The organism is Reichenbachiella sp. (assembly GCF_039944555.1).
Lineage (GTDB): Bacteria > Bacteroidota > Bacteroidia > Cytophagales > Cyclobacteriaceae > Reichenbachiella.
Genome location: NZ_JBDUYN010000007.1, coordinates 1153428 through 1211098, shown reverse-complemented (window position 1 = coordinate 1211098; position 57671 = coordinate 1153428). Strand labels below are relative to the sequence as shown.

43 protein-coding genes (2 of these 43 cut by a window edge) are annotated in these 57671 nt (G+C 42.1%); 31 read left to right on the top strand and 12 right to left on the bottom strand.

What is annotated here, in order from left to right; all coding sequences use genetic code 11:
- The 14 genes from ABJD64_RS13735 to ABJD64_RS13670 form a co-directional block, all read left to right on the top strand.
- Positions 1-637, top strand: the 3' portion of a protein-coding gene (locus ABJD64_RS13735; RefSeq protein WP_348179469.1) for an AraC family transcriptional regulator. Its footprint begins 317 nt before the window's first position; the window shows 637 of its 954 coding nt (coding positions 318-954); its start codon lies off the left edge, out of view; it ends in the stop codon at positions 635-637.
- A gap of 147 nt (positions 638-784) precedes the next feature.
- Positions 785-1783, top strand: coding sequence for a hypothetical protein (locus ABJD64_RS13730; protein ID WP_348179468.1), 999 nt, complete (start codon positions 785-787; stop codon positions 1781-1783).
- Positions 1784-1800: 17 nt separating this feature from the next.
- Entirely contained in the window at positions 1801-5043 is a 3243-nt protein-coding gene (locus tag ABJD64_RS13725; RefSeq protein WP_348179467.1) for a SusC/RagA family TonB-linked outer membrane protein, read from the top strand.
- A gap of 19 nt (positions 5044-5062) precedes the next feature.
- Entirely contained in the window at positions 5063-6484 is a 1422-nt protein-coding gene (locus ABJD64_RS13720; protein WP_348179466.1) for a SusD/RagB family nutrient-binding outer membrane lipoprotein, read from the top strand.
- A 21-nt stretch (positions 6485-6505) separates the two neighbouring features.
- Positions 6506-11266 (top strand): lamin tail domain-containing protein, encoded by a 4761-nt coding sequence (locus tag ABJD64_RS13715; protein ID WP_348179465.1) that lies wholly within the window; start codon positions 6506-6508, stop codon positions 11264-11266.
- A 7-nt stretch (positions 11267-11273) separates the two neighbouring features.
- Positions 11274-12542, top strand: a complete 1269-nt coding sequence (locus ABJD64_RS13710) for a T9SS type A sorting domain-containing protein (protein ID WP_348179463.1) — start codon at positions 11274-11276, stop codon at positions 12540-12542.
- A gap of 53 nt (positions 12543-12595) precedes the next feature.
- Positions 12596-13042, top strand: a complete 447-nt coding sequence (locus ABJD64_RS13705; protein ID WP_348179462.1) for a hypothetical protein — start codon at positions 12596-12598, stop codon at positions 13040-13042.
- A gap of 32 nt (positions 13043-13074) precedes the next feature.
- Positions 13075-14346, top strand: coding sequence for a M14 family metallopeptidase (locus ABJD64_RS13700; RefSeq protein WP_348179461.1), 1272 nt, complete (start codon positions 13075-13077; stop codon positions 14344-14346).
- Positions 14339-15910 carry an amidohydrolase family protein gene (locus ABJD64_RS13695; RefSeq protein WP_348195148.1) on the top strand — a complete coding sequence of 524 codons (1572 nt, stop codon included), beginning with the start codon at positions 14339-14341 and terminating at the stop codon, positions 15908-15910. Before ABJD64_RS13700 ends, ABJD64_RS13695 begins: the two co-directional genes overlap by 8 nt.
- Before the next feature lie 29 nt (positions 15911-15939).
- Positions 15940-17241: a dicarboxylate/amino acid:cation symporter gene (locus ABJD64_RS13690; protein ID WP_348179459.1), complete on the top strand. Its 1302-nt coding sequence runs from the start codon at positions 15940-15942 to the stop codon at positions 17239-17241.
- A gap of 93 nt (positions 17242-17334) precedes the next feature.
- The gene (locus tag ABJD64_RS13685; protein WP_348179458.1) at positions 17335-18852 is read left to right on the top strand and encodes an Asp/Glu/hydantoin racemase; all 1518 of its coding nucleotides are present in this window, start codon (positions 17335-17337) and stop codon (positions 18850-18852) included.
- Complete coding sequence (locus tag ABJD64_RS13680; RefSeq protein ID WP_348179457.1) at positions 18849-19772, top strand: M23 family metallopeptidase; 924 nt, start codon at positions 18849-18851, stop codon at positions 19770-19772. Before ABJD64_RS13685 ends, ABJD64_RS13680 begins: the two co-directional genes overlap by 4 nt.
- 9 nt (positions 19773-19781) lie before the next feature.
- The gene (locus ABJD64_RS13675) at positions 19782-20648 is read left to right on the top strand and encodes a hypothetical protein (RefSeq protein WP_348179456.1); all 867 of its coding nucleotides are present in this window, start codon (positions 19782-19784) and stop codon (positions 20646-20648) included.
- Positions 20641-21198 carry an acyl-CoA thioesterase gene (locus ABJD64_RS13670; protein WP_348179455.1) on the top strand — a complete coding sequence of 186 codons (558 nt, stop codon included), beginning with the start codon at positions 20641-20643 and terminating at the stop codon, positions 21196-21198. Before ABJD64_RS13675 ends, ABJD64_RS13670 begins: the two co-directional genes overlap by 8 nt.
- Before the next feature lie 206 nt (positions 21199-21404).
- Here the strand turns inward: ABJD64_RS13670 and ABJD64_RS13665 are convergent, their stop codons facing one another.
- The 3 genes from ABJD64_RS13665 to ABJD64_RS13655 form a co-directional block, all read right to left on the bottom strand.
- Positions 21405-22163, bottom strand: a complete 759-nt coding sequence (locus tag ABJD64_RS13665; RefSeq protein WP_348179454.1) for a hypothetical protein — start codon at positions 22161-22163, stop codon at positions 21405-21407.
- Complete coding sequence (locus ABJD64_RS13660; protein ID WP_348179452.1) at positions 22160-23089, bottom strand: hypothetical protein; 930 nt, start codon at positions 23087-23089, stop codon at positions 22160-22162. The genes ABJD64_RS13665 and ABJD64_RS13660 overlap by 4 nt, the downstream gene beginning before the upstream one ends.
- A 96-nt stretch (positions 23090-23185) precedes the next feature.
- Positions 23186-24487, bottom strand: coding sequence for a PAS domain-containing protein (locus tag ABJD64_RS13655; RefSeq protein WP_348179451.1), 1302 nt, complete (start codon positions 24485-24487; stop codon positions 23186-23188).
- A gap of 257 nt (positions 24488-24744) precedes the next feature.
- On the opposite strand from ABJD64_RS13655, the gene ABJD64_RS13650 reads away from it, so the two are divergent.
- From ABJD64_RS13650 to ABJD64_RS13640, 3 genes are read left to right on the top strand one after another with little or no spacing between them, the layout of a single operon-like run.
- Positions 24745-25587, top strand: a complete 843-nt coding sequence (locus ABJD64_RS13650; RefSeq protein ID WP_348179449.1) for a hypothetical protein — start codon at positions 24745-24747, stop codon at positions 25585-25587.
- Positions 25588-25605: 18 nt separating this feature from the next.
- Complete coding sequence (locus ABJD64_RS13645) at positions 25606-26202, top strand: hypothetical protein (protein ID WP_348179448.1); 597 nt, start codon at positions 25606-25608, stop codon at positions 26200-26202.
- A gap of 10 nt (positions 26203-26212) precedes the next feature.
- Positions 26213-26917: an intradiol ring-cleavage dioxygenase gene (locus tag ABJD64_RS13640; RefSeq protein WP_348179447.1), complete on the top strand. Its 705-nt coding sequence runs from the start codon at positions 26213-26215 to the stop codon at positions 26915-26917.
- A 151-nt stretch (positions 26918-27068) separates the two neighbouring features.
- Here ABJD64_RS13640 and ABJD64_RS13635 read toward each other — a convergent pair whose 3' ends face one another.
- Complete coding sequence (locus tag ABJD64_RS13635) at positions 27069-27458, bottom strand: hypothetical protein (RefSeq protein ID WP_348179446.1); 390 nt, start codon at positions 27456-27458, stop codon at positions 27069-27071.
- 180 nt (positions 27459-27638) lie between these two features.
- Between ABJD64_RS13635 and ABJD64_RS13630 the strand changes: the two genes are divergently transcribed.
- A complete protein-coding gene (locus ABJD64_RS13630) occupies positions 27639-28211 on the top strand; it encodes a uracil-DNA glycosylase family protein (RefSeq protein ID WP_348179445.1) in 573 nt (190 codons plus the stop codon).
- A gap of 39 nt (positions 28212-28250) precedes the next feature.
- On the opposite strand, the gene ABJD64_RS13625 is transcribed toward ABJD64_RS13630, so the two are convergent.
- On the bottom strand, positions 28251-37247 hold the full coding sequence (locus tag ABJD64_RS13625; RefSeq protein ID WP_348195145.1) for a T9SS type A sorting domain-containing protein: 8997 nt from the start codon (positions 37245-37247) through the stop codon (positions 28251-28253).
- Positions 37248-38382: 1135 nt separating this feature from the next.
- On the opposite strand from ABJD64_RS13625, the gene ABJD64_RS13620 reads away from it, so the two are divergent.
- The gene (locus ABJD64_RS13620; protein ID WP_348179443.1) at positions 38383-39618 is read left to right on the top strand and encodes a pyridoxal-dependent decarboxylase; all 1236 of its coding nucleotides are present in this window, start codon (positions 38383-38385) and stop codon (positions 39616-39618) included.
- Positions 39611-40012 carry a DUF423 domain-containing protein gene (locus ABJD64_RS13615; protein WP_348179442.1) on the top strand — a complete coding sequence of 134 codons (402 nt, stop codon included), beginning with the start codon at positions 39611-39613 and terminating at the stop codon, positions 40010-40012. Before ABJD64_RS13620 ends, ABJD64_RS13615 begins: the two co-directional genes overlap by 8 nt.
- Before the next feature lie 39 nt (positions 40013-40051).
- Here ABJD64_RS13615 and gyrB read toward each other — a convergent pair whose 3' ends face one another.
- Positions 40052-42022 carry a DNA topoisomerase (ATP-hydrolyzing) subunit B gene (gyrB, locus tag ABJD64_RS13610; RefSeq protein WP_348179441.1) on the bottom strand — a complete coding sequence of 657 codons (1971 nt, stop codon included), beginning with the start codon at positions 42020-42022 and terminating at the stop codon, positions 40052-40054.
- 239 nt (positions 42023-42261) lie between these two features.
- On the opposite strand from gyrB, the gene murB reads away from it, so the two are divergent.
- The 5 genes from murB (at position 42262) to ABJD64_RS13585 (ending at position 47650) form a co-directional block, all read left to right on the top strand.
- Positions 42262-43281, top strand: coding sequence for a UDP-N-acetylmuramate dehydrogenase (gene murB, locus ABJD64_RS13605; RefSeq protein WP_348179440.1), 1020 nt, complete (start codon positions 42262-42264; stop codon positions 43279-43281).
- Positions 43282-43343: 62 nt separating this feature from the next.
- On the top strand, positions 43344-43904 hold the full coding sequence (locus ABJD64_RS13600; protein ID WP_348179439.1) for a TetR/AcrR family transcriptional regulator: 561 nt from the start codon (positions 43344-43346) through the stop codon (positions 43902-43904).
- 19 nt (positions 43905-43923) lie between these two features.
- Positions 43924-45042, top strand: coding sequence for an MBL fold metallo-hydrolase (locus ABJD64_RS13595; RefSeq protein ID WP_348196143.1), 1119 nt, complete (start codon positions 43924-43926; stop codon positions 45040-45042).
- A 137-nt stretch (positions 45043-45179) separates the two neighbouring features.
- Positions 45180-47150 (top strand): tetratricopeptide repeat-containing sensor histidine kinase, encoded by a 1971-nt coding sequence (locus tag ABJD64_RS13590; protein WP_348179437.1) that lies wholly within the window; start codon positions 45180-45182, stop codon positions 47148-47150.
- 230 nt (positions 47151-47380) lie between these two features.
- Positions 47381-47650 carry a hypothetical protein gene (locus ABJD64_RS13585; RefSeq protein ID WP_348179436.1) on the top strand — a complete coding sequence of 90 codons (270 nt, stop codon included), beginning with the start codon at positions 47381-47383 and terminating at the stop codon, positions 47648-47650.
- A gap of 60 nt (positions 47651-47710) precedes the next feature.
- Here the strand turns inward: ABJD64_RS13585 and ABJD64_RS13580 are convergent, their stop codons facing one another.
- The 3 genes from ABJD64_RS13580 to ABJD64_RS13570 are packed head-to-tail and all read right to left on the bottom strand — an operon-like array spanning position 47711 to position 50884.
- Complete coding sequence (locus tag ABJD64_RS13580) at positions 47711-48745, bottom strand: VWA domain-containing protein (protein ID WP_348179435.1); 1035 nt, start codon at positions 48743-48745, stop codon at positions 47711-47713.
- A 14-nt stretch (positions 48746-48759) separates the two neighbouring features.
- Complete coding sequence (locus ABJD64_RS13575) at positions 48760-50013, bottom strand: hypothetical protein (protein ID WP_348179434.1); 1254 nt, start codon at positions 50011-50013, stop codon at positions 48760-48762.
- Positions 50006-50884, bottom strand: coding sequence for a DUF58 domain-containing protein (locus ABJD64_RS13570; RefSeq protein WP_348179433.1), 879 nt, complete (start codon positions 50882-50884; stop codon positions 50006-50008). Before ABJD64_RS13570 ends, ABJD64_RS13575 begins: the two co-directional genes overlap by 8 nt.
- A gap of 53 nt (positions 50885-50937) precedes the next feature.
- On the opposite strand from ABJD64_RS13570, the gene ABJD64_RS13565 reads away from it, so the two are divergent.
- From ABJD64_RS13565 to ABJD64_RS13555, 3 genes are read left to right on the top strand one after another with little or no spacing between them, the layout of a single operon-like run.
- Entirely contained in the window at positions 50938-51378 is a 441-nt protein-coding gene (locus ABJD64_RS13565; protein ID WP_348179432.1) for a DUF4296 domain-containing protein, read from the top strand.
- A gap of 16 nt (positions 51379-51394) precedes the next feature.
- Complete coding sequence (locus ABJD64_RS13560) at positions 51395-53782, top strand: Smr/MutS family protein (protein ID WP_348179431.1); 2388 nt, start codon at positions 51395-51397, stop codon at positions 53780-53782.
- Positions 53782-54027, top strand: coding sequence for a cytochrome b5 domain-containing protein (locus tag ABJD64_RS13555; RefSeq protein ID WP_348179430.1), 246 nt, complete (start codon positions 53782-53784; stop codon positions 54025-54027). The genes ABJD64_RS13560 and ABJD64_RS13555 overlap by 1 nt, the downstream gene beginning before the upstream one ends.
- Here ABJD64_RS13555 and ABJD64_RS13550 read toward each other — a convergent pair.
- Positions 54024-54566 (bottom strand): hypothetical protein, encoded by a 543-nt coding sequence (locus ABJD64_RS13550; RefSeq protein ID WP_348179429.1) that lies wholly within the window; start codon positions 54564-54566, stop codon positions 54024-54026. The genes ABJD64_RS13555 and ABJD64_RS13550 overlap by 4 nt on opposite strands.
- A 158-nt stretch (positions 54567-54724) precedes the next feature.
- Here ABJD64_RS13550 and ABJD64_RS13545 point away from each other — a divergent pair, with 158 nt between their 5' ends.
- From ABJD64_RS13545 to ABJD64_RS13535, 3 genes are all read left to right on the top strand, one after another.
- A complete protein-coding gene (locus ABJD64_RS13545; RefSeq protein WP_348179428.1) occupies positions 54725-55564 on the top strand; it encodes an N-acetylglucosamine kinase in 840 nt (279 codons plus the stop codon).
- Positions 55565-55696: 132 nt separating this feature from the next.
- Positions 55697-56512 (top strand): N-acetylmuramic acid 6-phosphate etherase, encoded by an 816-nt coding sequence (gene murQ, locus ABJD64_RS13540; protein WP_348179427.1) that lies wholly within the window; start codon positions 55697-55699, stop codon positions 56510-56512.
- Complete coding sequence (locus ABJD64_RS13535; protein ID WP_348179426.1) at positions 56505-57074, top strand: hypothetical protein; 570 nt, start codon at positions 56505-56507, stop codon at positions 57072-57074. Before murQ ends, ABJD64_RS13535 begins: the two co-directional genes overlap by 8 nt.
- A gap of 47 nt (positions 57075-57121) precedes the next feature.
- Here the strand turns inward: ABJD64_RS13535 and ABJD64_RS13530 are convergent, their stop codons facing one another.
- On the bottom strand, positions 57122-57538 hold the full coding sequence (locus tag ABJD64_RS13530; protein WP_348179425.1) for a hypothetical protein: 417 nt from the start codon (positions 57536-57538) through the stop codon (positions 57122-57124).
- A 43-nt stretch (positions 57539-57581) separates the two neighbouring features.
- Positions 57582-57671 carry the 3' end of a hypothetical protein gene (locus ABJD64_RS13525; protein ID WP_348179424.1) on the bottom strand. The gene runs 399 nt beyond the window's last position, so the window shows 90 of its 489 coding nt (coding positions 400-489); its start codon lies beyond the right edge, outside the window; the stop codon is at positions 57582-57584.

The following is a 57671-nucleotide window of genomic DNA, read 5'->3' as shown; positions in this document are numbered from 1 at the left end:
AGACGACGTGATAAACGATGTCAAGCGTACCCTGAGTGAATCACAGGTAACGTTGTTAGATGATCCCTTTGACTCCTCATACATGGCAGATCATATTGTAAACGGAGTGTATTCCCAAACACCTGCCATATCTAGACTATTGACTGAATTGAAAGAAGCCATTCTCAGTGGTGATCAAGAGGCCAATTATTTTGAAAATATGCACTATTCTTTGATGCTGCTTTTAGTTAAAAATCACTTTGGTATGCTCGGTGAGATAGATGAACTAGCAGATGTCAAAAGAGAAACCAGAATCGAAATGCATAAGCGCATACGAGTGGCAAAGGATTATATGGATTCACGCTTTACACAAAAATTGACCTTACAAGAAATTGCAAGTCATTCAGCACTTTCTACCTGCCATTTTCTAAGATCCTTCAAGCAGCTGCAAAAAATTACGCCATATGAATACCTCACTCAGGCACGTTTGAAATATGCAAAATACTTGTTGCAAAATTCAGATATGTGTGTGCAAGCGGTCACTCAATCCTGTGGCTTTGACAGTCACAGCTCCTTTAGCAGACTATTCAGAAAGAGGTTTCAGGTAAGCCCGAAAGAATACAGGAATCCAAGGCAGATTTTAGCAATATCTGCATAGTTAGTTCGCAAGATTGGCATAGCCAAATCATGCGTACATCGATAATTTCGTTCAGGCATAATAATAGACTGATGGCGAATCGAACACGCAATTTCTATCATCGAATTTATGGCCAATCTAAGAACTACTGAAAGCAACTAAACACGCATGAAAAACAGAATAAAGGTACTGCAAATAGGAATGGGACCGTTAGGCGTGAAGATATCAGAATTCATCGCCCAACGCAGAGGTATTATGACTACTGCAGTGGTAGATAATAACCCCGATTTGGTCGGCAGACCCCTGCAAGACCTCAATCATAAAGCACACCCGGAATTGATCATCAGAGAGTCCGTTGCCAAGGCGATTTATATCGCTAAGCCCGATGTGGCGGTATTGACCACCTCGTCCACGATGGAACAAATTTATCCACAGATTGAGGAGATCTTGAAACACCGAATTTCTGTGGTTTCTACTTGCGAAGAACTGAGCTATCCCTGGGATTGCTCGCCGGAGTTGGCTTCTAGAATAGACGAATTGGCCAAGAAACAAAAGGTATCCGTACTGGGTACCGGGGTTAACCCTGGCTTTTTGATGGATGCGCTGCCGTCCTTTATGACTGCTCTCAATCAGGATGTAGAGAGCATTAAGGTCAAAAGATATCAAAATGCTGCTTATAGAAGGAGACCATTCCAGCAAAAAATTGGTGCTGGGCTTGCTCCCGATGAATTCGAGAAGAGAAAAAATTCTGGTCGTCTTAGGCACGTAGGACTTACTGAATCCATTCAATTCATTGCCAACTCACTGGGTTGGGAGCTCACCAAGACTACAGACGAAATACTTCCTGTCTTGGCCGAAGCAGATGTACAACATGACCAGATTCAGATCAAATCTGGCAAGGCGACTGGCGTGAGGCAGATCGGAACTGGATATATCGGTGATGAACAAAAAATTAAACTGGAATTTCAAGCTGCTGTTGGTGAACAATCTTCCTATGACGAAATAGAAATAGTAGGATCACCCAACATCAAATCAAGAATAGACGGAGGCGTGAATGGCGATATAGCCACTTGTGCCATTACGGTCAATGCGGCACGACAAATTCTTAACGCCAAGCCTGGTCTACGAACCATGGCTGACATGCCCATGATATCTTATTTCAATTGAGAAACATAAAATAAATTATGATGAATAAATCTTTACATAAACTAATCTTAGTCTTTCTGTTGACCCTTGGTCACCAGGGGCTTCACGCTCAGCAGACCATCACAGGTTCGGTGAAGGACCAGAATGGTCCGCTGATAGGCGCGACGGTTCAGGTAGTCGGCACGACACTGGGAACCGTTTGTGATATTGACGGACGCTTTACGCTCGATGGAGTAACTTCGGAGTCCACGCTTTCGATCAATTTTATCGGATACGTGACACAGACGGTCAACGTAGGAAACCGATCAGTGATAGACGTGATCCTTGAGGAAGATGCTGCCCAACTCGAAGAAGTTGTGGTCAGTGCACTCGGCTTTAAGCAAAAGAGAGACAATCTGGGATCTACCTATTCGAAAGTCAAATCTGACGATATCGTTAGATCAGGAGAAGCCACTTTGATTAACGGATTGTCAGGAAAAGCCGCCGGTGTTAAGATCTCTCGAAGCAATGGCGACCCGGGAGCTGGATCTTCTATTCAGATTCGGGGCCAAAACACCATTGGAGGTAGCACGCAGCCATTGATTATTGTAGATGGAGTGCCGTTGGGAAACAACAACATTTTGGGATCTGGTAATGGCATTACTGGGGGAAGAACAGGAGGTACTTCCCAGCAGTCAAGACTGAATGATATCAATCCCAATGACATCGAATCCATGCAGATTTTGAAAGGAGCGTCAGCGGCTTCTTTGTGGGGATCTAGAGCTGCTAACGGCGTAATTGTCATTACTACCAAAAAAGGAAAGTCTGGTAAGCCAACGATCTCCTACAATGTGACCTATTCCATGGATGAGATCAATAGAAGACATCCGATTCAGAATACTTACGGACAGGGAGAAAACGGCACCTGGATTGCCAATGCTGCCAATTCTTGGGGTGATAAAATTGCGGATAGAACAGGCGGAGGAGATGAGGTAGACTTTTTTGGTGAACGATTTGTATCTGCAGATGGGACTACTCATTATCCCATCACTAATAAAAACTCAACGGCCACCTATGCGGATCGAAACTTCGATCAGGTCTTTCAACGCGGACACTTCGTACAGCATGACTTAAGCGTCAGTGGTGGTAATGAAAAATCCACTTTCTTTTTCAGCTTTGGCAAGCTCAATCAAGATGGAATCATTAGAAATAGTGATTATGACAAGCACAATCTTAGGTTGAACAATGATACTCGATTCAACGACTGGCTCGGTATGAGTACCAAAGCCTCCTATGTCAACATTCAATCTAATAGAATTCAGCAAAACTCTAACCTCTCTGGTATGTATCTGGGCTTGCTCAGAACGGCTCCTGATTTTGATAATTCGGATTATATCGGAACTTACTACAGTGCAAGCGGAGAGTCATTTCCAAGAAGACAGAGATCATATAGGAGTTATTTGGGGGCAAGAGAAAACCCAACCTATTCCAACCCGCAATGGACGACAGATGAGCAAATTGCAAGTTCTGATGTCAACAGGTTCTCCATTACTCCACAATTGGATATTGATCCGACCTCATGGCTGAATTTCACCTTTCGTGGAGGAGTAGATTTTTTCTCAGACAAGCGAGAGTACTTCTTTCCTAAAAATTCAGCTTCGTCTCGAAACGTGGGAATCTTCGCCGAAGACGTGATTAGAAGAAGACAAGTGAACTTTGATGCGATAGCACGCACTTCCTTCGATATCAATCAAAACATTAATCTGGAATCTACCATCGGGTTCAACTATAATGAAAGAACAGGCGAATCTCAAAGCTTGGAAATCCGAGATTTTCAGGTCAACACCAACTTCCCTACCTATGACCTCACCACTGATCAGGCGGCCTCTTCATTGGGTAAGTCAGCGTTTATCAGACGATCTAATCGTGGATATGGCCTGATCTCTTTGGCACTTTATGATCAGGTCAATGTCAATTTGAGTGGTGCACTTGAAGCGGCTTCTACCATAGCTGACAATTTCTTTTATCCATCGGCAGATGTGGCCTGGAGGTTTACACAATTGCCTGTGTTCGATAATATTGGTGTACTGTCATTTGGTAAGCTGAGAGCTTCCTGGGGTAAAGTGGGCGTTCAGCCTTCTGCGCATAAATCGCAGACTCTTACAGACGCAGGTTTTTCCGCCAGCTCATTTAGCGATGCCTTAGATGTATCGTTGTTTGGCGGTGGCTACCGTTTGGACGATGACAAGGGCAACCCTAATCTGAAACCCGAAATTAAGACTGAGTATGAGGTGGGAACAGATTTGCGCTTTTTTGACAATAGACTGGGCATCAACTTCACTTATTACTACAATAAGATCGAAGATATTTTGCTCGATATCCCAGTGCCTTCTTCCACCGGGTTTTTCAATCAGTACTCCAACGCTGCGACCATGGAAAACAAAGGGATGGAAGTAGATCTGAATTACGACATTATAAGAAATTCAGATTGGACCGTGGGTATCACCGCTAATTTCAACAACAACGAAAATACTGTACTAGACCTCCGTGGCGCAGAGTCTATTGATTTGTCTTCTCAATCAATTAGTTCTAGAGCAGTTGCCGGCCATTCTTTGGGTGCCTTGTGGGCAACACAGGCGAGTAGAAATGATGACGGTACATTAGAATTAGATGCCAATAATTTCCCTTTTGCTGGAACAGAGCTGGGTGTGATAGGCGACCCTAATCCAGATTGGAGAGGGGGTATCGGCTTCAATGCAAAGTGGAAAAACTTAAGTCTGAATGTACTCTTTGAACATTCTCAGGGTGGACAGTTTGCAGATAGAACGAGAATTGTACTCTACAGATTTGGAACACATCAGGATGTATCCAATGAGGTTACGCTAGAGCAAGATCTTCGAAATGTGAACGGTATCTTATTTCCAGCAGGAAGTGTGGTACGAGGCGCAGTACATGATTTCGGCGGAGGACCCGTGCTACTGGACGAAGCTTGGTATACTTCACGCGGAGGAGGATTCGGATCAGGTGTCATTTATGACCTTTTGATCAGCGAGGATGCCAGCTGGACCAAGCTAAGAGAAGTGTCACTGAGCTATACGCTCAACAACAATTGGTTGCAAGAGACCTTGAAGTTGAGCTCCGTCCAATTCACAGCGACAGGTCGTAACCTGCTCATGTGGACAGATATCGTGGGCGTAGATCCTGAATCAAGTCAATTCGGAGTGAGCAACGGATTCGGTGTGGAGTATTTCACTAATCCGAGTACAAGATCTATCCTGTTCTCACTCAAAATAACTTACTAATCATTAAATGACTGAAATCATGAAAAATTATAAATACATACTATTATTTGCCACGCTGTACCTGGGTGCAGCTTGCACAGATCTAGTGGATGATGTCAACGATGATTTGACAGAACTCTCTGCAGATGTGATTCCACCGGAAAAATTCCTCACAGGGGCTCAGTTGGCCAATGTGCTGGCTCAAGTAGGTCATGCCAATAGAATCAGCGGTTTGTATACCGGACAGCTCACAGGGTTTGCGGCTCAGTACAAAAACATCTACGATTATACCTTGACCTCAGAGGAGACCGAATCTACCTGGAATAGAATCTATCAAGGGGTGGTGCCACAAACGAGGTTGATTATCAGTAAGTTGGAAGGCGAAAATGCTTTACTTCATGGCATATGTCAGGTAATGGAAGCCCATGTAATAGGCACGGCTGCTACCTTGTTTGGAGATATTCCGTATGAGGAGATATTTATTGAGGGCTTAGAAGATCCAAAATTCGATGAACAGGCGACTGTTTTAGCCAATGTTCAATTGCTATTGGATGAAGCGATTGATAATTTGAATGTAGCCGCCACTGGAGTGATCTCAGAAGATATCTACTACAATGGTGACAAGCAAAAATGGCTGGAGACAGCATGGTCGTTGAAAGCCCGATACTACATGCAGACCAAGGAGTACAGCAGTGCATACAGTGCCGCTCAAAATGGTATCTCCACCGCTTCAAACAACATGAACTTTATTCCAATAGGAGACTCCAGCATCACAGGAAGTAAAAACACCTACTTTACGTTGCTCAATGGCTCCAGAGCCGGGGACATAGGTACGCAAGGCAGTTATTTCAGTGGATTACTTGATCCTTCGGGGACAACGAGTAGAAATCACGCTAAAACTGACGAGACGGCGCGCTTTGAATACATGACCGTTGACCAAACCGATGGGGTGAGTAACCGAGGCGTGGCTAGTGAATTTGAACCACAGCGAATGGTAACTTATGAAGAAACCATGTTGGCACTGGCAGAAGCTGGTGCGAGAACCGTAGATTTCAATACGGGATTGGGGCATCTCAATACCTATCGACAGTTCCTCAATACCGGAGCTTTTCTCAATGTGCATTTCAATGCAAGGCCCTATACGTATAGTGATTATATTGAAGCTGATTTTCAAGCTGGAGGCCTCGAAAACGCGGACAACATTGCTCAAGATAGAGCACTGTTGCGAGAGATTATAGAGGAGAGATATGTCTCAGGGTTTATGACCTATATGCCTTTTGACGACGCCAGAAGGTTGAGGTCGGCATCCGAGTCTGACATTGCGGTTAGCATTCCTTTCAATACCAGTACCGCCACTGTACATCCGGAAAGGCTTGTTTATCCTGACAATGAGATCAATACCAACGCTAACATACCGTCACCATTACCTGATTTGTATACGGTGACAGATATCAATCAATAACAGGACATAAATATTTTCAAAATGAATACATATATAAAATTTTTGTGTAGCGCTGTGGTACTAATGGTGATGAGCTTAGGAGTAGTAGCGCAAACCAGCGTTCAGTTTACGGCTGCATCCGCTACCAAAACGGAAGCGGGTACCAGTTACGATATCACCATTGCCATTACCAATGAAGATGCGGGTAATGCGACTACGGTAGAAGTGGCGTTGACGGCTGGCACGGCTGTGGACTTAGACAACTACACCACGCAGATGGTTACCTTTCCCGCAGCAAGTGCGGCAAACCAGACCGTGACGGTCACGATTACCGATGATGCCACCGTAGAAAGTGCGGAAACATTCACTTTTACCTTACAAAATGTAGCAGGAGGAAATGCAGCAGTAATCGGCGGACAGAGTACGACAGATTTAATCATCGTAGAAAATGACATCACATCTTCGGGTTTAATTATCAATGAAATCCATGCTGACCCGGCCAGTAGTACGCCTGGTGACGCGAATGGAGATGGAGTAAGAGATGCTGCTGACGACGAATTTATTGAGTTGGTAAATACAGGTTCTGGAGATTTAGATATCAGCGGATATGAAATATTCGATACCAATAGCAGTGTCTTGTCCAGGCATGTTTTTCCAGCAAGCACGGTAGTTCCGGCTGGAGGAGCCATTGTGGTCTTTGGTGGAGGTTCACCAACCGGGAGTTTCGGAAATAGTATCGTGCAGACGGCGTCTAGTGGTGGTGTCGGGACCACGAATTCAAGCGAAACTTTGATCGTACAAGATGCCTCCGATCGCACGATTATTTTCTATACTTATGGTAGTGAAGGTAATGATAATCAGTCCATTACCAGAGATGTGGATATTACCGGAAGTGATAATCCAATGACAAAACATAGTGTCGCCACCGGTGCTGGTGGAGCACTTTTTTCACCTGGTACGAAAATCGATGGATCTCTATTTATTGTTCCGGCGAGCACAGAGGTACAATTCTCTGGCGCTACGGCCAGCATCGACGAAAGTGGAGGGACTGTGGATTTGACTGTCTTAATTACCGGGGAGGACGCAAGCAACGCCACCACGGTTGAAGTAGCACTCACTGGAGGTTCCGGAACCAATGGATCTGATATCACGACCTATGCTACAACCACCCTCACTTTTCCCGCAGCTAGCAGCTCTTCTCAGACGGTAACATTGACCATTACAGATGATACTGATGTAGAAGGAAGTGAGGATTTGGTTTTTACACTTCAGAATCCAGGTGGAGGCAATTCAACTACCGTAGGGACTCAATCTACCCATACCTTGACAATTGTAGACAATGATTTTGCGGCTACAGATTTGGTAGTCAATGAATTTATGGCCTGGCCAGCTGGTTCTTCATCAAGTGAATCACAGTTTGATTCCAATGGAGATGGTACCTATGGCAGTAGTTCTGATGAATATATCGAGTTTGTCAACTCTGGCTCCGGAGATTTAGATATTTCGGGATGGAAAATCAATGATGGTATCGATCGTCATATTTTTCCAGCCAATACAATTATTCCTGCCGGCGGCGGACTTGTTGTGTTTGGTGGAGGTACGCCGAGCGGCACCTTTGGCAATAGTATTATACAAACCGCTACTGAGTCTTCTTCATTGGGACTGCTCAATAGTGGGGACGAATTATTTATCAAGGATGACAGCGACCAAACGAGACTTACATTTTCGTATGGCGCGTCCACACGTACCGTAGCTATGGTGCGAAACCCGGATATTACAGGTGATTTTGAAGCGCACCCGGCGATTTCTGCATATACGAAGGAAGATATGTCCAATGCTACGGCGTCTCCTGGACTAAAAATTGACGGAAGCTTGTTTATCGTACCTACGAGTACCGAAGTGAAGTTTTCCAGTGCGACTACCAGTGCCAATGAAGGAGATGGAACGGTCGACCTTACTGTATCGATTGTAGCAGAAGATGCCAGCAATGCAACTACGGTTGAGGTGGCATTGACAGGTGGGTCAGCTACCAATGGTACGGATATCACAACATATGCTACACAAACGCTTACTTTTCCAGCAGCGAGCAGCGCATCGCAAATGGTGACTCTGACCATTACCGATGATATGGACGTGGAAGGCAATGAAAACCTAATATTTACCTTGCAAAATGCAGCCGGTGGAACCAGTGCTGTGATCGGAGCACAGTCTACGCACACATTGACTATAGTAGATAACGATTTTGAAGGTACCGATTTGGTGGTCAATGAATACATGCCATGGCCAGCGGGGTCTACATCAGAAGCCACACAGTTTGATTCCAATGGCGATGGTACCTACGGTAGCAGTTCTGATGAATTCATCGAATTTGTTAACTCAGGATCGAGCGACATGGATATTTCAGGCTGGAAAATCAACGACGGCATCGACCGACATATTTTTCCTGCTAATTCAGTGGTGCCTGCAGGCGGAGCCATTGTTGTATTTGGAAGTGGAGGCGGAGCACCAACAGGCGCCTTTGGAAACAGTGTCGTTCAAACCGCTTCAGAATCAACTTCTCTTGGGTTGTTGAATAGTGGCGACGAGATTACCATCAAGGATGGTACTGACGCGACAAGACTAACGTTTTCTTACGATCAGGCGACCAGAGCAGTGGCATTCAGTAGAAGCCCGGATATCACAGGAGAATTTAGTGCCCATGCAGCAATTTCGGCGTATACCAATGAAGACGCGACCAACGCGGCTGCTTCACCGGGACTAAAAGTAGATGGTACCTTCTTCATCGAACAAACCACTACATTGGTTCAGTTTGAATCATCTTCTGTTACCGTCAACGAAGGTGATGGCAGCTTTGATATCAGCGTGGTGATTTCATTACCTGATGGATCCATAGCAACTACCGCGGATGTGGTGTTGACGTCGACTGACCCTGCAACAGCGGCTGATTTCAACGACTTTGCTACTCAATCAATCACTTTTGCGGCTGGAAGTTCCACTACACAAACTTTTACCGTGACGATCACAGACGATGCGGATATAGAAGGCCAGGAAACATTCACCTTCGAGTTGCAAAATGTAGCCGGAGGTAATAGTGCTGCCGCTGGAGCTACGGCAACTTTTACAGTCACTATGAACGACAACGATTTTCCTGCTTCGGATTTGGTGTTGAATGAATTTTTGCCGTATCCATCATCGACCAGTATTGCGGACGCTGCAGAGGTGGACGCCAACGGCGATGGCACCTTCGGTGGTACCAGTGATGAAATGATGGAATTTGTAAATAATGGCACGGTCGACATCGATATTGCAGGATGGAGGTTGTTTGTCAATGGAAGCAATAGACACTTTTTCCCTGCTGGCACAGTGATTGGGCCAGGATCCGCGTTGGTTGTTTTTGGCGGTGGAAGCCCTACAGGTGAGTTTGGTGGTGCTACGGTGCAGGTGGCATCAGAAGCTAAATCAGGATTAGGAATACTCAATTCAGGTACGACTATTTCCATCTTTGATGAAGCAGACGCAGAAATATTTTCTTATACCTATACCTCGACGGAAGTAGGAGTGTCCTATACCAGAAACCCAGATATCACTGGTGATTTTGTGTTGCACCCAACATTGAATGGCAGATGGATATCTCCCGGAACACAAGTGGATGGTACTCCATTTGTAGTGGATAATTCTACCAAGGTGAAATTTGCCACTTCATTGAGTGGTGCGGAAGAAGCGGATAGCACATTCGAAATAGAAGTGGCGATAGAAAACCCATCGAGCGATGCCGCTACCACGGCAAATGTGGTGTTGGCTACTGAAAATTTAAGTGGCGATTTAGAATATAGCACTCAGATGGTCACTTTTCCTGCCGGTAGCAGCGACAATCAAAAAGTGACTGTGACGGTCAAAAATGATGAAGAGCTCGAAGGAGATGAATTGTTCACCTTTGCGCTTCAGGATATCACAGGTGGGACAAAGGCCAAGTCAGGTAGTCCGTTCCAGTTCAATTTTATTATTCTGGACGACGACGTGCCTTTGGTATTCAACGAAATTCATGCCGATCCTGCGTCTAGTGATGCAGGCGATGCCAACAATGACGGAACCAGAGACGCCAGCGACGACGAATTTATCGAAGTGGTCAATAGGTCATCGGCTGATATTGATATGAGCGGATACTATTTTCAGGACGAAGCGCAAAAGCGTCACGTATTCCCAAGTGGTACGAGTCTTCAGCCTGGTCATGCCATTGTGGTATTTGGAGGCGGAGAGCCCAGAGGTATTTTGGGTGCCCAGGTGCAGGTGGCTTCGGAAGGAAGTGGAGTCGGATTGACGAACACAGGAGACGTGCTCAAAATCTTCAACGCATCAGATGAAATTCAAGCGGGAACCATTTATGGTTCAGACGCAGACGGAGATCAGTCGATCACGAGGTCACCCGATATCACAGGTGGGTTTTCACTTCACACACAGGCTGATGGGGCAGATAGCAGATTGTACTCTCCTGGTAGAAAAGTCAATGGAGGTGTTTTTATCAATATCGTCACAGACGTTTCAGGAGACATAGAGATTCAGGAGTTGAATGTCTACCCTAATCCGGTGTCACATCAACTCAATATCAGCATGAATGCGGTACAAGATCAGATGTCTTTCCAGATTATTTCACTCAATGGTGAGGTAGTTCGGTCTTACACCCTTTCAAATCATCAGCTCAATCAGCTTTCTCTAACGGATATTCGAGATGGTTTATATCTCTACGATATTCGAAATCAAGCCAATGAGCGCTTGAGTCAGGGAAAACTGTTGATACAGAAATAAAACGATTATGGCAAAGTATAAAATACAGTTAATAACTCTTTTGGTACTTAGTGTAGCTTTCTGGCCCTCATTGCAGGGTCAGGAAGTCATTAATGCCAATATTTCAGACCTCATTGGCACGGAGATTAACAATTTGCCAGGCGCATCGACCAATGTATATGCTTCTCCTGGTGGTAGCGATTTGACCGCCTGGGAGGGTATTATAGATCTTATCTTGGACAAAAATTTCTCTGAGGTAGCAAATAAAGCAACAGATGTTGGCTATACGCTAAGCCATGTGAAAGACAATACGGGTTCAGGAACTTTGGATCTGTACCTGTTGAGACGGACTTCAGGTAGCAATTATTGGGGGACTTATGTATTCAACAATGATCCGGACAGAGCTCAGTTGGTGATACAAAGTCCACATGCTATCAAGGATACCAATACAGGTCTTGAGGGTGTCTATGTCTTTCGACAAACCGGGGCGCGTGCTTTCTTTTTGACGGGAACTAATCGTTGCAACAGCTCGACCAAGACCAGTTGTTCGGGAACTACCTCGGTATGTGGATCAGGGTCTGAAAAATACCGGATTTCAGACGTTGCTCACAATGATAAATCAGCGTTTCAAATTGTAACAGAAAAGCTGAATGACGCTGAAAGCAACTATTTTATCCAGTTGCACGGATTTTCGAAGAAGAGCACCGATCCCTATGTGATCATGAGCCTTGGTGCTCGTGGAGTGAATGGCACGAACAAGTTGCCAGACATTCAGCAGGCCTTATTTGAACAAGATGCTGTACTGACCTTTCAGAGTTCGACCAATACGAGTTGGACGAGATTGTTGGGATTTACCAACACCCAGGGGAGGTATATCAATCAAAGTTCGAATCCATGTAGTAACGATGCTGCCATTGCCAACGGGCGTTTCATACACCTGGAGCAAGAATTGTCACGTTTGCGATCCGGTACTACCCAATGGTCCAAAATGGCTGAAGCCCTGGCGGCAGCTTTTCCCAGTCAGAAGACTGTGACGGCTGTTGGAGATCAGGGGTTTCATGAATTAGCCATCCATTTATTTCCTAATCCAGTGAACCATCAGCTGACGGTTCACAACGAATTGGGCAACAATTTGAAACTCAAGATGATGACCCTGGATGGTCGGACCGTGCTCTCCCAAGTCATAGTCTTGGGCACAGCAATAACTAGAGTGGATTATTTAGATCGAGGGGTATATCTCTATCAAATTTCTGATCATTCGAAATTGGTAAAATCAGGCAAGCTGATTAAACACTAGTACAGAGCAATGCTGTCCAAATGTCACAATCAAAAAATTTAAAATCTAGAAAAATGAAAATTTCAATATTAAAATACACACTGTTTATGCTCATCTTGGGTTTAGTAGCCTGTGATGAAGAAGCCAATGTACCAGAGGACGAAAGTCAGGCCAAGGCCCTGGCCGGGCCCTGGTCTATGGGAAGCAATTCACAAGTGCTCCGCGATGGAACAGATATTACTTCTCAGTACGGAGATTTCTCCATTGTTTTTACTGAGCAATTTGGCTATTTCGTATCAGGAGATCCAAACAATCTACTTCAGCCGGAGGGTACCTGGGCCTATGCTGAAGGTAGCTTTACTTCCATCTTGCTCAACGGAGACGAAAGACCTATCAACGTGGTGCATAGTGATGACGGGAGCGCACTTACGATCACCTTTAGCAACGATACGAATGTGCCTATAGGAGCCCGCACAGCTGGAATATCGGGCAGCTACACCTTCGTCCTGAAAAAAGGCTAAACCCCTGATTAGAAACTAAAAAGATATTTCAAATGAATTCATATAGAAATTCAAAATATCAAGCAACAACAAATATTGTTCTTTGTATGGTATTGATTGTGATGCTTGCGAGTTGCGAGTTTTCCGGTAGGGGACTGAAAACACATGACTTTCCAAAGCCGGTCGATACTCATACAAAGGCGATAGAGCGTCAGGAGAAAAGAAGCTATCATACCGAGGCAGGTCTTACCGCCGACAATCAATTTGATGCGGCCAGGTTGAACAACTTTGTCCAAATCAACGATTCTTCTTTTTTAGCAGAGATAAGACCCGAAAACCAACCGGTCAACAACAGTGCCTGGTACGCCTTCAAGTTGTGGGCTGAGGATTCGGCCACCAGATACATTACCCTCAAATATGATGGCGGCAAACATCGATATCACCCAAAACTCAGTGATGATGGAGAGAACTGGTTACGTCTGAATGACGATGCCCTGATATACGACTCGGATAGTATCAATGTCACCTTACAGGTTGAGATAGGACCAGACACCCTTTGGATAGCCGGTCAGGAAATTCAGGATACCGAAAGAGTCCATCAATGGTGGGAAGGGCTCAACGGCCAGTCTTTCGTGACTATTGATACCATTGGTCGATCGGCATTGGGTAGAAAAATGCTATTTGTAGAATTGTCAAATGGGGAACAAAAAGACAACGATGTCATCGTGATACTGAGTCGGCAGCATCCGCCGGAAGTAACAGGCTTTTTGGCCATGAAGGCATTTGTGGAGTCCTTAATCCGCGCGAAGAAGCTGGAAGCTTTTCTTGAAAACCATACCGTACTGATCTATCCTATGATCAACCCTGACGGGGTGGATATGGGGCATTGGAGGCACAACAGTGGAGGAGTAGATCTGAATCGAGATTGGGCGTATTACCGTCAACCAGAAACAAAATTAGTCGCTACGCACCTTGTTGACTGGGTCAACGAACTGCAAGCCAATGTCTTGCTAGGCCTTGATTTTCATTCGACCTACAAAGATGTCTTCTATACGCTGGATGAAAACGAAATTCAGACTAAAACTATACCCTGGTTTAGAAATCAATGGTTTGCTGCGCTTGAAAGCAAAATCGAGAATTATCTAACCAATGAAAAGCCGGCAGGTCTGAGGACCCCAGTCACCAAGGGTTGGTTCTATTCACAATTTGGAGCAGAAGGGATTACGTACGAAATCGGCGATGATACGCCGCGAGAGGATATCAAACGAATCGGTAAAATCTCTGCTGAACAAATGATTGACATTTTGATGAAAGGAAATGAGTAGTTCAAAAATTGCCAGTTGCCTTTTGGCAATTATCTGGTTGATGATTGCAAGTTGCGGCGCAAAGTTAGAAACCATCCAGGCAGACGTTTGGATTCAAAATGGCAAAATTATTGATGGAACCGGTGCGCCGTTGTTTCAGGGGTCGGTAGCCATTAAAGGGGACCAAATCGTCTTCGTAGGCCAATCAGATACGGTCAATATAATCGCTAATACGGCCATCGATGCACAAGGCCTTATCGTTTCTCCGGGCTTTATCGATCCGCATACCCATAGTTTGGGCGATTTAAAAAGCAAATCGAGAAACAGCAATATCAACTATTTGACTCAAGGTGTGACTACCGTCTTCGTAGGAAATGACGGTGAAGGCCCTTCGGATATTGAAGGTGCGACCAAATTGCTGGAAGCCAACAAGATCGGGACGAATGTCGCCTTTTTTGTAGGACACGGCACGGTCAGAGAGCAGGTGATGAGCTTGAGCGATGCCAAGCCAGATGCAGATCAGTTGGATCAAATGCGTGCTTTGATTAAAAATGCCATGGTCCAGGGTGCCTATGGCCTGTCTACAGGACTCTATTACTCTCCAGGCAGTTTTGCACAGACCGAAGAGGTGATCGAATTGTCCAAAGAAATAGCGCCATTTGGAGGTGTATACGACAGCCATATTAGGGATGAAAGCAGCTATAACATTGGCCTTATCGAGTCTGTCAAAGAGACCTTGCTCATCGGAAAAATGGCAAACGTGCCTGTACATTTTGCACATATCAAAGCCCTGGGCGCAGATGTATGGAAAAAAAGTGATGAAGTGATCAAAATGATCGAAACAGCTCAGTCAAATGGCCAAAAGGTCACTGCTGACCAGTACCCATGGCGGTTTTCGGGAACTCATCTCGAAAATGCCCTCATCAATCGGTGGGTGATGGCAGGCAGTAAGGAGGCGTATCTCATGCGACTCTCAGATGATCGATTGCTTGACAAAATCAGGGCAGAGGTTAAAGAAAATATTCGGAAGCGAGGAGGAGCGCAGTCCTTGCTGGTCACGGCGGATTGTAAAGATGAAACCATGCTAGGGAAAAACCTTCAGGAAATCAGTGAACAATTGAATTTGAGTCCCGTTGAAGCGGCTCTCCATATAGCTAGAAATAGCGGTGCCAGAGTGGCCTCTTTCAATATGGATAGCTATGATGTCGAAAATTTTATGCGTCAGCCGTGGGTGATGACCTGCTCTGATGGGACGAAGGGACATCCACGAAAATATGCCAGCTTTCCCAAAAAATACGAGTCTTATGTGTTGGGTAAAAATGTACTTGACGTGGAGACATTTGTACACCGAAGTTCAGGACTTGTGGCTGCTACTTTTGGTTTGGATCAAAGAGGTATCCTGAAGAATGGATACTTCGCTGATATCATCATTTGGGCACCAGATCAATTGAAACCAAAAGCCAATATCTCCAACCCGGAAGAACTATCCGAAGGCATACAGTATGCATTTGTCAATGGACAAATAGTCATCAATGGTCAATTTAATGGCAGTAAAGTCGGTAAAGTACTATTAAAAAACAGGTAATAGACCTGCTCAATCAACAAGCCAATCACGTGAATCAAACAAAGAAAAAAATACCGACTTATTTAAAAATCCTAATAGGCATTCTGGCGGGACTGTTGTTCGGACTGGTTGTGGTCATATTTCAATGGCCCCCTGAACTGGTTATTGACTATATCAAACCTTTTGGAACCCTATTTGTCAATGCACTCAAAATGATTGCCGTTCCACTCGTGCTTTCCTCCCTAATTGTTGGGGTTTCCAACCTGGGAGACATTTCTAAATTATCACGGATGGGAGGTAAGACCATTGCCATATACATAATGACTACGGTTTTGGCCACAAGTATTGGTCTGGTGGCGGTCAATGCGCTCAAGCCGGGAGAAAAGCTACCCAGAGAAACAAGAGATAATTTGATGTCGCTGTATTCCACCACAGTGCAATCCAAGTCTCAAAGTGCCTCACAAATTAAAGATCGTGGGCCACTCGAGCCGATGGTGAAGTTGGTGCCCAGCAATATTGTTGCGGCCGCATCAGACAACAAAATGATGCTTCAGGTTGTGGTTTTTGCCATCATTGCTGGTATTGCGCTGCTAGATATCCCCAAAAAGAAAGGCTTGACTGTGGTCAATTTTTTTGATGGAATGAATGAAGTTATTATTCGCGTGGTCCATTACATCATGAAGGTGGCACCGTATTGTGTCTTTGCACTCATCGCCTCACTGATTGTAGAAATAGGAGGGGCTGATTCTGCCAAAGCTTTTGATTTGCTATATGCCTTGCTTTGGTATGCCGGTACCGTACTGGTCGGGCTTGGGCTGATGATGTTTGTCGTTTACCCAGGGGCATTTACATTCTTGACCAAAACTAAATACATGGAATTTTTCAAAGGTATTCGACCAGCCCAATTGCTGGCTTTTAGTACCAGTTCGAGTTCGGCGACCTTGCCGGTGACCATGGATTGCGCCGAGCAAAAACTGAACGTTCAACCCGAAGTGGCCAGCTTTGTTTTGCCACTAGGAGCAACGATCAATATGGATGGGACCAGTCTGTATCAAAGCGTGGCAGCCGTATTTATTGCGCAGGCGCTGGGATTAGAATTGTCCATCTCGAGCCAATTGATGATTGTGCTGACAGCCACATTGGCGTCCATAGGTTCGGCGGGTGTGCCAGGAGCAGGTATGGTGATGTTGGTCATTGTGCTGGAGTCTATTGGTATCCCAACAGCAGGAATTGCCCTGGTCGTCGCCCCGGACAGAATATTGGATATGTGCAGAACTGCTGTCAATGTGACTGGAGATGCTACTGTGGCCATCTTGGTAGGACACAGTGAATCTACAAGTAAGAGCATTTGAAATAAAGAGAAACACTGTAACCCAAAACAGGCCAACACTTAAACCTCATATCGAGGTTTGGTGTTGCCGTCTGAATCGTAAACTTGAAATCATATGAAGAAGCTAACACACTTTTATTGGATAGGCATATGGCTATTTGTTTCATGTCAAACGCCAGAAACACAAGATTCCACAACGAGTATTTTGGAGGACATATTGGAAAATAAAGATAGCTTTTACTATCTCGATTTTGAGCAGTATCCAAAGGAGAAAAAGGCCTTACCCATCGGTGTTTTTGATTCGGGTACGGGCGGACTAACAGTCCTCAAGGCGATTGTCAATTTTGACGAAAACAATAATGATGATAGATCTGAGGGTGCGGATAATTTACTTGATTTTAAGCAGGAGTCTTTTGTCTATCTGGGTGATCAGGCCAATATGCCTTACGGGAATTACTCAAAAGAAAACAAAGTAGATCTCTTGAAGGAGCATATCATCAAGGATGCACAATTCTTATTAAGCAATAAGTATTATGCCTCCAATAAGGATCAGTCTTACAAGCAAGATAAGCAACCCGTCAAGGCCATTGTAGTGGCCTGTAACACAGCTACAGCCTACGGCAAGGACTATATTGAAGGCTTTTTGGCTAGCGCTAATACGGATATCAAAGTTATAGGTGTCATCGATGCGGGTGTAAAAGGCGCACTTGAAAGTATGGAGAAGGATGAAGATGGTATCATAGGTATTTTGGCCACGGCTGGCACGGTGGCATCCAAAGGCTATAGTCGAACCATAGAGGTATTCAAAAAGAAAATGGGTTATACCGGTCAAATCGAGACCTTTCAGCAAGGTGGTGTGGGCATAGCAGAAGCTGTTGATGAAGATACCGATTATTTTATCAAGGGACTTAGCAAGCCACGATCGACCTATAAAGGACCTGCCTTAGCTGGAGATTTATTGATTGATAAGACCTTGTTGGATATTTACAACTTTGATTTTGATCAGGGCAAGATGTTGTGTGATGCGACCAATCCAGACGATTGCTCTATCATGCAAATCAACGATAGCGAAAACTATGTACGCTTTCATCTGGTAACACTGATGGAACAAATAAGAAAATCAAATACCGATAATGTATTGAAATCCATCATCTTGGGTTGTACTCACTACCCATATTTAACCAAAGAAATTGATAAGGTTCTTGGTGAACTCTACAATTATCAAACCGCAGATGGCGTGTACCTCTATAGAAAAAACATGAAGGAAAACGTCTTGCTGATCGACCCAGCCGTCAACACGGCCAGAGAGCTATATGCCCATTTGAAACGGTCAAACTCATTTAGCCCGGATGGCGATATCAACAAAAGTGAGTTTTATATCAGTGTACCCAATAATGGAAATAGCCTGATCAAAACCGATCAGAATGGCAACTTCACATATGATTATAAATATGGGCGAGAGGCCCATCAGATTCAGGAATACGTAAAAGTAGTGCCATTTAGTAGAAAGAATATCTCATCGGACATCTTGAATCGATTTCAAAAACAGATTCCTTATGTATTTGAGTTGATGCAAAAATTTAATGCTGAGAATACAAAAACTTCCGATTTACCAATAGAAAGCAGAATATGATGAGAAAATATAGTTTTTTAGTTTGGTTGAGCTTGTTGTCGGCATTGATCCTGCAGGCAAATTGCAGTAGTGAATCCAAAGAAGATGATCCGACGCCGTCAGAAGACCCGAATCCGATAGAGAGAGAAGTAGGCGTATGGCCTATGAGCGGTACGTCCGATCCCGATGAATTGGCGTCGACTTACGGACCAAGAATACTATCTGGAAATTACGATTTCCACCGTGGGTTTGATGTGCGCGCTCCAACGGGTACTCCCGTTCATGCCATATTAGCCGGTACGGTAGTTCGAGTCGAAGAAGGAGTCGCAGGCACCAGTTTAGAACGTTTCGGCAAATTTATCGTGATCGCTCATCCGGGAGTCACTGGTGCAGCCCAGCGACAGACGGTTTACCTTCATCTGGACTCCTTTGGTGTTAGTGAGGGAGACCAGGTAGCCATGGGCGAAGAGATAGGCAAGTCAGGCAAGAGTGGCGTGGGTATCAATACCGAACACCTGCATTTCGAATACCACATCGGTGTAAATGACGGTAAACAAAGCCGTCTAAATACAAGAAGCCCGATGCGCATATTGCCTTACGCCAAACAAGAGTATACTCTCACAGCAGCCAAGAGTGATCAAACTTTGACAGTGCAAATCACCGAAGACGATGCGTCCACAGATTTGGTGGCTTTTAAGTTTGTTCCCAAAGGTTTTAGTGAAAAAGTCATCGACTTTGAGACCAGAACCGGGATCGATCCGGCCAACGAAGACACCAACCCCTTTGGAGGCGTAACCATTACGCCAGGAACATTTGTTCCTTCATCTGAATCCTATGAATTACAATTCGAATTGAGTGGGGCATGGGAGACGCTCAGCGAATTGTCACTCGAGTTGAAAGATGTGCAAGACAGTACACAAACATTCACCTTTAATTTTTAGACCCAAACCATGATGAATCGGGCATTGGTCCTTTCTGAGCGGATCTTTGACGGAACCGCTGAGCTAAGAGACAACAAAAACACGCATCGCTATGTCAGTTCTTTTCTTGTACTGACCTTTATTGTATGCCTATTCCTTGGACAAATGATCAAGTGGGGTTGGATACCAGCCAGTCATTTGAGTAGTGAGTTTTCAAATCCATTCTTTGCTATTGAGTTTTCTTTTACCCTGCTGCTGTTGCTGGAAATTCTAAGCCTGATTTTTGTCCTGCCAGGCTCGGTAGCCAAAGCGGTCGGTAAGCAATTTGAGTTGCTCTCTCTGATATTTATTCGATCTGGTATCAAAGAGTTTAGTCATATCAAAAACACATTTGAGACCAAGCCACTTTCAGAAGAATTGTATGCCATGTTTGCCTACGCGTTTGGAGCATTGCTGATCTTCGTGATTATGGGCTTCACCTATCGGGTGCAAAAGCATATCAAACTGACAAATATCGAAGATGATCAAACGCAATTCGTACGATCCAAAAAGCTACTTGCGATCATTTTATTGGCTATTTTTATGTCCGTTGGCATCTATGATATCAAGAATTTGATACATACCGGGACCTACCTAAAATCCTTTAATGTATTCTATAACTTTCTGATTTTTAGCGATATCATTATTGTCTTGATTGCGCTGAGATATACGCTTAATTACTATAGGATATTTCGTTATTCCGCCTTTGTGCTGGCGACAATATTGATTAGAATATCTCTGTCGGCAGGTATGTACTACAACGTACTTATTGGCGTGATATCGGCCATGTTTATTTTGCTATTGACATTGGCCTATAATTATTTTTTGAAAGAACTAAAACCAACACTAGATGGCTGATGTAAAAAGCAAATCTGTCTCTCAATCCCAGGTCACATTGACCGAACTGATGATTCCATCCTATGCCAATTTTGGAGGAAAAATTCATGGTGGGATCATATTGTCGCTGATGGATAAAGTGGCCTACGCTTGTGCGAGCAAGCATGCCGGCACCTATTGCGTAACGGTATCCGTGGATGGTGTTGATTTTCACAGTCCCACAGAAGTAGGAGAGCTTGTTTCTCTTCATGCGTCTGTCAACTACGTTGGACGAACCTCATTGGTAGTAGGCATCAAGGTGCAGTCTGAAAATGTCAAAACCGGAGAAATCAAACATACCAATAGTAGCTTTTTTACCATGGTGGCCAAAGGAGATGATGACCAACCGGTAGAGGTGCCAAGACTCATCCTGGAAAGCATTGATGACGTGCGTCGATTCGTCAATGTGGTCAAAAGAAGAAACCTCAAAGGCAAGTTTAGCGAACAGGTAGAAATCTCAAGAGAAAATTTTGCTTTCAACGAGGACCTGAATTTACTTAAGGAGCAACGGTGTGAGGTATTGCTGAGTTAGCTTGAGCTCGATGCGCTATGAAAACAAAAAACTTACCACTTCACATTAAGCTCTTTTTTCAACTTTATGTAGTTGAAAAAAGGCCAAGCGTCTTCATTGATGAGATGCTCACGCTTTTCACTCCGCTAAGGCTTCTTGCAAGCCCCTAAATGACCGGGTCGCAAGATGATCCTTTACAACATGGTAAATGCTATGCTTTTTTGTTTTTACTTCAAAAAGAAGGGATACCCTTTTACCGATACTCTTTTCGATCGGCCTCTCTTGGTCCTGACAGAGATCTCATCAGTGGCTTCTACTTCCACAGATGTTCGCTCTACTTCATCCTGGTTATTGGTGAGGTACTTATAGGTCAGATCGGTTTCTTTAAATATCAATTGTGTATGAAACACCTGGTTCACTTTGATCGGAGGAATCTTAGAACCCTGCGTTTCAGACAATCCATTTTTGTAGTCTATGACCTCAAATTTGATTTGACCTATCCGGTTACCTTCTGATGTATATCGACAGGAAATATGAAAGGCCAAAGACTTATCATTCATCAGGTTTAGACCAATCGTATTTCTATCCTTTACTTGATACTTGCCAAATAGGTCGCAACCGCTATTTTCAGCCTGGAAGTACATGTTAGGGCCAGAGGCATCATCACCATTCGTATAAACTTTGTAGCAGACCTTTTCGGTTTGTGGGTTAAATATCAAATAAGCGGATTGAACAGTGTCTTTGCTTGGCACAGAGGAGTAAATGGGGATGCTGATATCATCGTATATGGTATCACTATCTATGACCTGATAAAGCACCTTACTCGATCGGTAGGTAGACATCAGGTACACCTCCGATATTTTACTGTCTACAGTCAGGGTGGGGTCTTCGGTAAATTCAAGCTCGGCATATGTTGTTTTATCATACATACGATAGGAGCAGGAGGCTAGGGTCGCCAGGGCCGCTATGGCTAAAATCCTTCTCAAAACAAGTGACGGTTAGTGTAGAGTATACCGTATAAGAAGTGAGGTTTGAGCATCGACGGATGATAGGCATAGTTACCTTTTTTGTGAATCATATGCTGAATGTCGTACTGGTCCTTGTAGGTAACAGATACCCCAAAACCACCTTTTTCTATTACTTCAAGTCTCCAGGCACCTGTATTAAAGGTGTTTTGCATTTCGTCCTTGTAGCTTACATAATCTAAACCCAGCAAAGTGGAAAGCTCGTAGGCATCCCTGGAATAGCCAGTGAACTTGTCGAATCCGAGATTAAAACGAATATCTGAAGTGACATACCCGTAGTAGAAATGCGCTCCGCCGGTCCAGTAGCGATCATAGCCATCCCCCAGACCTATACCGTTGAAAATGGGTCCGTCATTGTAGTAGAGTAGCTGGAATTCATAAACCGAACCAGCCATGAATCCAATATATTGAAATTTGTCTTTCCTGTTTGGGTTGTAGATGAGGTTGGTGCCCATGGAAAGAGAATAACGAAAGGGGTTCAGAAGAGGGTTAGCCGTAAGCGTATTAAAGGTAATCAGCTCTTTCCATTCCTTATCATGTTTATATCCACCCGTCAATGTGAAGTTATTCACCAGGTCAAATTGCAACTTATTTCTTTCAAACCATGAGATAGAACTTCCCAGGCCTCCTTTATATACTGTAGCCGAGAGTTGATACGAAGGCATCAGATAGTCGCCTATTTTTCTCGACAATCCAAAAGAAACACTCATTCTGAAATCAGCTCTTTTATCGTATTTGGGATTGAAATTGGCCTGTAGTCTGAGCCCCAGACCCCATTGAATTTCGTTGTCGTCAAACAGTGTGTATGCCGAATCCTGACCGTAAGCGGTAGCCACCTGCAGCCAGAGGCAGCTTGAGATAATCAGGATTTTACAGGTTTGGTTCAATTTAGCAAGGTTAGTTACCCTGTTAAATTAATCATTTCTTATAGGAAAATCAGAAAATTAATCTGATTCTTATTTTATACACAAGTGCTACTGATCCTAATTGTCGCCCCGGGAGTTACCATTACCGGTCTTTTTAACTTTCCTGTAATCTGCCTCACTCACGGATACAATATCACGAATGATCTTATCTACTTTGCCTGACAGGTTTTTGAAATGGGAGAGATAACCTTCTTCTAAATGGCCATTGTTGCTGTTGTTAGCCTTTTTTTCCTGCGTCATTACATCAATCAACCCCAGCATGGAAGTCACTGGACCTCGCAGCTCATGCGCATGCACAAAAGCTATTTTTTTCAATCGGTCATTTTGCTGCTCCAGATCGATCTCATATTCCTTACTTCGAGTAATATCTTTTACCGAAAAGGCTACACCACTCAGATGCTTACCATCTTCCTTCATGGGGTGAAATTCAATCTCGTACCAGCGCGTCTTGTTTTTGGTATTTACCAGGCAGTATTCTTCTTTGGTACTTTTACCGGACAAAACCAGCTGCAAACTTTTTAGAAAGTTAGTTCTTAGGTGAGCCGGGATATATTGGATGATTGGAGTGCCCTCCTTTATCGTTTGGTTTTGTACGAATCTGATGTTTCGAACTGCTTTTTTATTGAGTGAGATGATTTTAAAATCCCGATCCACGACAATGATTGCCAATGAACTACTATCCTGAATGGCCTGAAGCAAATCTTGTGTCTTTCTGAGGTTCTTATTTTCTCTTTTGAGAAGCAACTGCTGTTTATTGATCCGTGAAAAAGCAGGCCTGAATATATATTTGATTTCAAACAGCAATACCATTAATGTCACCAAAGCAAGTACAATTTCCACAATCATGGTATCTGATAACTTACTTTGCGAATGTGCTTCGCACTTATTCACAACCTGTTCCATTGCTGAACTAAATTGCTGGGCACTTGCTTCCAATTCGACTACATCACCTAGCTTTGATTTTCCGGTAGCTCGATCATATATTTTGAATTGGTATGGGTTGGCTTCCTTGAAGAGGTTCACCACTTCCTCGCCATCCAGCTTGTCTATTCCAAGCGCCTTATTGCCATTTTGCAGTGCCTGATGTACCATATTCCATTCTTCAGTCAATCCTCGGAGTTCATGATTGTCAGTTACGGCCTCCGGCTCATTGATCATCAGATCCACGATCTGATGACAAAGCAATCTTTGCCTGCTCGCCATACTTATGGTTTTGGCATCGTAGCGCTGTTGGTCTAGAATATATTGGATGAGCAATTGATTGAAGAAAATCAAACCGATGACGGTTGCAACCGCCAGTCGGTAGAGTTTTTTCTCCGGGGAAAAAAGATCTATTTTCTTTCTTTCAAAAATTTTCATTTTTAGGAGTAGCTGATTTCCCTATCATTAAACAGTTTAAGCGAATTCAAGGTTCAAAAAATGTCTGAAATCCGATACTTAGTCGTTTATTGACTTATTTATTTCCTTTCTGACACCGAATGCCTACCGACTTTACTTCTTACTCTGCTTGCTCGTCAGCTGCCAAAAGAAAACAATTCCTTCTAAAGGTAGGGTAAATCACGGCAGATCAGTAGTTATTTTCGATTAATCGCAAAACTGCCCTAAAGATAGAATTCATGAAAAATGTATTGTTACAGTTAATAGTATTGCTGACCACAATGATGAGTTGCAAGGACAATACTGTCAACCCTTCATCAGCGGCTGTAGAGCCAGGTACTGATCCAAATTTCCAAATCGTTGCCAATAAAGATGTCGGTCTTACTACCTTCAATCGAAAAGTCGTTGTGTTTGATATCGATATTTATGCTGTGGATGGAGTTGCTGATGTCAACCTGCTTCATGCAGCTAATCTTCTGGCGCAATACCTGGACAATAACGAAGATGGAACAGTCGATGATCAAAAGGTATGGGACGCCATGAAAAACAACCGGGCCTTTTTGGTGATGTGGAAAAATGAATCTGACCTTAATATGGTTTTACCAACAGGAAGAGAAGGTCAGGATTTAGGTAATGATGAGACGCATCCGGAATGGCATACTTCAAAAACTGGTTCATTTGATGCTGCACTTGAAGAGGTGTTGCATTTAGTCACACATGTGGGATATGCGAGGGCCTATCCAGAAGTCTTCGGCGAAATGGCCGGAACTACTCTGACCAATGCCATGGACAAGGCCAGGGGAGGAAGATTCAATTCCATTCCCAATACCTATCCTGCCGGAGCCTGGTATACTTATGATGACCAAACTTGCAATTACGATTGTATGGCTACTGAATACATGTATTGGGCCATGACCTCTCTCCTTGGTGCTCAAGCCAACCGATTAAACGAAATCAAAGGAGAATGGACCCTTAATACTCCGGCAAAATTGGAATCCGAAGACCCTGACGTGTATGCATTGCTTACTGACAACGATTATAAACTACCCACTGTACTACCCGATGGTACTTATAAGAGATAATTAATTGAACAAACACTAATGAAACGTATAAAACAAACCATCATTCTAGCCCTTATTCTATGGACAGGTATTTCCTGTAAGGATAATGATGATTCGGCTTCCATTTCAATTGTCCCGTTTTCGATAGTGGATGATGCAACCATTTCCCTCAATGGGATAATTAATAGCAATACCCTTATCGCATTCAATGAAATCATTCAACGAAACCCAAATACAAAACTCTTGATATTTAAAGAAGCACCTGGGTCAGAGGATGATGAGACCAACTTAAAAGTAGGACGACGCCTTCATGAATTGGGACTCAATACAGAAGTGGAAAACAATGGCTATATCGCATCCGGAGCAGTTGACTTGTTTTTAGCAGGAGCCAAACGAACGCTTGGCACAAACACAAGGGTAGGGGTTCACTCCTGGGCAGAAGGTAGCAAGCAGGCCACAGACTTTCCAAGAGATGCCGATGAGCATCAATTCTTTATTAAGTACTACACTGATATTGGAATAGCTCAGCAACTGGCAGAAGATTTTTATTTTTTTACTATCGATGCTGCACCTGCTGCAGATGTGCATTGGATGACTGCTCAGGAGCTCCTGACGTATCAAATTGAAGCAAAATAAACAGGCAATCATGAAAATAGACAAAACAATCTCAAGAAAAGGCTTTTTAAGGAAAATGGGTGTAGGAGCAGTAAGCTCTACTGCATTACTATCGGGTTTGACTTCATGTAGCGATGATGGTGACCCAGCTCCAGAAGTGGAATCATGTGTCACCTCTCCAGGTGAAACGGCAGGACCATTTCCCATCAAGTCGCCTGCGGATTTTGTGAACGAAAATATCGTAGGGGATCGGGTCGGGGTGGCACTCAGGATCAATTTTAAGATTGAAAACATAAGTAATAATTGCGCAGCGCTAGCAGGTGTTTTTGTAGATGTCTGGCAATGTGATTCAAAGGGAAACTATTCTGAGTACAACGAACAACTCGATGGTGATTTTACCAGCAAGCACTTTCTCAGAGGCCGACAGGTTACTGACGACAAAGGCATGGTTTCTTTTACCAGCGTTTATCCAGGGTGGTATCCTGGTAGGGCACCACATCTTCACGTCGAAATACTTAATAGTAGCGGCGCCTCATTGCTGGTGACACAGACAGCATTTCCTGAGGATATTTCCAAGGCCGTATATGCCACTCAGCATTATAAAGGGATTTTTGATACGAGTAATAATAGCGATGGAGAATTTCAGGATAGCCTCAATCAAAATCTGGCAGAATCGGTCACGGGAGATATTGCCAACGGATATGTTCTCAATGAAACTATAAGAGTGAAGGTTTAGATTGACATTGGACGTCCTGCCGGCTGGTCTGCAGATACCGTCTGTGTAGGATGTGCCTTCACTTCACGTATTGAAATGGTATTTGAGTTTAGTGTAGTTCGTATGTTCAGTTTTCCGGGCGCGTGGCTGTGCCCGGTTTTTTTTGTTCTTGTCAATTGTCAACCGGTGGGGCAATCAAGGCAAAGGTGGGATCGTCTAAGTCATACTTTACGATAACTTCTTTCTCGAATTTGGAGTCTATGATGTCTCTAATGAACGATGCATATTTTCCAGATCCCTCAAAGTTGTCTTTACCATAATGTACGACGCTGTCGACTATATATTCGAATTCGACAGTATAAGAATCGACAATTACGTCAGTTCCGTCAGCATTTTCCTGGATGTTGTCATTTTCCTCAATTGTCCTTACTACACCAAAAGTAGAGCCTTCCAATTGGGACAATCTGTCTTGTCGGGTTCGCTCCGTATATTTTAGTACAACTAAAACCAGAACCAGAGATGCGATGACAGACAGTACGATTATTACAGATTTATTGGTCATAGCTGAGTTGATTTTATTCCTACATCTAATCATGTAAAGAAAGCTTTGCCATTGACAATTGCTGACCTATCAGTACATGAATCTAACCGAAATTTAATTTAAAATTTTTTGAATAACCATGCAGATTGCCTCTATTTTAGTAGGCCAAAACTATTTTCATTTAATGCCTGTTATCAGCGTATGCAACCATTACTTAACGATATAAGGAATTGTACGATTTGCGCCAAGCATTTGGCTTTAGGGCCACGACCAGTACTGGCTGCACATGCTTCAAGCAAAATTGTGATCATAGGCCAGGCCCCTGGGGCTGTCGTACATGATACAGGAGTTCCCTGGGACGATAAGAGCGGTGAGAATCTTAGGAGCTGGTTGCAAGTAGATAATGAGACTTTTTATGACCCTAAACGAATTGCTTTAGTTCCCATGGGGTTTTGTTATCCTGGAAAAGGCAAATCAGGGGATTTACCTCCCAGGTCAGAATGTGCGCCTGAGTGGCATGGACAGGTTTTGGGCCACCTAAAAGAAGTAAAACTTACGATACTTATCGGTCAATATGCTCAGCAATATTATTTAGCTGAAAGGGCAAGAAAAACCTTGACGGAAACTGTAAGACATTTTGAAGAATATCTTCCGGATTTTTTCGTGCTACCGCACCCGTCTCCTAGAAATAACATCTGGCGTGCCAGAAATCCATGGTTTGATGCAGAAGTAATTCCTTCGCTTAGAGAGCAAATGATAAAGGTGATCAAGTAACAAAAGCAGGCACTAGTCAGCGGTGTGCCTGCTTTTTATTTACTTGATAATTAATCTTTGAATTTGTCGGTTGTTCGCCTGACTTATGGAGATTAGATAGATGCCGCTTTCCAGTACCCTGTTTATATTTATTTTTTGGTCGGATGAGCCCAGGAATGTTTGGATCTGTTGTGCATGCACCAAATTTCCTGATAGATCGTGAATAGCTAGTTGAATCATTGAATTTGGATCACCACTTAATAACCTAATATTTATGTTATTTGAATTGGTAGGGTTTGGAAATACGGAAACTTCAATACCTTCTCTAAATTGATTGTTATCTATAGCTATAGGTTGATATATGGTCTGCATACCGTCGAAATCTACCTGGACCAAGCGATAGTAGGATACCCCTAGGTAGGGTTTCTTATCCAAATGACTGTAGTTAGTGAATGCATTAGTAGTTCCATGACCATCAATTTTTGCAATTACTTCAAATGTATTACCGTCAACAGATCTTTCGAGTTCAAAATAATCATTGCTTAATTCTGAGGCGGTAGACCAAGTAAGTAAAACATCTTTCTCCTCTATTTTCCCTTCAAAACTTGTAAGGTCAACTGGCAATGCTGAATTATTTATTCCCCCAAATGAGAAAATTGAATTGGAAAAATCTATAACAACCTGTGATGTTAAAGACCCGTTGGAGCTGGTTCCTGAAGGCGAACCACCCATATTAACCCAAGTGCTACTACTATTTTGCGCTATCCTAGCATCATTTATGTCTACGACACCCATTCCCGAAACTACGCCAAGTTCCAACGTAGCCTGACTAGGTAAACTGCTAGGAGAGATAGTCCAATAATTGCCGCTTATTTCAACCATGACTCCGAATCCAGAGTTGGTTGTAGGATCTATAGGGTCTCCGATGTCTGGGTTGCTTCCTGTGTATTCGGCAGTCCAATTTCTTCCACCATTCACCACACTTTCTAACCTGGAATATGCAAAGCGACTAGCGTCTCCGATAGGAAATGTAAAATTGGCACTTGCTGAAAGGTCATTTTTGGTGACCGGTCCTTGAATATAACTACCGGAGCTACCACCTGAAATCGTTCCCGTTGAAGTTATTGTTAGTGAATTACTTGCATCTGTAATAATGTGGCCAGAGGTTAGTGTCAATGTTCCATCAATCTCTACGTCATTCCCTCCATCTATTATGGTCACATTGCCAGAAGGTTTGTTGATGATTAAATTATTGAAGGAAGAGCCCCCTGTGAAAATTCCTGATACGGTCTGTGTTCCTATACCGTCTGCTGTAAAGGTGGTAGTGGTTGCACCGACAGATAAAGTACCAGCCGAATACGTAAGATCACCTCCAAAATTCAGATTAGCAGAGTTTGCCCCTGAAATGGTTCCAGTTCCATTTAATATCAAATCACCATCCAAGTCAATTGTGCCATTAGTACCCAAAGCCAATGTACCCCCATTGACGGTCAAACTGCCAAGGATAGTCAGGTTGTTGTTTAACAGATTCAGCGAACCTGCAGATACAGTAACATTTCCGTTGACCGTAACATTTGAATTATTGCCCAAATTATAAGTTCCATTAGTCAGTGTCATATCACCCAATACGGTCACGTTGACATTAAAGTCATTATTGAGCGTAGTTCCATCCTGAAGTTCAAGGTTGTTGCAGATGGTGATATCTGTATTTGGAAAAGATTTGGTTCCAGTACCCTTAATGAGCAAGTTTCTCAAATTAGCAATCTCATTTGGCAGCGTGTAGTTGTCATTGTCGTTAAATGCCAGCGTTCCTCCAGTTGAGCAATTGAAAAAGTCATCATAAATGCCAGCCGGTAAATTACCGTTGCCCTGAACTTCTAATGTTCCAGTACCTGTCACTCTTCCTAATCTTTGATTGGCCGTTGGGGCAACGATCAAGGTTCCATCAATGATTGTTCTATACGCTAGCAAATTATCAACATCCATGGTAATTTCATCACCAGAAACTATATGTACAACTGCTCCTTTTGGTGCTGTTGCGTCCCATGAGGCATCATTTGACCAATTACCGGAAGGACTAACTGTTGAGGTGACCGTCTGTACCTGATCTGGAATGGCTCCGTCAATACCTGCAGTGTAATCTCCTCCGATTTCAGTATCATTAGCAGCACTGTTGATATCAAAAGATAGTGTATTGCTACCATCTCGTGCCTGATAGCTGAATCCCGTTTCCAACTTATTCCAATTGTCTGAATTATCCGGTAGAAGTCTTGCTATTTCATAATCATCAAGTGTAAATGGTGATGTCACGTAGGCATCTGAACCTTCATAGGTATAGGTGATATTGCCCAAGAAATCAGTCATTCCGTTTGAGGTGACTTCCCAGTAGTACTGCAGCGCATTGTCCTGATCGACAAATTCAGGTATATCTACATCCTCTTGTACATTTGGATGCGGTTCATCTGCAGCTCGAACGGCTATAGTTGCCGCTGTTTGAGAGTTTTGAGTTAAGGTTACTAGAACAGGAGTATACTTATCGCCAGAGCCTATTGGATAAGTAAATGGACTGGCACTGGTCCCATTAAAAGTCTTAATCACACCTGCATCGGTAAAACTTCTTCTGGTCTGCACCATTTTGGACGAAGAAAACCCGCCTCCGCTTACATCGAGGAATACAGCATTTTCGCCCATGTTTAGTTGAAAACCTTGAATATCCAGAGATCCTGCATTCAAGCCAATCTGCTCGGTCACCGTAATACTGGCATTGGTCATTACACCTGCTGAATTATTGATCTCAATTCTACTGAAAGTACCAGCGCCGGTAATGCTCTGGACGCTCGAACCAGCTAGTATGATTCCCTTATTGGTTTTGGTGACATTGGAATTGGTATGTGTTGCGGTATTATTGACAGTATTGGTAACTGTAATATTGTTATTGTTGTCATCGAAGGTCCCGGAAGTTATATTGAAATCATTACTTACATTAATGGCGGTACCTGATGTCAATTGCACTGTATTGGATCCAGATTTAGTCAGGTCATAGAATGTGGTACCATTTCCAGTAATAATCTGAGTATCAGATCCGTTAAAAGTTGTTACGTTGCCATTTGCAATGAAAGTACCATTGTTAGTAAGGTCTCCAGAAATGTTAAGTGCCAGGCCAGATGCATCAAAAGTTGAATTAGTTTCTATTGTTAAGTCATTGCTAATATTAAGCACTTCATTGAGCAGTGTAAGCGTCGGGTAATTCCCTGGTCCAGCCGAGTTATCTACTATGATATCCTGTAAGCTAATTGTACTTTGAACCGTTAAGGCATTGGAGCCTGAAACCGTAGAGGCATCTCCAAACTGAATCGTGGTACCTACGCCCACGTTTGAAGAAGCGGGAGCCAATAGGAGTGATGGAGTTGAAACTCCCGCCAAGTGATTGGAAAGTGTAATGGTACCTCCGATGAAACTGAAAAGGCTTCCGGTATTGGACACTTGCAACATTGGCTTATCTGCTTCAGGGCTTCCACCAGTACTAGTTCCGATGACTACTGTACCACCTGATTGAGTATAGGATAATATTCCACCAGAGGTCACGCTTGATTCCCGAATTTGAGAACCTACCAATAGCTGTGCGGTACCGCTAATTTCGATTGTAGCCAATCCGGAACTGGAATATTGTATGTAATTGTTGTTGCCTCCATCCATATCCAATATACCTGAGCCATCCAAAGTAATTTTTCCGTCTAAGGAGATTCCAATATCATCACCCAATACGGTTAGTGTGCCTGCGCTGATTTGTAGTCCGGTGGTACTAGATATATCAAAGTCTGTGTTGTTGGTTGCATTGGTTAAAACAATGTCGTTGGCATCACCAATCGTTGCATCATTGATAATCAACGTGCCATTTTGAAGAGTAATGGGCTGATAGGTCGCAGTTGGTGTAGAAAGGGTAAAGTCATCGTTGAATGTAAAGGTTGAAGTTTGATCAGTACCTTTGTTCAAGACAATTCGGTATAGATCTGGGGTAGATGTAGAAGTTCTACTGTAGTTGTGAGTGCCAGTACCTTGTAATTCCAGGACTGCTCTTGGTCTTGTTGCGCTGGCGTTATAGAGGTCGATAGCATGTCCATTCTCTCCACCGTGTAAAATATTGCCTTTCAGGATTAAAGTGTGCTCAAGGTCAATCGCTGCATCAGCGACTATTAAATCTCTATCTTGGAGGTTCGAATTGGGATCTTGAGTAAAGTCGATGTTACCGTCAATCGTTACGGTAATAGCTGATCCGGAATTAGGAAATTGAAAAAAACCACCAGCCCAAGACCCTATGACCATATCTCCTTTGATTTCTATGTTTTGATTTGGTATAGCAGTACCACCACCCGTAATTTCCAAGTCTCCATTGGTAGTAATCGCTTGATTTATGGTATAAGTTGCCGATTCCATCATTAAATTAGGAATTGGGGTTGGAATGGTGGCTAAGGTAGCCGGCCCATTAAAGTACAGGTAGTAAGAATCTGTACTCGTTCCAAAATCGCCAAAATCACCATTGACTGTAGGGTTATCCGAGGCATCAAATGAAATCATTCCTGTACCTGAAACTACTCCTAATTCGAATGTGCCGGCAATCCAGAATTGCAACCTTGGTATATTTTCTCGTTCAGGAACTGGTGAATTCACATAGTCATGATCGAATTGTACTATGCCTAAGTCATTAATAGCAGCAAAAACATTTACCCTATGTTCATTTCCTACTCCATCTGATTGAATAATTACTACACTCCCTGCTACAGGTACCTCTTGTGTCCCTGCACCGGTTGCATCATTTCTCGACCAGGTAGAAGCCGTATTGAAATTGCCACTTTGTCTGGTATAGTAAACGTCAGGAGTACCGTTAAATCTATTTGTTTGCCCTGCTGAATAATCAGCATTTTCTAGTGTGAATGGTGTGCCATCTCCATCCATGTTAATGTCATGTCCCGAGGGATTGTTTATGCTGGTGTTGTCTTCGCCGGTTCTTGTGAAGGGTGTAGAGGACAGAACTTTTCCACCTCTCCAGGAATTTGGAAAAGATGCAGTGCTACCTGTTCCATCATCGTTCTCACTGCCAGAAAATGTATAGCTCGTCACGTTAGGTAGGGCTGTAAAACCCGAATGCTCGACATGCCAATAGTAGGATAATACAGTACCTCCTGTACCATCTGTGGTAGCAAGTACTTCATCAGCCACACTTATAGCAATATATCCGTCATCGCTTGTTGTTATGTTAGACAAGACGGCCACCACCGGTGTGTACCGAATATCTGCATTGGCATCAGTTCCTATTGGAAAAGTGATGGTTTCAGTGGCATCAGTGGCATCTACGTACATTTCAAGCCCTAAGTCTGAGGCATTGCCTGCAGTGATCACAAATCTATTTGCTGAGATTCCGGAAAATCCAGCAGATGATTCCTGCATCCTTAGCTTGTAGGTATTAATATCTATGAGTTGGTCTGCATTGAAGGTAATCGTACCGGTTACTGCCTGATTGGCTGAAAAGCTCACATCATTGGTGGCATCATTGAGGTTGATATTACCAAAAACACCAGCGCCATTACCGGATATCGTGTAAGTACCTGCTCCTCCACTAAACTCAATTTCTCCTCCGGTCGAACTTTGGTGTGTTCCTGAGTTAGAAATCGTACCCTCAATGAAAATGGTCTGTCCGCCATCATCTACTGTAGCTCCTGATTCTATGGTCAGCATATTGGTTGAAGTAAGGTTGCCGGTGCTCAAGGTCTTTATGCCAACATCGGAAAAGGTTACATTGTAGAAGTCTCCATAGGTACCGGCCAATGTGATCGTTTGGTCCGCTTCGCCATTAAAGCTAGTTGTGTTATTGCCTCCTTGGGTATAAATAGCACCTGATACAATATTGAAGTTTCGGCCCACAGTAAGGTTGTTGCCATTCATGCGGGTATCTGTACCATTGGCCAAAATCAAATCATTGCTAACTGTCAAGTCGCTTTCAAATACGACAAAATCATCATCGTCGTCAGTAATAGTCAAATTGTAAAAGTTGGGTGTAAATGAAATTTCAAAGCCGTCTGTTGTCAGAACTCCGGCATTTGTATCTATTTCAATTGTTCCTCCTGTGACATTGTAATTTCCATCTGGAACATTAATGTTCAGCCCATTGGTGGTGGCGCCGTTGGCAGCATCATTGTAATCCTGAATGAGAATAGTACCTCCTGACATGATGAACACACCGTCCGAAGCAATAAAATCAAAAATACCCGAAGCTCCATTGTTGGTTCTTCCACCGTTTACTATGCCATCAACATTCAAGCTTTCACCATGCACAGTAACGGTACCGCCAGTTTGCTGATAAACTGGATTCGCGTTATTAGATCCGCCAATCCTTCTGAACTGAGAGATATCTAATGTTCCACCTTCAATTAAAAATGTAGATTTACCATTTTCTGAATAATGAAGGCCTAAAGCATTTCTGGTATGAAATGCTCCATCTGTTAGTTGAAACGCCCCAATGACCAGGGCCATTTGGTTATTACCTTCTCCTGTATCCACTCCATCAATATCTCCTGCAGTTAATCCGGAATCTATTGCGGCTATGGCTGCAGCGGACTCTGCAGTATTCCAAACCGTGACATTTGCACCATCTATCCAGAGCCTACCATTATTTGGTACGATCCAACTACCGTTTTCCGTTGCGTGGTTCATACCAGTAGCGATATCAATTTTTCCTTCAGTCAGCGACGGAATGAATATAGATCCTGTCAAGTGAAGCGTACCATTTTTGATATAAATCGTTTTGCCCAGTACCGGGTTGTCGAGATCGTGTTCAGTAGCGACATCGTTTCTACCATAGACTCTAAAGTTTTCGACAGCTGATGAATTGACCGTCAACATGTAAGTTTGCCCTGTACCTTTATCAATCATAAAGTCATAGAAATTTGTAGTGCTATTACAGATAAGAGTATTGTTTGTCTGACCAATAAAACTGACGGTGACGGCATCGCCATTGACTGGAAAACTGTCAAAGTCATAACCTGTCAGGTTTGAGAAATTGACGGTGCCATTGTTGGTGAGGTTTCCTGATAAATTTACCCTATGAAAAGTGGTATGAAAGTTACTGGGAGCAGTGGGAGTGCCAATATTTCCTGTTCCCACTGAAATTTCTCCATTAGCTGATATAGCCAAATTGCCCAGCAGGTCAATGATTAAACGGGTGGTAGCACTGTTGTCGTTGATTTGAAGGTCTCCTTGCGTTATGGTCAAGTCACCATTAACCGTAAAATTCGTTGTGGTTATCAGATGATTGGTAGATGCATCAAAATTTAAAACCAGATTATAGAATGTGGTTAACCCAGATGAAGAGGTTAGATCTACATCGCCTGATCCGTAGTACTCAACCGTACCAGCTCCAGGACCTGCATTTGTAAAGTTGGATGCATCAGTAAAAGTAGGAAGAACGTCACCGCTTAGTTTAATTGTACCAGATCCTTCCAACAGTGTCACCGTACCATGACCAGTACTGCTACCAAAATCTAACGTACCATTCAAAGTAAGTTTAGTTAAAGTGCCTGACAGGTCGCCATTTCCAACTGTCACCGTTTTTCCTGAAAGAACAGTTACCTCATCACTAGCAGCTGTAGGGGAGGTGTCAGGCGTCAATCCATCGGGGTTATTGAAAATTGAGCCGGCAGGATCCAATGTCCACGTATTTGCATCAGACCAATTACCAGAATTGATCACATACCATTTTTTTGCTTCAGATGGACTTCCTAGCGTGAAATAGCCACTAATTAGCTCTGCATTGGTTAGGGTGAATTGAATTCGATTGCCATTAAAAATTGGATTGGTTACCATACTTACTTGGGAAAAATCACCTGATATTCCCGCTCTCCGAAGCAAACTAAAGTCAGTTGCCGTCAGTCCGCTCACAGAAGCGTACAATCCAGATTCAACTATGTCCAGTTCTATGATCGCACCTAATACTCCGGTTTTTTGTATGTACCAAACTCTATTGTACCGTTCGGTATTTGACACCCCTATGAGGTCAGTGGAGGTCGTGCTCAAATTGCTATTATTATGGCCAATAAAGATATGTTCGTTATCACTCATGGCATCAGAACCATTTTCGGATACGTACATCGTTCCGCCAAGGCCAGTTGAAGCATTATGTTCCTCAGTGCTGACCCGGCTTATTCCTATCAGATTGTATCGATAATCGGCTCCAGGAGTTCCGTAATGGTCGTTGATCACCGTGATACCAAACTTTTTAGCAAAGTAGTTTCCTAAAACTCTTAATTGCCCAGCATTGAGTGCTATGTTGTAATAAGCCAGTTCAGCCAAATGACCATTGAAAAAATTAGCATTGCTCACATCACTACCAACTCGTATATTCGTATGTGCTCCAACTGATGCGGCTACTGAGGTTACCTGCGTAGATGCTGTTCCATCAAGGCTTAAGTCAATTGTCTGAGTTCCTCCGTCGTAGACAAAAGCGGCAATGTATTCAGTGTTGATGCTGAGTGCGGCTGAAGAAATCGTATATGAAGCAGAGGAGCTATTTATGCCGACAGTAAGTACTCCTCCCGAGATATAAGCGAAAAGCCCATCTGCTGCCCCACCTTGTTGATAAATATATTGGAGCGTAGAAACATCTGTACCAGTTTGAAATACCAAATAGAATGAACGAGCAGTGAAACCTCCAGTATTGATGTTGGCATCATCTGACATGTTCAGGTACTCCGAGTTTAGAGAGGTGAAAAGAATACCAGGTTCTGAGTTCGAACCAACCCCAGCGGAGCCATCAAAACTTGGATTGGTTGTGGTATTGTTATTTGTAGCATCGTTGCTATTGGCCTGATCGAATATTGTAGTTACATTACTACTTCCATCCTGGGTAATTCCTTTGTCCGAACGAATCCAAAAGATATTGCTAGTTGGTGAACCGATGCCTCCTGGCCCACTTTGTCCGAAGACTGGCTGGTGAAGCAGGCCTATTAAGCCTGACGCGAGTACCAGTCTCATTGCTTTTATTATCAAATAAAGTTCCTTTTTCAAGATAGAATGAATTGCAACGTTCAAGTTTCAAAACTAGGGAGAGAATAACCTAGTTAAGTTTTTTTTCGGTGAGCTAACAGAATTTCCCGATGAACGGATGTTAGACCGAAGGTCAAGTTAAATTTCAATTACAAAGTAACTTTGCTCAATGTTCTGAAACATCCGTATAGTGCTCTAATTGTAAAAAGAGGAGATATTCCTAAAGCAATAGGAATATCTCCTAGGTGGCTTCTGTGTACAGATATTTTTGCAGGTTGAGTCAGTGGAACTAGTGAATTTAATAGAAGAGACAAACTGAATTCAGCATAGTTCCACAATGTGGTATTCGGAGGTGTAAGCTCTCTACTGTAAGATTGAAATTGATGTCTAAAGAATTTCGCTTACATTACCCACGAGGAAATAAAAGGTGTGTAAGTCAATATAAGCATATTGCTTTCATCATTACAGCAAAAAAAAACGAGGAAAACCAAAACCTCGTTTTTTTTATTATGAGAAAAATTACTGATTGAATTTCGTTTAATCCAATCGAGTAATGGATGTCGACTTTTCTCAAATGTTAGCAATAGAAAAATCGACAAATTGGATGTTAAATGTTGACTTCTTAATCTGTAAGACTGCGACACTCATAAGCTCGCCTTGTTCTTTGTCGGATACACCATCTGCGTATCAACAAATCGAGAATTTAACCTTTAACACACCAAAAACATTTGTTATAATTAATCCCCCTATCCCTTTTTGATGCACCCCTATGCTGTTTATTGTGCTTTTTTTTATAAAAATGAAATTCACCAATTAAATACTTTGACTTTGCGAAATGGCGAAATTTTATTATTGAAATTTGCCAACCTACCTTCTGAATCGGCATTAAATACCGTAAAAAAAATGTGTCATGTTTACGACATTTTGAAGTTAATATTCGAAACAAAATTATATTTCGAGAAACACTCAAAAGACAATATTTATAGGTTGATTGAGGATAAGTAAATAGTATTCTGGCTGATGTAGCTAGAATAATATTCCATGATTAGGGCTGAGTTTAGATCAATTTTCTATTCAATGGTATTAATTGATAATAGTATTTGGATAAAGTGTCTTGAGATTAAATTTGTCCTTAAGGATTATAAATTATTTAGATATGCATTGGGAAAAGTATAGCAGGCAAAAAATCAGAGATGTGGTATTTGATGCCATTGGTAAAAATTTGAATTATAGAGATTCTCCCCCGATTGGATTACCGGCATCCTACCTTGACCCCAGAGTATTCTATTCAGATGCGCCATTTCTAGCAGATGCACCCTATATGAATACAATGGTGGCCAACCCAAATCATATTGGTTGCCATACACTTGGCGATTCAGAACCAGTCTTTAGCGGTACTCAAGCGTTGGAGAGAGAGCTTATCGAAATTTGCGCGACACAAATTTTCCAGGCAGAGTCTAATACTATTGATGGCTATGTCGCTTCAGGTGGTACGGAGGCAAATATTCAGGCATTTTGGGTCATGCGAAATTACTTTATGCAAGTTCATGCAGCGAATCAAAACGAAATTGCAATGATTTACTCCACAGACGCACATTATTCTATGCCCAAAGGTGTCAACCTGTTAGGTATTAAATCTATCGTCGCAAAAGTGAATGAAGAGACTCGTCTAATCGAGCTGGAGGACTTGAAGGAGAGTTTGCTCAATGCCGTCTCTACAGGGGTAGAACATTTCATATTGGTGATGAACATGTCAACCACTATGTTTGGATCTGTGGATGACATGGCTTCCGCTGTTGAGTTGTTGGAGTCGCTTGATTTGAGTTTTAAAATACACGTTGATGGTGCTTATGGTGGATTTATTTATCCATTTTCATCTGATGATCCTTTATATTCATTTAGAAACCCACATGTTCACTCGATTTCACTGGATGCGCACAAGATGTTGCAGTCGCCATATGGAACCGGAATAGCTTTAATTAGAAAAGGATTCATATCATACGCCATGACTAAGGAGGCCAACTATGTTAAGGGTAAGGACTATACACTGATTGGAAGTCGTTCAGGGGCTAATGCCGTCGCAATTTGGATGATTCTTAGAGCCTATGGATCGGAGGGCTGGCGATCTAAAATAGAAGAACTTCTTGATCGTACTGATTGGCTGTGTATTCAATTGAAGAAAAGAGGTATATCTTTTTATAGACATGCTAATATGAATATTATTACAATCAGGCCTGATGGCATATCTTCCTCTCTGGCGGAAAAATACTTTTTGGTACCGGATGACCATGAATCACCAAGTTGGTGGAAAATTGTGGTTATGGACCATGTTACAGAAGGGGTACTCGATAGGTTTTTAATGGATTTAGACAAAGGACAGACAAATGGATAAAAAAGCACTCGTCGTCGGTAGCATTTTTGGTCTGTTGACAGTAATTATAGGGGCTTTTGGTGCCCACGCTCTAAAAGAACTACTATTAGCCAACGACCGCTTGGAAGTATTTGAAACAGCCGTTAGGTATCAATATTATCACGCTGTTGCGTTACTTGTTATTGGTATTTTGGCCGAGAAAATACAAGGGCCTTGGATCAGAAGAGCTACCTATTTGTTAAGTGTAGGCGTAATCATATTTAGCGGTTCCTTGTACACGTTGAGTATCACTAATATTGGCTTATTTGGAGCGATAACACCTATTGGTGGACTGCTTATGGTTTTAGGCTGGGTGTGTCTGATCGTGGGGATAGTAAATACGAAAAAAAATCATAAAAAAGGGCCTCCAACGTAGGAAGCCCTTATTCTTTTCAAAAGTCTGTTTGATTTAAGATCAGACGTCGACTTTGGCGTATTTTGCATTTTTCTCAATGAATTCTCGTCTTGGAGCCACTTCGTCACCCATAAGTACAGAGAATAAATGATCTGCCTCGGCAGCTGATTCAATAGTCACTTGCTTCAAACTTCTATGCTCAGGATTCATTGTTGTCGTCCAAAGCTGTTCAGGATTCATCTCACCAAGACCCTTATATCTTTGTAGACCTACAGATTCTTCTTTGCCATCTCCCGCCAATTCTCTTGTCACTCTTTCCCTGTCGTCTTCAGACCATGCATAGCGTTCTTGCTTTCCTTTTTTTAGCAAATAAAGAGGAGGAAGTGCGATGTACAAGTATCCATTGTCAATAAGGTCTTTCATATATCTAAAGAAGAAAGTCAAAATTAACGTACGTATGTGACTGCCGTCAATATCGGCATCCGTCATGATTATGATCTTATGGTATCTCAATTTCTCCATGTCTAAAGCCTTTGGGTCTTCTTCGGTACCGAATTTCACGCCCAGTGCAGTAATCATGTTTTTGATCTCCTCGTTTTCGTAAATGCGATGTTCCTGAGCCTTTTCTACGTTGAGAATCTTACCTCTTAGCGGAAGAATAGCCTGGAATTTCCTGTCTCTACCCTGTTTTGCAGACCCCCCGGCAGAATCTCCCTCTACCAGGTATAGCTCGCATTCAGTAGCGTCTCTTGAAGAACAGTCAGCCAGTTTACCTGGCAAACCAGTTCCCGACATCACATTCTTACGCTGAACCATCTCGCGAGCTTTTCGCGCAGCTTGTCTGGCCTGAGCAGCCAAAATCACTTTTTGTACTATAGCTCTGGCTTCCTTAGGGTTTTCCTCAAGGTAGTTGTTTAGAATTTCACTCACGCTGGTGTCTACTGCACCCATAGCGTCAGAATTACCAAGTTTTGTTTTGGTCTGGCCTTCAAACTGCGGCTCCTGTACTTTTATAGATATAATGGCTGTTAGGCCTTCTCTAAAGTCATCTCCTACTATTTCTACCTTCGCTTTATCTAATAACCCGGACTTGTCCGCATAAGATTTCAACGTACGAGTAAGTGCTCTTCTAAAACCAGCCACATGAGTACCACCTTCAATGGTATTGATATTATTCACATAAGACACCACATTCTCGGTGTAAGATGTGTTATAAGTCAGGGCAACTTGTACAGGTATATCTCCCTTTTCTCCTTCCATGTAGACAGGATCCGGAATCAATTTTTCTCTAGACCCATCCAGGTAATTCACAAATTCAATCAATCCACCTTCCGAAAAGAAATCTTCTCCGATGTAATTGCCGTCATCATCTTTTTCCCTTTTGTCGGTCAGCTTGATTTTGATACCCGCATTCAAAAAAGAGAGTTCTCTTAATCTTGATGCTACGGTTTCGTACTTGTATTCGCTAACGGTGAAAATTTCAGTGTCCGGTAGGAAATGAACGAAAGTTCCGGTAATGTCTGTTTTTCCTGTCTCTTTGACCGAATATTTAGGAATACCTTGTGAATATTCTTGTTTGAAAATTTTACCGCCTCTGTGTACTGTAACTTCCAGCATGGAAGACAAAGCATTCACACAAGAGACGCCTACACCGTGAAGACCTCCGGAAACTTTATACGTATCCTTATCGAATTTACCCCCGGCGTGAAGTACGGTCATTACCACTTCTAAAGCGGATCGCTTTTCTTTCTCGTGCATATCAGTGGGTATCCCTCTACCGTTATCGGACACTGATATGGAATTATCCTCATTGATGGTAACAGTTATCGTATCACAATGCCCGGCCAAGGCTTCATCGATAGAGTTGTCAACTACTTCCCAGACCATGTGGTGCAGCCCCTTAAAGCCAACATCACCAATATACATGGCGGGTCGTTTTCTTACAGCTTCAAGTCCTTCAAGGACTGTAATATTACTGGCTGAATAGTCGCCTTTTTGTGCTCCGCTCGGTTTATTCTTTTCTTCGCTCATTTCACGTTTTTTGTGTTCTCTTATCAGGTATTGTGCCCATTGAAATGACCACTTTGAAGTGGCCGAAACGAAATCCTAAAAGTGGACTCAATTTGCCCGAATAAAATCTGCCAAAAATACGAAAATCTAGCTCCCCAAACGGTCGAATTTTTAACATTTTTATGATAATGCCTGAGATAATTTTTTTGGTTGGGTAAATTGCGGGAACGAAAAGTAAAATCTAGAAATTCAGAAGCTATATGCGCCAACTCTCAAAGCACGTATCACTAAAAAAATTCAACACTTTTGGGATAGATACGGTAGCTGAAAATTTTATTGAAATATCTGATAATCAGGATATTAAAGAGGCGATGGGTTGGGCGGCTGAAAAAGGATACACTCCAATTATTCTTGGCGGAGGTTCCAATGTTTTGTTTACTAAAGATTCATATCCGCTGATCGTAGTGAACCATCTATTGGGTATTAAGAAAATTAAGGAAAATGAGGATTATGTTTGGGTAGAATCCGGTGCAGGAGAGATATGGCATGATCTGGTACTATTTTGTCTTAAAGAAGGGTTGGGAGGGATTGAAAATTTGTCATTGATTCCCGGAACTGTAGGTGCTGCTCCCATGCAAAATATTGGCGCGTATGGAGTAGAGATAAAAGAAGTTTTTGAATCCTTGCAGGCGGTTGATCTAAGTACTTTCGAGGTGAAGAGTTTCAATAATAAGGAATGTCAGTTTGGATATCGTGAAAGTATCTTTAAAAAGGAGCTGAAGGGGAAGTTTTTTATTACATCTCTAGTATTGAAATTGTCTAAAATTCGCAAAGTCAACATAAGTTACGGGGCTATTCAGAAGGTACTTAAGGATAAGGGTATTTTAGAGCCTACAATCAATCAGGTTAGTGATGCAGTTGTTCATATCCGCCAGTCCAAACTACCCAATCCGGATGAGATTGGGAATGCCGGTAGTTTCTTTAAAAACCCGGTGATTTCGAAGAGTCGTTTTGAGGAACTAAGACAGATCCATAGTGAGATACCGAGCTTCCCACAAGAAGATGGGCAGGTGAAGGTTCCGGCAGGTTGGCTCATTGAACAGTGCGGATGGAAAGGATACTGTGAAGGTTCTATTGGTGTACACAAAAAGCAGGCATTGGTATTAGTCAATTATGGAGGCGGGAAAGGAGCCGAAATTGAAGCCCTGGCTAGTAAAATAAAGGATTCGGTATACGACAAGTTTCAAATAAATATAACCGCCGAGGTCAATATTCTTTAGTATTCACAATTTTTACAACCTATTTTTCAACTATTCGTTAATTGACTGAGTAATCACTCAGTATGACAAAAAAAGAAAAAATCATGCAATCAGCCATTAGGCTGTTCTGCTCTTTGGGCTTTCAAAATACATCTACCACCAAAATAACCAAAGACGCTGGTGTAGGAACAGGTACCTTGTTTTTGTACTTCAAATCCAAGGATGAATTGGTGAATCAACTCTACTTAGAGATTAAGAAGGAGATGCAGGTGTATCATCAGATTTTCAGTCGGCCTAGTCTTTCTTTTAAAGAACAACTCAACGCTTTTTGGGTAGATGTTGTGCAATGGGGCCTTGATAATCCTGACAAATTCAAATTTATGATGCAGTTTAAAAACTCACCTTATATTTCAAAATTCACAATGGATGAAGTAACTGAGGATCACCAATTTGTACAAAATGTCATGATGCAGGCCATGGCGGAGGGAGAGATCATCAACCAACCTTTTGATTTTCTAATGACTTTATTCACGAGTCAGTTTTCCTCAATCATTCAATATCTCACGATAGAAAAAAGAACCAATCAAGAGCACTTGATACAGGTCTCGTTTGATGTTCTTTGGAATGGTATAAAAAAGAATTAACATGTTAAAAATTTTAAAAATGACCTTATTATCTATCATAATAGCCATAGTGGCTGTCATAATTCTTGTTATTGCCTTTTTCAAAACAGCTCCACAAATAGGAGCCAAACCAGAAGGTGCTGACCTAAAAGGCCTTCAATTATCTGATAACTATAAGGAGGACAAATTTGTCAATCAATTTGATATTGAGGATGATTTCCCACTATCGAAATCAATTAGTATTATGTACAAGTTTATCATGAAAAAAGGGGCATTGGAACCGGATAAGCAAGTACTCACTACAAGGTTTGACAAACAATCCTGGGTACAACGAAATGAAGAAGAAATTCTTCTTGCCTGGTTTGGCCATTCTTCCGCACTGATAAAGATGGATGGAAAGACCATTCTAGCCGATCCAGTTTTTGGTGAGCGAGCATCGATGTTTTCATTTATGGGTCCAAAGAAATTTGATTACTCCAATTATATGGATGTCGATCAACTTCCGGAGGTGGACCTGGTGATTATTTCACATGATCATTATGACCATTTGGATTATCCCACGATCCTTGCCCTCAAAGACCATGTAAGTCTGTTTTATGTACCTCTGGGAGTAGCTAGCCATTTAGAGAAATGGGGCATCCCGGCCGAACATATTAAAACGTTTGATTGGTGGGAGTCTCAGAACCTGAGTGAGGACCTAAAGTTAACATTTGCACCAACACAGCACTTCTCAGGTCGCGGATTGAATGACAAGTTTTCTACGCTTTGGGGCTCATGGGTAATAGAAGGGTCTGTCCAAAAGATGTATTTCAGTGGTGATTCTGGTTACTTTCCAGGCTTTAAGGAGATAGGTGAAAAATTTGGACCTTTTGATTTTGCCTTGGTAGAGTGTGGTGCTTACAATGCTGAAGACTGGGGAGATATTCATATGCTCCCCGAAAAATCTGTGCAAGCAGCACTTGATGTAAAAGCGAAAATAGCAATGCCCATTCACTGGGGAAAATTTGATTTGGCACTACATCCCTGGAAGGAGCCTGTTCAGCGTTTCCTAAAAGCGGCCAAAATCAATGGTTTGCAGACGCATACTCCGGTGGTAGGAGACATCTTGTCCATTCCAGCAGAAACAGGAAATTCTAACTGGTGGGAAGCTTACCAATAAAGCTTGACTACATGGATAGGAATAAGGACCATGTGGGTTTGTAACAGTTGATACTTATTTGATAAGTATCCTTATCTCATGACCCGACTTTGCTGATTTTTGAGTAATTTTTAACCAATGAAGCATTTTGACCGGTTATGAGAGCAAGCCTACTATTGCTATGTACTTTTTTGTATTCCAGCTTGTACCTGACATTGGAAGCCGCCAAGTCATCAGCAGATGACAACTTAAGTAAAGTAAGAGCTGATTCTTGTGCGGAAGTTCTGGACTACGACTGTGCAATTGAATATTACAGTCAGGCCTTATTGTTCGAGCGAGGCGATAGTACGCTTATAGACTATTTATCCATTCATAATCTGATTGGAGATATTTACTATAAGCAGGGATATTTCCCTAAAGCAAATCAAAGTTACGAGTCTGTAATTAAATGGGCTGAGGAGTACGGAATCATTAAAGAAAAAGCTAAAGCGTTGATGGGACAGTCTCATATCCAGTGGAGATACGGGGACAATGTGGTATCGATTAGCAACATACTTGAGAGTATCGATTTATTTAAATCAATACAAGATACAGTTCATATCGTAAGTGCATCAAATATTTTGGCCGGTATATACTTAAGTACGGGTGAGATTGCCAAGGCCAACGCCATCTATGAAGAGACACTGGCAATAGCAATAGCTGGAAAAGATTCTATTGGTATGGCTAGCTCGTTCGAGTATAAAGGAGTGATTAAGTTTTTTGAAAATGACTTTAAGCGGGCCATCGAGTACTACAAAAAATCTTTAACTATCAACACCAGAATTGGCAATGAGGTGGACGCTGGTATTACTTACGGAAATATCGGAGAAGCTTTTCTCAGACTTGATGACTTCCAAAGTGCACTTGAATACTTTTCAATAGCAGAGGATATTCTAACCAGGCACAATTTTAATTCGGGTTTAATTTTTGTGAACTATAGCGCAGGAGAATGTCTCATGAAATTGAATCAATTTGGTAAAGCGCATGATAGATTCAAAAAAAGTCTTGAACTCATCTTAATTACAGGTGAAAGCCGAGAGCAACCTACGGTTTTGGGACTCATTGCTGAATGCTATGCTAATGAAGGGAAATTTGATGAGGCATACCTTGTACAAAAGCAGTATGCCGCAGCCAAAGATTCGCTTAATGCGACTAACCAGAATGATCAACTGATGCAGATCATGAGTAAATATGAATTTGAAAAAAAAGAACAAGAAAATCTCTTTCTTCTGAAAGAAAACGAGATAAAGGAGAAGGAACTCAATGCTAAGCAGTCGATCATATTTCTGCAATATGTGATTGGAGGAATCATGCTGGTTTTTCTGATGGTCGTACTTTACCTCTTTATTAAGTTGTATAGAAATAAGGTACTGCTGGATCGATCAAATCAGGCCAAAAACAAGCTGTTTGGTTTTATCGCACACGATATCAAATCTCCCTTGGGGAATTTGCAAATGCTTATTCACCTCCTGGAAGATGACTTTGAAGACGATAAAGAAAAACAATCCCAATTACTTTACGAAGTGAGTAAATGTGCATATGCGGTTGTTCAACTTACAGATGATTTGATTGCCTGGTCCATGGCCCAACAAGAAGGATTAGGACTGCATCCCGAAAATGTTGTGCTTGGCGAAATTGCCAAGGACAGTTTGGACCTATTTCAGTCTCAGACCAGCTATAAAAAATTAACTGTTGCCAATAAGATTAAGCCTTATATTGAAGCGTATGTGGATCGGAAGGCTTTGTTATCAATGATTAGAAATGTGTTGTCTAATGCCGTGAAGTTTTCCTCAAATGGAGGGATAATTACTTTGAATGCCTCAGAATTATCAAACAAGAAATCTGGAAGGGACATGGTTGAATTGAAGTTTAAAGACGACGGTGTAGGCATGACAAAAGAAAAGGTGAGGTTATTGGTTACCACTAATGAATTTGCAACTACAAGAGGTACGGCGAACGAGAAGGGAACTGGGTTGGGTTTGAATTTGGTCAAGGAATTCGTAGAAAAATCAAACGGCTATATAAAGATCAAAAGTAAGCCAGGAGAGGGCACGAAGTTCTCTATATTTCTGCCAGCTGCTAAACCCTAGTCTGATTTAATCCTGCAAGACATTACTCGCAAATGTTGATTTCGACATTATTCATGCCGAGCGTAAATCAATTGTCTATTTTTATATATAATACAAAAGTTGCTAGGGTAGATGTGGTGAATAGGTATTGAATGAGACTATAAATAAATAGGTAATACAGGCAACACAAGCTGCATGCATGCAACTTTGGCATCGTTTTTGGCAAGTGCCAGGTACACCAATCCCAAGATATGAAAAAGTACCTATTACCATTATTGTTGTTTGCCTGCAGTGAAGACAAAATAGTTGATAAATATGGTTGCCTCTACACTTTTGTTGATGAGGACAATGCTAATACATACGAAGTTGTAGGCTGTTATTATTCAGAAGAAGTTGATTCATCCATATTCGACAAAGATGTGATTTATGCCTGGACCGATGGAAATGTGATTACAAGGCAGGACAAAAACGGCAACGAGCTATTTTCGATCACTTGCGATTGTGATTCTGATAAACGGTAACTTTCAGTTAATCGTCTATCAATCATTTATTTGTTAAAGTGAAAAAAAATGTGCTCTGACTCAATCTTGCAAGACATTGCTCACAAAGGTTGATTTCAACATCATCCAAAGCAGGAAGAAAACAATCGCCCATTTCAGATAGATCGGATAGAAGTCAGTAGTGTCTCTAAAACGATTTTCTTTGATCTCTGCCTTCTCATATTTGTCGATTAGACTGAATACACTCTCCAGCGCTTTATTGTCTGATACACGATAGAACTGACCCTGGCCAATTTCTGCTATTTTACGCAGTGTGGTTTCATCCAGCGTATTTTCGACATATCGGGTTCGTCCGAAAAAGTCTTTCCCAAATGGTACTTTCCCTTCTTTTCCTATCGCTATGGTGTAGATTTTGATGTTATAGGCATTGGCTAATTCGGCTGCGGTCACCGGGTCAATATTTCCGGCAGTATTATCACCGTCACTGAGCAAGATCAATACCTTAGACTTCGAATCTGACTCACGCATCCTGTTAGTGGCCACTGCTAGCGAGCTGCCAATAGCCGTTCCTCCTTTTTGGATGAGGTCGAAAGAAATACCATCGATATACTCGCCTAACAGATCATAATCAGACGTCAATGGTGATCGTGAATAAGCCTCTCCTGAAAAAACCACTAAACCAATTCTATCTTGAAATCTGCCCGAAATAAACTTGCGAGCTACATCTTTAGCTGCCTCCAGCCTGTTGGGCTTGAAATCCTCGATTTGCATAGATTCAGAAATATCTATGACTAGCATAATGTCAATACCCTCAGTCCATTGTTCTACTTTTTCGTTGGTTTTTTGAGGGCGTGCAAGTGACACTATAACAAGCGAAACAAATACCAAAAATATAACATTCGGAATGTGTCTAAGTAAGGAGGAAGCACTCCATTTGATGTCTTTCCTGATAAGAGCGATGGCCAGGTTTTTCTTCTTGCTGAGGCTCCATGCCCACCAGATCAACAAGAATAACGGAATCAGAAAAAAGGCATAAAAGAAGATGGGGTTTTCCCATTGGAAATTATCAAAGGTGACTGGTTTAAACCAATCTAATGAATACCAAGAATTCTTCATTTCATGCATAATTCCTAATTCGTAACCTTGTTTATAAGTTGATCTGTCACATTTTTGCCTCCTCTGAAATTTATGTATAGACTACGTGGTGTATAAATAAGTCCCCAGGGAATTCCCCACCACCCAAGAAGAAAACTAATCAGACTATATACTAGACCTTGTTTGATTCCATTTTCACCACTTCTGATAAACTTCACTTCACTGCTCCTTCTAAATGTCATAATCAAGATGGAAATAGTGTAATAGTAAATAACAAAACGGCCACCTTTTTTCAACTCCTCATACAATTCATTCGTGTCAAGCCCAAATTGGGTAATAGCAGTTGATTGAATTTCTTTTTCTTCATTGCGAGATGCTTTTATTTGAGGCTCGTTCTGGGAGCTTTTGGCTTGGTTGCAAGCGATTTTATAGCGCTCAAATGTGAAATCTTCTAAGGCCTCAAAATTCTTGTGCATCTCTTCATCACCGATCGCCCCATAGATCGAACGGTCTATGGTTTGCAATACGTTTTTGAGTTGCTCTTCAAACCCAACTTTTAAAATCTCTTTCGAGGTATACTTGGTGAAGGGCCTATCTTCAATTTTTTCCATATAGCTTTTCCAGATCACCAATATCTCCTCAATCAATTGTGCGTTGGTTTCGGATTGTTTGATCTTGATAATACCTCTATCAAATTCAAGAGAAAATTTCTCATAAGCCTTCCTCATTCTGTAAAGTTTGATTTTTGTCCGAATCGAATTTCCGAAGATGAAAAAAGTTCCTAATCCAATGAGTGCGACTAGCCCAAGTCCAATCATGAAATAGGGGTAGTTAAAGGCATAATTTACTGCCTGAAATGCCAGGTTTTCCCTAAACTTCAACGAGTCTGGTAACACGGTGACCAATTCTCTTAGAAATATGGAGTCAGGGCTGGCCAGAATTGTAGTGCTGTCATTACCGTTCAGCAGGTATATCGGCAACTGAAGTTTCTGAACGAGGTCAATCTCAAAAGTGGAGAGCGTATATACAGCACTGTCATAGGCATGAGTGCTATCGATTCTGGTTGGAAAGTAACTTTTGGTATAGAACTCAAAAGGCTCATAATTGTATGTAGAATCAGGAAATATGACATGCCAATCCAGTGGGTACTTTACCGACAACGAGTACTTTACTTCCTCACCCACCATGACGCTATCTTTAAGAAATTTGCCGTATGGCGAAATTTCCTGGGCATGGTTCACTGAAAATATAAAACTAAATAGTATTCCTAACGAAATGCCTTTACCCACTTTTCCTCATTTTATTTCTTACTTTAAACAGTCGAATGAGCTTTGGTACATAGTCCTCATCCGTTCGGATATTGGTATAGTTGGCCTGATTACGACCACAGAATTTTTCTAATTCCTTTTGTCTTTCGCCGTAGGTTTGGTCTAGTAGTTTTCTAAATGAACCGGAGGAAGTATTTTTCCATATTGTTTTGCCGCTTTCCTGATCATGTAGAGGTACTATACCTAGATTCGGAAAGGTAGTTTCTCTTTTATCGGATATCTGAATCACTACTAAATCGTGAGATCTGGCAAGTGCCTTTAAGTCATGCTCATAGTTTTCATCGACAAAATCTGAAATCAGTACCACCACACTCTTCCGTTTTAGCAAATTCAAAGTGAAGTGAATGCCTTTCGCCAAATCTGTCTGTTTCGATTTGGGATTCAAGTTGAAAACGTTCGATACAATATTGAAGGAGTGCTTAAGCCCCTTACCTGGCTTAACATATTTTTCCTTTTGATCGGAGAAACAAATCAGGCCTACCTGGCTATTTTCCTTAATAGCTGATATAGAAAGCAAGGCGCAAATCTCCTTACCAACGTCTAGTTTTTGTTGCCCTTCTTTGCCAATCTCTTGAGAGGCGCTTACATCCAAAATAAAGAAAACATTCTGCTCTTTCTCTTCTTTAAATGTCTTTACAAAAGTTCCATGCCCTTTGGCAGAAACATTCCAATCTATAGAACGTACATCATCTCCATACTGATATGAGCGTACGTCGTCGAATTCTAATCCGGACCCCTTAAAAATAGAATGAAAATCACCCTGCATCTGGGAGTTTATGGCCTTCCTGATCCTGATCTCGTATTTTCTAAGCTTCTTGAGGATGTCCTTCATTCATTGTACTTTTGAGGCGCTAAAATTAAGCCTTTACTTAATATTTTGGGTTTGTGAAAAAATATTTTTTGTTAATAAATGTTATCGTCGGATTCGGATGTAGTTCAACGGTAGATCAGAAGGACGTGATTCCATCTGATAAGATGATTGAGTTGCTGACTGAAATTCATATTCTTGAAGCACGCGTGGATAAATTACGCTTGACCAATGATTCCTCTTTTAAAGTCTACAATACGCTGGAAAAGGAAATATTTGAAAAATATGACGTAGAAAAAGCAAAATATCAAGAGAGCTATCAATACTACCTGTCTAATCCGGTTTTGCTTGACAAGATATACACAACGGTGGTAGACAGTCTGAATGTAATCCAAAAAAGGGGTTATCAGGAAGATGCTGAGCTTCCAGCCGCAAGGCCGGAAGACATGGCTATCGATATAGATACTACTGGTATTAAAAAAAGATTCAGCCCCCAGATAGAGGGAGCCAATAAATAGAATTAAACTCAATAGATTGAATTCCTATCCGAAAGATATAGAGGTCAAATTAGGTTTTGATAAAGTAAAACTATTGGTCAAAGATCGTTGTCTGAGTACGCTTGGAGAAGATTTCGTTGATCGTTTGTCTTTCAATACAAATACCGGGAAGGTCAATGAGTGGATGGATCAAACCAGGGAATTCACTTTAATATTGACCAGTGGAGCATCCTTTCCCCAATCTAACTATACAGACATTTCGCCAGCGTTGAAGCGATCGGAACTGCAGGGAAACTTTTTAGATGAAGAGGAGTTGTTTGAAGTGAAATTAGTGCTTGAAACGCTGCTGAACATGGTGAGATTTTTTCACCAAAACAATGAAGAATATCCTGTACTCTCCACAAGGGTCGCTCCAATAGAGTTGGATGATCAGCTGTATTTGGCGCTTGATCAGAAAATAGATGAAAAAGGTCAGCTCAGAGATGATGCCAGTCGTGAACTAATGTCTATTCGAAGTGCCATCTCAAAAAGCCAGATTCGTGCTCGAACGGCAGTGAATAAGATTTTGAAAGAAGCCAACCGTCATGGCTATTGCCCGGAATCGCCTTCGCTTACGATTCGTGATGGCAGGATGGTAATACCAGTCTTGGCTGAGCACAAACGACATATCAAGGGATTTGTACATGACGAGTCAGCCACCGGTCAGACAGTTTATTTGGAACCGGCTGAGGCCTTGGAGATCAACAATGAGATTAGAGAACTGAGGTATGCCGAGAGGAGAGAGATTGTACGAATTCTGACTCAACTTACCGATCAACTCCGCGATAATTTGCCCGAAGTAAAGAAGGGCATAAAAATACTTGGCGTCATGGATTTCATAAGAGCCAAAGCCAGGTTTGGTATCGATTTCAATTGTACCTGTCCCGAATTGTCGAAGAGTCAAAAAATCCTTTGGCAGCAAGCTAGGCATCCAATATTAGAATCTGCATTGAAAGAACAAGGGAAAAAGATCGTGCCCTTGCATCTTTCTCTGTCAAGAGAAAAAAGAGTTCTTTTGATATCCGGACCAAACGCAGGCGGAAAGTCTGTTTGTATCAAAACAATAGGTCTATTGCAGTACATGGCCCAGTGCGGTTTGCCAGTATCGGTTTCAGAAAGTTCAGAATTCGGAACATTTCATTCGATCTTTATTGATATTGGAGACGAGCAATCCCTGGAAAATGACTTAAGTACATACAGCTCGCATTTGACCAACATGAAGTACTTTCTCGAAAACGCTTCGCGCAACACGCTCTTTTTGATAGATGAATTTGGAACCGGTACCGAACCTCAATTTGGCGGTGCGATCGCGGAAGTGGTTTTGTTGGAACTGAATCAAGCTCAGGCTTTTGGAGCGATTACAACGCACTATGGCAATCTGAAAAAGGCAGCGGACAAAGAAAAAAACATCGTAAATGCTGCAATGAAATTCGATGTGAAGCGACTAGAGCCCATGTATGAACTGGAGATAGGTAAGCCTGGCAGTTCATTTGCGTTAGAGATAGCGGGCAAAATAGGTCTCAATCCAAAAATGCTTGATAGAGCGAAGAAAAAGGCCGGCATCTCTCATGTGCAGTTTGATCGTTTACTGAGTGAATTGGAATCTGAAAAAAATCAAATTGCCAAGGAAAAGAAGGCATTGGATGCCAAAAACGGCCGATTGACTGCGGCCATCAAGGACTATGAGGACCTAAAGAAGTACCTAGAGAAGGAGAAGACTAAAGTACTTAAGCAGGCCAAAGAAGAAGCTTCGCGTTTGATTCAGACATCAAATAAAAAGATAGAGGCCACCATCAAGGAAATAAAAGAATCTGAAGCAGATCAGCGACGAACGGCTCAGGCTCGTGAAGCCCTGAAAGCGCATGCTGAGAAGGTTGTCAAGTCTGAGTCTAAAAAGGTATCTGAAAAGATAATTGAAAAGGGTCCTATTCAGATCGGAGACAAGGTACAGCTGAAGTCTGGAGCCGTCGGAGAGGTGGAAAGTATCAAGGGCAAACAAGCTGAAATATTGCTTGGCGGCCTAAAATCAAGAGTGAAGTTGGAAGAACTGGTCAAAATATCCTCTAAAGAGTTTAAGAAATCAACAGATCATAGGGTGCAACAAATGACGGGCATTAATCTCAACGATAAAATGGCCAGCTTTAGTTCAACTCTTGATATCAGAGGAGTAAGGGCCGAAGAGGCGATTGGTAAGGTAGAATACTATATCGATGAAGCCTTGCTATTGGGCCATACTGAGGTGAAAATTTTGCATGGCAAAGGACACGGTGTTTTGCGGGAGTTGGTTAGAAATGTGCTTCGTGAAAATCACAAGATCATCAGCGCCAAAGATGAACATGTAGAGCATGGTGGTGCAGGCATTACGGTGGTTACCTTGGACAACTGATGAAAACTGCTGTTTACAGTCGTCAGCAACTTGCTTTGCGCAATGGTCAGGATAGAGAAGAAATCTGGGTGGCCTACAAAGGAAAAATCTATGACGTCACTGCTTCCAGACTTTGGAGAAAGGGACAGCACTATGAGCACTGGGCCGGGCAGGACCTGACCGAAGAGCTAAAAGATGCCCCGCATACGGAAAAGGTTTTTAATAAATTTGAAGTGATAGGAGAATTAGATCATTCGACGAGTTAATCAACTCGTTTGAGTACAAACTCAAATGTTTTGGGCCAATAATCTTTTGGGTCGGTAGACAAATGATTGTATTCGGTACTTCTGATTTCATTTCCATCTTCAGATATGACCCATTCCACTTTCTCTTCGGCAGGAATATTCCCACGAGCCATAAAGGTGTCGTACCCATAGAATGTTCGGGCAGTTGAATCATAAGACAAGGTATAATCTACGCGACCGGGCCAATTGTCATATAAATATAGAATTTGAAAACTATCTTTTCTTACATGGTAATTCCACAAAGTAAGCAATGTTCGGTAGTCCTGGTTGGCTTGTGTCCAGGTCGAACTAATTTCTATATAGGTGTCCTTCAATACTTTTTTCCCCGCTGCCTCAATGGATTCAATGCGATTTTCCTTTGTGGTATCACGTGGAAAGTAAGCCGTGGCGGACCCGGTCCAATTCCCTTCAAATACATGCAATATTTTCGAATTATAAGACTGAGCCGATAGGTCAGAGTAGCATACTAAGAATAGTAGCAGAACCGTGAAAATACGCATGATAAATATTTTGAGTTGACAATGATGATGATTTTTGACTGATCTAAAAATAGCAAAATATCTTTCATTATTTTCTGACTATCGGAGGGAATCTTTATTTATTTACTATTTTCGAACCTAGCACAAGAGAGAAAGGTGGCTAACCCCACAAAATACGTATGATTCTAATAGCAGAAAGTGGCTCTACTAAGACAGAATGGAGGATCATAGATTCTAAACAGACTATTTTTCATGCCCGCTCTGGCGGGATCAATCCCTATTATCTGGACGCATCCGGTATTCTGGAAGTCATGCGTATGGGGCTGATAGAATACATCGATGCACCTTTTAAAGAAGTGTATTTTTATGGTGCCGGGTGTTCATCAAGCAAAAATAAGCAAACGATTCGCGATTGTTTCATGCAATTGTTTCCCAAGGCCAAAATAGAAATCAATCATGACATGCTGGCTGCTGCAAGGTCACTCTGCGGAATTGAAAGGGGTGTAGCCTGTATTTTAGGAACAGGGTCCAATTCCTGTTTGTATGACGGTATAGGAATCATAGAAAACGTACGTTCACTGGGTTATATCCTGGGAGATGAGGGAAGCGGGAATTATCTGGGTAAGCAATTCTTAATCTATTATTTCAAAAAAGAGCTCTCTAAAGAAATCAAAGAACAGTTTGATGATGAATTTGGCCTTGAGCCACATGATATACTTGAGAATATTTATCATCATCATATGCCCATTCTTTACCTCTCGAGTTTTTCTAAGTTCATCTTCAAGCACTTGAAAGATCCGTTGATCTACGAGATGGTCTATGATGCCTTCAAAAGATTTATTGAGCTCAATGTGATGAAATATACTGATTATGCTAAGCTACCGGTGCATTTTACAGGATCAGTCGCCTTTTATTATGAAGAGGTACTTCGAAAAGTAGGTGCAGATTTAGGAATCAATATCAAGGATATTGTAGTCGGCCCAATCGATGGATTGACACAGTATCACCAGCCAAAATAAGTCAACGGTGACCGTCAATATTTAATTCTTGAAATTGATCTGCTGGAAAGAAGCCAATCGGTTATCATAGAGAACGATGAAATTCTTCTTGATAAGTTTAGAATTCCCGTTCTATTCCTTCAATTTTGAACCATGCAAAACACTACCGAATCTACATCGAATTACAATGAGCTAGAGCACATGACGGTGGCCGAATTACTCGGCAACATCAATAAAGAGGATCAGACTGTTCCTCAGGCGGTCGCAAAAGTGATTCCTAAGATTGAAGGGCTGGTGATTCAAATAGTGGCGAAGATGTCTGAAGGTGGTCGGTTGTTTTATATAGGAGCTGGTACCAGCGGTAGGCTAGGAGTGGTCGATGCATCAGAGATACCGCCAACCTATGGTTTGCCTCATGGACATGTAGTAGGTGTGATTGCCGGTGGAGATGGAGCTATAAGAAAATCCGTAGAACATGCCGAAGATGACCCAAATCAGGCATGGCAAGACTTGCTTGCTTATGATATCAGTGACAAAGATTTGCTCATTGGAATAGCAGCGTCAGGGAGAACACCCTATGTGATTGGCGGATTAGCAAAGGCGAATGAAGCTGGACTGGTAACTGGCTGTATTACTTGCAACCAAGGAAGTAAACTGGCTGAGACCGCCCAATATCCAATAGAGGTGGTTGTGGGGCCGGAATTCGTTACCGGCAGTACGCGAATGAAAGCTGGCACCGCTCAAAAGCTGGTGCTTAATATGATTTCAACTACGGTGATGATACAACTGGGTCATGTCCAAGGCAATAAAATGGTAGATATGCAACTGAGCAATGAGAAGCTTATTGATCGCGCCATTCGCATGGTCATAGAAGAAACCGGAGTCAGTAGAGAAAAGGCCCAACAATTGGTAGAATCTCAGGGTTCTGTCAGGAAGGCCATTGACCACCATAAAAGTTCAGATGCATAACATAGAACCCTATAGCGGTTGGCTGAAATACTACGATTCGGCAAGTGATGCCCTGTCACCTTTTCATGGTAAGGAGTATAACTACGATCTCTATTCTGAGACTATTTATGGTTACTACATTGATCCAGCATGGGATTATATTGGTTCAGAGACCTTATACGCCAAAATTTTATTTACCGACTATGAGTTGGGCTTCGCGGTATTTGAATTCATTGGGGAGTGGAACGACGCCGTGAATAACGATATCATGTATCTTAAAAGAAATGTGATAGACGAGATTCAGCTTGAGGGCATCAACAAATACATCCTGATCGGAGAAAATGTGCTCAATTTTCACGGCTCAGACGATAGCTACTACGAAGAGTGGTTTGAGGACGTGGAAGAGGGTTGGATTGTGGGTATTGGTTTTCGGGACTTCGTAGTCGAAGAGATGACAAACTTTAATGTGGATGGTTTCATCAATTTTGGAGGTCCTCTTGATATCCACAACTGGCGAACGCTCAAACCGCTCACCCTATGCCAACAGATGGATCGATTGATAATGAAACGGTTGGGGATGTAACCTTACGTGTTGACCTATTTTGTTCGTAAAGAAAGACAGGAAATCTTTCATGTCCTTCCTGAAGTTAGAGTTGCAGCCACTTTTAGTTCGATACTTGCAAGAGCAACTACAATTACTAATTCAAGTAAGAAATAGGTCAAACCTAAAGCAGTTAATTGTTGGTAATGATGCAGTACCATGCCCAACGAAATACAAGCATAAATTAGATTTGCAATAGCAATGGTTTTCAAGTAAGGGATCCAGTTTTTTGATAAACCAAAATAGCAACTCAAATCATACAAGACGATAATGCAAGGAAGAAAGGCGAGAATGTATAGTGTTTTCTTCGGCATTCCGAAAGTACTTTCAAACCTGGTTAAGATCACCCCCAATAAGAAAGCTGAAAGGAGGGCACCAATACCGTCTATTAACAGTAGATTTCTTGGATTAGAGCTTATTTTATTTATCACTGGATTAAATGTCACAGTTCTGGATATTGTTTTGATTTCACTATTAAAATCGGGGTAATCAAATAAAGACCTTAATAATATCTTCCACAAATTTGGTCGTGTCATTGGACATTTGATCTCTTAAAGCTGTGGGATCATCAAAATTTGG

Excerpts from the sequence above, each read along its gene's own strand:
- ABJD64_RS13730 (WP_348179468.1), top strand. The coding sequence starts at position 785 with ATGAAAAACAGAATAAAGGTACTGCAAATAGGAATGGGACCGTTAGGC.
- ABJD64_RS13725 (WP_348179467.1), top strand. The coding sequence starts at position 1,801 with ATGATGAATAAATCTTTACATAAACTAATCTTAGTCTTTCTGTTGACC.
- ABJD64_RS13720 (WP_348179466.1), top strand. The coding sequence starts at position 5,063 with ATGAAAAATTATAAATACATACTATTATTTGCCACGCTGTACCTGGGT.
- ABJD64_RS13715 (WP_348179465.1), top strand. The coding sequence starts at position 6,506 with ATGAATACATATATAAAATTTTTGTGTAGCGCTGTGGTACTAATGGTG.
- ABJD64_RS13710 (WP_348179463.1), top strand. The coding sequence starts at position 11,274 with ATGGCAAAGTATAAAATACAGTTAATAACTCTTTTGGTACTTAGTGTA.
- ABJD64_RS13705 (WP_348179462.1), top strand. The coding sequence starts at position 12,596 with ATGAAAATTTCAATATTAAAATACACACTGTTTATGCTCATCTTGGGT.
- ABJD64_RS13700 (WP_348179461.1), top strand. The coding sequence starts at position 13,075 with ATGAATTCATATAGAAATTCAAAATATCAAGCAACAACAAATATTGTT.
- ABJD64_RS13695 (WP_348195148.1), top strand. The coding sequence starts at position 14,339 with ATGAGTAGTTCAAAAATTGCCAGTTGCCTTTTGGCAATTATCTGGTTG.
- ABJD64_RS13685 (WP_348179458.1), top strand. The coding sequence starts at position 17,335 with ATGAAGAAGCTAACACACTTTTATTGGATAGGCATATGGCTATTTGTT.
- ABJD64_RS13680 (WP_348179457.1), top strand. The coding sequence starts at position 18,849 with ATGATGAGAAAATATAGTTTTTTAGTTTGGTTGAGCTTGTTGTCGGCA.
- ABJD64_RS13675 (WP_348179456.1), top strand. The coding sequence starts at position 19,782 with ATGATGAATCGGGCATTGGTCCTTTCTGAGCGGATCTTTGACGGAACC.
- ABJD64_RS13670 (WP_348179455.1), top strand. The coding sequence starts at position 20,641 with ATGGCTGATGTAAAAAGCAAATCTGTCTCTCAATCCCAGGTCACATTG.
- ABJD64_RS13655 (WP_348179451.1), bottom strand. The coding sequence starts at position 24,487 with ATGAAAATTTTTGAAAGAAAGAAAATAGATCTTTTTTCCCCGGAGAAA.
- ABJD64_RS13650 (WP_348179449.1), top strand. The coding sequence starts at position 24,745 with ATGAAAAATGTATTGTTACAGTTAATAGTATTGCTGACCACAATGATG.
- ABJD64_RS13645 (WP_348179448.1), top strand. The coding sequence starts at position 25,606 with ATGAAACGTATAAAACAAACCATCATTCTAGCCCTTATTCTATGGACA.
- ABJD64_RS13640 (WP_348179447.1), top strand. The coding sequence starts at position 26,213 with ATGAAAATAGACAAAACAATCTCAAGAAAAGGCTTTTTAAGGAAAATG.
- ABJD64_RS13635 (WP_348179446.1), bottom strand. The coding sequence starts at position 27,458 with ATGACCAATAAATCTGTAATAATCGTACTGTCTGTCATCGCATCTCTG.
- ABJD64_RS13630 (WP_348179445.1), top strand. The coding sequence starts at position 27,639 with ATGCAACCATTACTTAACGATATAAGGAATTGTACGATTTGCGCCAAG.
- ABJD64_RS13620 (WP_348179443.1), top strand. The coding sequence starts at position 38,383 with ATGCATTGGGAAAAGTATAGCAGGCAAAAAATCAGAGATGTGGTATTT.
- ABJD64_RS13615 (WP_348179442.1), top strand. The coding sequence starts at position 39,611 with ATGGATAAAAAAGCACTCGTCGTCGGTAGCATTTTTGGTCTGTTGACA.
- gyrB (WP_348179441.1), bottom strand. The coding sequence starts at position 42,022 with ATGAGCGAAGAAAAGAATAAACCGAGCGGAGCACAAAAAGGCGACTAT.
- murB (WP_348179440.1), top strand. The coding sequence starts at position 42,262 with ATGCGCCAACTCTCAAAGCACGTATCACTAAAAAAATTCAACACTTTT.
- ABJD64_RS13600 (WP_348179439.1), top strand. The coding sequence starts at position 43,344 with ATGACAAAAAAAGAAAAAATCATGCAATCAGCCATTAGGCTGTTCTGC.
- ABJD64_RS13595 (WP_348196143.1), top strand. The coding sequence starts at position 43,924 with ATGACCTTATTATCTATCATAATAGCCATAGTGGCTGTCATAATTCTT.
- ABJD64_RS13590 (WP_348179437.1), top strand. The coding sequence starts at position 45,180 with ATGAGAGCAAGCCTACTATTGCTATGTACTTTTTTGTATTCCAGCTTG.
- ABJD64_RS13585 (WP_348179436.1), top strand. The coding sequence starts at position 47,381 with ATGAAAAAGTACCTATTACCATTATTGTTGTTTGCCTGCAGTGAAGAC.
- ABJD64_RS13580 (WP_348179435.1), bottom strand. The coding sequence starts at position 48,745 with ATGAAGAATTCTTGGTATTCATTAGATTGGTTTAAACCAGTCACCTTT.
- ABJD64_RS13570 (WP_348179433.1), bottom strand. The coding sequence starts at position 50,884 with ATGAAGGACATCCTCAAGAAGCTTAGAAAATACGAGATCAGGATCAGG.
- ABJD64_RS13555 (WP_348179430.1), top strand. The coding sequence starts at position 53,782 with ATGAAAACTGCTGTTTACAGTCGTCAGCAACTTGCTTTGCGCAATGGT.
- ABJD64_RS13550 (WP_348179429.1), bottom strand. The coding sequence starts at position 54,566 with ATGCGTATTTTCACGGTTCTGCTACTATTCTTAGTATGCTACTCTGAC.
- ABJD64_RS13545 (WP_348179428.1), top strand. The coding sequence starts at position 54,725 with ATGATTCTAATAGCAGAAAGTGGCTCTACTAAGACAGAATGGAGGATC.
- murQ (WP_348179427.1), top strand. The coding sequence starts at position 55,697 with ATGCAAAACACTACCGAATCTACATCGAATTACAATGAGCTAGAGCAC.
- ABJD64_RS13535 (WP_348179426.1), top strand. The coding sequence starts at position 56,505 with ATGCATAACATAGAACCCTATAGCGGTTGGCTGAAATACTACGATTCG.